The following is a 57,127-nucleotide window of genomic DNA, read 5'->3' as shown; positions in this document are numbered from 1 at the left end:
CGTGAATCATCTGTTCGAGAAGTTCGTGCGCAAGATCGAATGGCTGCTGCCGCTCGTGTCGATGGTATCTATTCTGCTCATCATTGCCGCCGTGGTCGGCGGGACGCAGAAGAGTATTGCGTCGGTCGGGCTCGTGGTCGCGTTCGGCGTGGTGATGCATAACGGCATCGGACTCTTGAGCGGCTATTGGGGCGGCCGCTTGCTCGGCTTCGACGAGGCCGTGTGCCGCACGCTCGCTATCGAAGTGGGCATGCAGAATTCGGGGCTCGCGGCTACGCTCGGCAAGCTTTATTTCACGCCGATAGCGGCCTTGCCCGGCGCCCTGTTCTCCGTGTGGCACAACCTCTCGGGCTCGATGCTCGCGGGTTATTGGGCTGGCCGTCCGGCGAAGGGTTCGACACGCGATACGGATCCGGCCGCGGTCGTCGCTGCAAAACGAAACTGACTTGCACGTTGCGTGGTGCGCTTCGAGGCGCGCTAGTTTTTGGCGCCCCGACCTTTCCACGTCGCGATGGCCACACCGAGAACGGCGACGCCCATCGCCCACCAGGCCATTGTCGGCAACACTTCGCCGAGAATGAAGTAGGACATGATTGCCGCGCCGGGCGGCACGAAGAAGAACAGCGCCGCTACTTGCGACACCTTTCCGGCGCGTGTCAATGCGAGCAGCAGCGTGATCGCGATCAGCGAGTTGCCGATCACGAGATAAGCGAGCGTGACGGCGAGCGTCGGGTTCCACTGCACTTCCGTGCGCTCGAAGAAGAATGCCATCGGCGCACAGCACGCGAAGCCCACTGAATATTGAACGAGGTTCGACGTGAGCGGGTCCTGCGCGGTGCCCGCGCGTTTCTCGTACAACATCGCGGCCGTGATGCCGATTAGCGCGCCCACCGCGAGCAATACCGGCCCGAGTGCCGATGCGTGCAGCGTGCCGCGCGACAGGATCACGCCGGCCGAGCCGCCGAGCGCGAGTATCAAGCCCAGCCATTGCCGCACGCCAATACGCTCACCGGTCAGCGATGGCGCAAGCACGCTCACGAGTATCGGCTGCAACGAAACGATCAGCGCAAGCCATGACGTTGCAATGCCCGCTGTCATCGACAGATAGCTGAGGCCGAAGTACATCACCTGCACGAGCAGACCCATGACGACCAGGTAACGCCAGCTTCGCATGTCGCTTGGCCAGAGCGGCCGTCTGAACACGCATACGCCGATGAGCACCGCGATGCTGAGCGCAAAGCGTATCGAGAGAAACGTGAGCGGCGAGGCGTAGTGCAGGCCGGTCTTGGCGACGGGAAAGCCCGCGGACCACAAAAGCAAAAAGACAATCGGACCGCCGATGGCAAGCCAGCGTCCGCCATCTTGTGCTGCTTCCTGCGTGACGCGATGCGCGTTCGGCCCCTGTGCCATGTCTCGCTTCCCTTTAGGTTTTGATCGTCTTGCGACCGGAGCAAACGCGCGTTCGACAAGACGTGGACGGTTTAAAGCCTTCCACGCATGGCTTTGCCGGGAACAACGTCTGCTCTTGCTTACGAGCTAAGGCACTGTTGAAAGCCTTCGCATGACGAGCACTTTCTCTCACAAAAATAGCATTAACCGCGTCTTGCACATTCGCGAAAACATTCTCGCGAAGCCACGCGCGGACTGCCTACGGAGCCCACCTATGCGTGACCTCGACCTCGATCATAACGTCCGACCCACCCTTCGAACGCCCGTCCCGAAACTCATGCGTCGTGCCGCATTCGGTGTGGCTGTTTGCTTGTCGTTCTCTCTTGCAGCATGCAACAGCGCACCGGACAAGCCGTCACCCGTGGCGAACGCGGTCGCCAATGCAACCGCGGCCGTGCGCGCGGACGACGACATGAAGACCGTGCTCGACGCTTATGCGGCACTCGATCCGAAGGCCATCGAGAAGGTCGATGTGCCGACGGCGCGCGCTCAACCTACTATCGCCGATGCCGTCAACTCCGTGCTGAAGACGCAGGGTCGCAGCACTTCGCCGCAAGCGTTGGTGCCGGGCGTCACGAGCCGCGACATTACAGTGCAGGGCGCGGCCGGCAGCTTGCCCGCGACGGTGTACAAACCCGCAGGCAATGGCCCGTTTCCCGTCGTGACGTATTTTCATGGGGGCGGCTGGGTAATCGCGGACCGCAAGGTTTATGACGGCGGCGCGCGTGGGCTTGCGAAGGCGGCCAATGCAATCGTCGTATCGGTCGATTACCGGCGTGCGCCCGAGGCGCGCTTTCCCGCCGCGTGGGATGACGCCTTCGCGTCGTACAAGTGGGTGGCAAGCCACGCCGCTTCGCTTGGCGGCGACCCGAAGAAGCTAGCGCTCGCGGGCGAAAGCGCGGGCGGCAATCTCGCGGTCGCGACGGCCATCGCCGCACGCGATGCGAATGCGCCGAAGCCGCTTGCCGTGATCGCCGTGTATCCGGTGGCGCAAACGGGCAGCATGAACACGGAGTCGTATATCGAGAACGCAGTGGCCAAGCCGCTCAACAAGCCGATGATCGCGTGGTTCCTCGACAAGCTCTTGCGCACGCCGGCCGACAAGCAGGACACGCGTCTCGACCTGGTTCACGCCAATCTCGCGGGCTTGCCGCCGGTCACCATCATCAACGCGCGTATCGATCCTTTGCGTGACGATGGCGCGCAGTTGCAGAAGGCGATTGCAGCGGCGAACGGGCCGGTCGATCGTCGCGTCTATGACGGCGTGACGCACGAGTTCTTCGGCACGGCGGCTGTGGTGCAGAAGGCGAAAGATGCGCAGCAGTATGCGGGGACGCGCTTGCAGCAGTCTTTTGGCACAGGTCAGTAAGCGCGGGTGATGTGATTCGCACGCGGGACGGCTTCGATGTTTCCCGCGTGCGCCTCGTGGCTCATGGGTTGAATGTCATTCCTCGCACGGCACGTTGCAAGCCGCGGCAACAGGCCGTGCCTCCGCGCCAATGCCTGCAAGCGTCGCAAGTCCCAGCAACGCCAGCGCACCGCCCACCATGAAGTCCGTCGGAATGCTCGCGCGATCGACGACCGCGCCGCCGACGAACGAACCCATCGCAATCGCCACTTGGATGATGCTCACGAAAAGCGCCGATCCGGCCTCCGGATGCTCGGGCGTCGCGCGCTGAATCCACATGCTGAAGCACAGCGGCAGCGCGCCGAATGCAATACCCCACGCCAGCACAACCGCGCCGACCGCGAGCGACGAATGCCGCAGGATCGGCATTAGCAGCAGCGCGAACATGAGGAGCGACACCATCGTGAGAAGCGTGCCCTTGAGGTTGCGCTGCACGGCGGACGACGCCGCGAAATTCGAGAAGAACCCGATGATGCCGAAGCCGAGCAGAAGCCACGTGACCGTCGCCATGTCGAGGTGTGCATCGCCGAGCAAGAAGGGCGTTACATACGTGTAGGAAGAAAAGTGCGCGCCGAAGACGAGCGCCACCATCAAAAGACTTCTGCGCGGATGCGAGTGCTTGAGAAGCGCCGTGAGATCGCCGAAGCGCAAAGCCGCAGCCGATGGCAACGAAGGCACGAGCAACCACTGCGCGACGAGCGCGACGGCAACGAGCCCTCCCGTCGCCAGAAACGACACGCGCCAAGACGCCACGCTCGCGATGAACGTACCGAGCGGCACGCCAATGACCGTCGCGCACGTCACGCCGGTGAGAATGGCGGCCATTGCGCGTGCACTGTCTTTCGCCTCGACGAGCCTTCCCGCCGCCGATGTCGCGAGCGTCCAGAAACCGCCGAGCGCGGCGCCCAGAAGCGCGCGGCCAAGCAGCATGACAACGAGATTCGGTGCGAACGCCGACAGCAGGTTCGAGCACAAGAGCAACGCGGTGAGCAACAGGAACACATGCCGCCGGTCCATGCGTCCCGCGCCGAGCATCAAAGCGGGTGCGGAAATGGCCGCGACGATGCCGGGAATGGTCACCATCAATCCCGCCACGCCGGGGAGAATGTTCAAGTCGTGCGCGACGTGAGGAAGCAATCCAACGGGTAGAAATTCGGTGGTGACGAACGCGAACGCGCCAATCGTCACGGCGGCGACCGCGAGCCACTGACGCAGCGACGAGTTTTTGTCGTCGGTCAGGGGCGTGGCGCGTTCGAGCGTCGAGTCTTCCATCAGCATGGCGTTTTTCGATCCGGGTAAGGAGTGAGTGCGGGCTTATCTTCGAGCATCTTTGCCGGCAACATAACACTGCCTTTCATCTTCTGCACAAGTGACCCAACCGCGGCTTATGGGGCCGGGTTAGCAATGCCATGCATGTTCTTAGCAGAAGTGCTTGGTTCTATTTTTGGCGGCGCTGCGCTACTTTCGAGGCTTTGGCTTTTATCCGCGTCTCATGCCCAGCAACTCCACTTCTCCGCTTCTTCAAGTGCGTCACCTCGATGTCGACTACGGCGCGCATCGCGCGGTGCGCAAGCTGTCGTTCGACATCGCGGCGGGGCAGGCGGTGGCGCTCGTCGGCGAATCGGGCTGCGGCAAGTCCACTACGGCGATGTCGCTCATGCGCCTTCTGCCGAAGCATGCGAAGACCGGCGGCGCGGCGCTCTTCGATGGCATCGATCTTTTATCGGCGCCGGAACGCAAGCTCGCGGACCTGCGTGGCCGCCGCATGTCGATGATCTTTCAGGAGCCGATGACTTCGCTCAATCCCGTGCTGACTATTGGTGCACAAGTCGCCGAGGCGCTGATTCTTCATACATCGATGTCGCGTGCCGCTGCGCGCAAGCGTGCCGTCGAACTGCTCGATCTTGTGCGCATTCCCGAACCCGCGCGTCGGGCGGACGACTATCCGCATCATCTTTCCGGCGGACAACGCCAGCGCGCGATGATCGCCGCAGCCATCGCTTGCGAGCCCGCGCTTCTTATCGCCGATGAACCCACCACCGCGCTCGATGTCACCGTGCAGGCCGGCATCCTGCGTCTGCTCGATAACTTGCGGCGCGATCTTTCGATGGCATTGCTGCTCATCACGCACGATCTGGGTATCGTGTCCGACTGGGCGGATCGCGTAGTCGTGATGCATGGCGGTGAGGCGCTCGAACAGGGTTCGGCGCGCGACGTGCTCGATCATCCGCGTCATGCCTATTCACGTGGATTGCGCGGCGCGGCGCTGCATCTCTCGGGCGACAAGCATTATCGCGAGGCGCGCTTGCCGGAGATTCGCGCGCTCGCTTCGGCCACGGGCATGACCGATTTCACGCTACATGTGCCGACGCGCGCGGCGCATTCGGCACGGCCCATCGACCACGATGCAAGACCGCTGCTCTCGCTCGACAAGGTCGACACGGCTTACGCGACAGCGCGTGGCACGCGTCATGTGCTGCACGATATTTCCTTCGATATCGCGCGTGGCGAGACGGTGGGTCTGGTCGGCGAATCGGGTTGCGGCAAGTCCACGCTCTCGCGCACCATCATGCGGCTTTTGACGCCGGATGCCGGACGCATCGTGCTCGATGGCGTCGATATCGCGCGGCTGACGCGGCGTGAGCTGGCGCCGCATCGGCACAAGATGCAGATGGTGTTTCAGGACCCTTATGCATCGTTGAATCCGCGCAAGACGGTAGGGCAGATTCTGCATTTCGCGCTCGATGTTCAGGGCACCGTTCCTACCCGCGATCGCGACGCAAGGATCGTGAAGATGCTCGATGCAGTCGGTTTGCCTTCGGGCGCGGCGCGTCGTTATGCGCACGAGTTTTCGGGCGGGCAGCGGCAACGCATTGGCATTGCGCGGGCGTTGATACTCGAACCGGCGCTTCTGATCTGCGACGAGCCGGTATCCGCGCTCGATGTTTCCATTCAGGCGCAGATACTGAATTTGCTCAGCGATCTGAAGGATGAATTCGGTCTGTCGATGCTCTTCATCTCGCACGATCTCGCTGTCGTTCGCTACATGGCGGATCGCGTGCTGGTGATGAAAGATGGACGCATCGTCGAAAGCGGCGGGCACGACGAGATCTGGGACGCGCCCAGGCACGCTTACACGCGCACGCTCATTGCATCGGTGGCGGGGCAGCGGCAGCGTGCGGGCAGCGATTCCATCGCCGCATAAACAGTTGAGCGCTCAACGCTCCGCATGCAAGCCGAACAAGGAAGCAAGACCATCGCCAAGCAGATTGAGCGCAAGCACCGTGACGACGATAGCAAGACCCGGCAAGGTCGCGATATACCAGTCCGTGCGCAGCACTTCGCGGCCCGCGCCGACCATGTTGCCCCAGCTCGCCACGTTTGGGTCGCCAAGCCCGAGAAACGCCAGCGCGGACTCCGTGAGAATGGCGGTGGCAACCAGCAATGTCGATGACACGAGCACGGGCGTCATCGTATTGGGCAAGACATCCGACACGATGATGCGCAGGTCGCTCGCCCCAAGCGCGATGCTTGCCTGCACCATCTCGCCGTGCCGCAGCTTTTGCGTTTCCGCGCGCACCAGCCGCGCGAGGTTCGGCCACGAAGTCACGCCGATAGCGAGCGCAATCGTCATCACCGAAGGCTGCACGATGGCGACGATGGCGAGCGCGAACAGAAACGGCGGCACCGTCTGAAAGAACACGGTGACGCGATTGATTTCACGATCGAGCCAGCCGCCGAAGTATCCGGCAAAAAGGCCCGCCACCACGCCGATGACGACGCTGATGAACGTCGAAGCCGCGGCGATCACGAGCGAGGCGCGTGCGCCATACAACAATCCCGAGAGGATATCGCGGCCCAGCATGTCGGTGCCGAGCGGAAACGCCGCATCTTGCCCCGGACGCAGAAATGGTTCGGCGACGAGTTCTAGTGGATCTCCGGGACGCAGCCACTGCGCACAGAGCGCGACCGCGATGATCGCCGCGAGCAGCACGCCGCCGATCAACGCGGAAGGCGCGCGCAGAAAGCGCAGAGCGGCATGCCAGCGGCGAGGCTTTTGCAGCGCGGAGAGTTGGGACATGGTGCGGTTCTCAGGAGATGCGCGGGTCGAGCCAGCGGTTGATGGCGTCGGTGGCCCAGTTGACGAGGACGACGAGAATCGAGCTGCACAGCAGCACGCCGAGCAGCACGTTGAGATCGCGCCGCACGAGCGCATCGAAAGCGAGCCGCCCGAGCCCCGGCCACGAGAACACCGTTTCGACCACCACCGCGCCGCCGATCACCGAGCCGATCTGCATGCCGAGCATCGTCACGAACGGAATGAGCGCATTGCGCAGCACGTGCACGCGAAAGAGCCGCAACGGCCGCACGCCGCGCGCAATAGCGGTGCGCACATAATCTTCGCGACGTACTTCGATGACGGTCGCGCGAATCAAACGCGCATACGTGGCGACGTAGAAAAGCGCGAGCGTGACAGCGGGAAGAATAAGATGATGTGCGACATCCAGCACATGCGCCCAGCCTGTGAGCCCGGAGGAAATGGTCTGCATGCCCCCGACCGGCAGCCAGTCGAGCCACACCGAAAACACGACCACCAGCATGAGCCCGGTCCAGAAAAGCGGCGTGGCGAAACAAAGCAGCGAAAGCGTGGAGATGACGACATCGACGAAACGTCCCGCGTACCATGCAGCGAGCGCGCCGAGCAGCAGTCCGACGATGGCCGCGATCAGCACCGCGCTGCCCATCAGCAAAAGCGTGGCGGGCACGCGGTTCCAGATGAGCTGCGCGACGGGCATGCCTTCGCGGAACGAGTAGCCGAGATCGAAGCGCGCGAGATGTCCGAGGTACTTTGCAAACTGCACCCAGAGCGGTTGATCGAGCCCGAACTGCTGACGCAACGCGGCGACGTATTGCGCCGACGCGCCGCCGGATTCGCCCGCGATGACCTGCACGGCATCGCCGGGGGCGAGCCGAAGCAGGAAGAAGTTGACGACCGCAATGCCGAGCACGACGCCCACGAGTTGCCCGAGCCGACTCAACGCGATGGAGAGCCATCGCGCGGTGCGCTTTGTATCGGTCGCGATGAGCTCACTCATGCTTCGAAGGGTCGGTGTACCACACGTTCTTGAACGAGCCATAGACCTGATCGACGCCGCTTACCGTATCGTTGAGGTCGGCCGATTGCACCGTGAAGAAGTGCAGTTCGAGCAGCGGCAGCGACGGCAGATCGGTCTGCACCTGACGCTGGAACGCTTTGAAAAGCGTTACGCGTTCGGCTTGATCGCCGGAGGCTTGCGCATCGCGAATCAGTTGATCGACCTTGGCGTTGCGATACCCCGAGCCATTCGTGAACGGAATGTTCTTGCCGATACTGTCCGACTGATACTCGCGCGTCACGCCCACTTGCGGGTCCGAGAAGCCTGCGTACCACTGGATCGTCACGTCGAAATCGCGGTCGCCGTAAATGCGGCGCGTGTAGGTCGGCGTGTCCTGATTGCGGATATCCGCGTCGATACCGATTTTCTTGAACGCTTGCTTGATGAACTCCGCGCTGCGAAGAAACTCGTCACCGTACGGCAGATAATCGATAGTCAGCTTGAAGCGCGTACCGTTGGGGCCTGCCTTGTAACCGGCCGTATCGAGCAACGCGTTGGCCTTCGCAATGTCGTAGGGATACTGCGGCACGTCGGGCTCGAAGAACTCCTTGAGTGTCGATACGACAGGGCTCACCGCTGGTTTGCCGAAGCCTGACCACACCACGCGGTTATATGCATTGCGATCGATGGCCAGATAAAGCGCCTGCCGCACGCGCGCATCCTTCAGCTGAGGACGATCGTTGTTGATGTCGAGAAAGAGCCACGGCGAGAGCCATTCATAACCCTTCGTTTCCACCTTGAGGTTCGGCAGTTTCGCGAGACGTTGCGCGTCGCGAGCGGGTACGGGGCTCAGCGGCGCGTATTGCACTTCGCCCTTTTCGAGCGCGGCGGTGCGCGCGCCGCCATCGGGAATCACACGATAGATCACCTTGTCGAGATACGGCTTGCCCTTGTCCCAGTAGTCCGGATTGCGTTCGAGCAGAATGTAGTCGCCTTTCACCCATTTGCGGAAAATGAACGGACCCGTGCCCACTGGCTTGTTGTTGTACGGATTGTTGAGGACGTCCGTGCCTTCATACAGATGCTTCGGCAACACTTGCGCGCCGTTGCTGTTGAGCGAACTCAGCACGGCAAGCGATGGCTTCGAAAAATGGATGATGACGGTGTAATCGTCCGGCGTATCCACGCGGTCCGCGTTGGCGAACAGAGCCTGATTGCGCGGATGATATTTCTTCCACACGTTTTCGAGCGTCCACTTCACGTCGGCGGAAGTGAAGGGTTTGCCGTCGTGCCACTTCACGCCCTGACGCAGATTCAACGTGAGCGTCTTGCCGTCGGTCGAAAGCGCCCACTTGACCGCGAGTCCCGGCTTGAGATGAAAGTCGTTGTCGTATTCGATGAGGCCGTCGAAGACATTGGTGCTGAAGGTTCCCGTCGGCGACGACGTGCTCAGTGCTGCCGTCAGAATGACAGGCTCGGGCTGCGAGATGACGGTGAGCGTGCCGCCGCGTTTGGGCGTCTCTGCGTGAGCCAGGCTCGATCCCGCGATGAGCGCCACGAATGCGAGCGGGCGCGCCCAACGCTGCCAGAGCCTGAGTGTTGTGCTGGTCGACACGTGCGATTCCTCTTGTTGTGATGTTGCGCGATATTTGCGTAGTGTTGATTCGATGTTGCGGTAGATGGCCGCTGCAAGACAGGGCGAGCACCTTGCGGGATCGCGAACGATAGCAACGACTCGCCACGTGAGGAACCAATAAAAAGTGCTGTGCATATGACGTGGCATGCTTCGCATCGGTGCGGTGGATGAGCGCTGCGTGGCCACGAAGAATGGTGTACGTTTCGTGTCTCGCCTGGCTTTCATATCGAACGGATCGCACATGACTCATCAAGCCGATGTCCGCGCGCTCGCCGCGCTCGAATCACGTAACGCGCATGCTGGGGCGTTTCGCCGTCTCTCGCAGGCGCATTGGAGCGACGGTCGTCTGTCGAGCCGCGACAAACATTTGGTCGCTGTGGCGGTGGGACAGGTGACGCGCTGCGAGTACTGTATCGAGCATCACGCGGAGATCGCGAAGCGCCTGGGTGCGTCGCTCGATGAGTTGCTTGCCGCTTCGTATATCGCTGCGGCGCTAGAGACTTTCGGGCGCGGGGAAGTAAAGATCGATGCCGCCTTCACGTTCGAACAACGCGAGTCGGTGATCAACGGCACGGCTATCGGCGCGGGCCGCGATACGTTCGCAAGCACCGTCTTTCGCGACGATACCTTGCCGCGTGAATTGCGCCTCGTGACCGCCGCCGCTGTCGCGCAAGCGCAAAATCACGAGCCGTTGCGGCGGTCGCTGCACGCGCTTGCCATCGAAGCAGGCGTCACATCCGAGGCGCTCGAAGAAGCCTACGCGGTCGCGATCATTCTGCGTGCGGGCGCGGTCTACGCGCATACCTTGCCTATCGCGAGATTGTTCGAAGCGAAGTGATGCAAGCCGGCTCCATTCATCGTGGCCCGGCTTTTCTTTATCTCGAAATAGCTACTAACGGTCTTTCGCCAACACGTCAGTGAATCGCGCAAAGCCGTGCGAATAGAAAAGCAACGCGCTTGGTTCGGAGAGCCTGCAAGTCAGGCGCGATACTCTATGGTTTTTGCGCTCAACGTGACCGAGATGACACCGACTTCGCCTGGCAACGGCTTGGCTTCGGCCAGCAGGTTTATCGTCGTGACCGTGCTCGTGGGTGTGGGCGCGGGCATCGGCGGCATGTTGCTCGCGTTGTTGCTGCACGCCATCCAGCACATCGCGTTCGGCTATAGCCTCGATGCGGTCATCAGCCGGGAGAGCTTTCTCGAAGGCGTGACGGCCGCGCCACCCGAGCGCCGGCTCGTCGTGCTTACGTTGTGCGGTCTCGTGGCGGGAATCGGCTGGTGGTGCGTGTATCGCTTCGGCAAGCCGCTCGTGAGTATCCGCAAGGCCGTCAAATCGGACGATCCGCGTATGCCGGTGATCAGCACGCTCGCGCATACGGTGTTGCAGATCGTCACGGTAGCCATGGGTTCGCCGCTCGGCCGTGAAGTCGCGCCGCGCGAGATCGGTTCGCTATGGGCGGGATGGCTCGCGCATTACGCGGGACTCACGCCCGCGCAGTCGCGCATCATGGTGGCGTGCGGCGCGGGTGCGGGGCTCGCGGCGGTCTATAACGTGCCGCTCGGCGGCGCGGTGTTCGTGCTCGAAGTGCTGCTCGGCACCTTCGAATGGTCCATCGTCGCGGCGGCGTTCGCGACCTCGGCAATCGGCGCGCTGGTAGCGTGGGTCGGTCTCGGCGATGAACATCAGTATCGGTTGCCCGCGCTCGCCTTCAATGCGCAGATCGTCGTGTGGGCCGTGGTCACGGGGCCGCTTTTCGGCGTCGCTGCCTGGGTGTTCGTGCGGCTGACATCGGCGGCGCGCAATGCCGCACCGCGCGGCAATGCATTGCCGGTGCTTGCACTCATCAACTTCGCGATGATCGGTGCGCTCGCCATGTATTTCCCGCAACTCGTCGGCAACGGCAAGGGGCCGGCGGGCCTGTCGTTCGACAATCAGATGACGCTCGGGCTCGCCGCCGTGCTGCTCGTGCTCAAGGTGATGGTCGAAGTGAGTACGTTGCGCGCGGGCGCGGAGGGCGGTCTGCTCACGCCGGGGCTCACGAATGGCGCGCTGCTGGCCGTGATTCTCGGTAGCGTGTGGAATGTGCTCTGGCCGGGAACGTCGCTTGGCGCGTTCGCTGTGGTGGGGGCGGCGGCGTTCCTGGGGGCATCGATGCAGATGCCGTTGACGGCCATCGTGCTGATGATCGAATTCACGCGTTTCAGCCAGGACTTTTTGATTCCGGCTGCGCTCGGCATTGCGGGTTCGACGGTGGCGTACCGGGCGGTCGAATCCTACGCGGCCCGCGCGGTCGCACGGCCGGAGCAACCGGCCAATGGCGTCGACGGGATCACGCCTTGATACATCGCGGGCTTCGCGCGGTAGCACCGCACGCCGCCGCCGAAGCCCGCGACGACCTCAATCGTCCAGCAGCGAAGCGTCCCGCACCGCGCCCTTATCCGCCGACATCACGAGCTTGGCGTAAGCCTTGAGCGCGGTCGATACCTTGCGCGGACGCGGCGCGGCCGGCTTCCAGCCTCGGGCGTTCTGCTCTTCGCGGCGGCGCGCGAGCTCGTCATCCGACAGCAGCACGTCGATAGTGCGATTCGGAATGTCGATGCGAATCTTGTCGCCATTGCGCACGAGGCCGATAGCGCCGCCCGCCGCCGCTTCGGGCGAGCAATGACCGATTGACAGCCCCGACGTGCCGCCCGAAAAACGCCCGTCCGTGAGAAGCGCGCACGACTTGCCGAGCCCCTTGGACTTGATGTAGCTCGTCGGATAAAGCATCTCCTGCATGCCGGGTCCGCCCTTCGGACCTTCGTAGCGCACGATCACCACGTCGCCCGCCTTGACCTTGTCGTTCAGAATGTTTTCGACCGCCTCGTCCTGCGATTCGGTGACATGAGCCGTGCCTTCGAACACCAGAATGCTCTCGTCCACGCCAGCCGTTTTCACCACGCAGCCGTCCAGCGCGATATTGCCCGTGAGCACCGCCAGTCCGCCTTCGCGCGAGAACGCGTGTTCATACGAGCGGATGCAACCTTCGGCGCGATCCGTATCGAGACTCGGCCAACGCGTGTTCTGGCTGAACGCCACTTGCGTCGGCACGCCTGCGGGACCGGCCATGTAGAAGGTCTTCACGGCATCGTCGGGATTGCGCTTGATGTCCCACTCGTCGAGCGCGTCCTTGAGCGTGTGCGCGTGGACCGTCGGCACGTCGGTATGCAGCTTACCCGCTCGATCCAGTTCGCCGAGGATAGCCATGATGCCGCCCGCGCGATGCACGTCCTCGATGTGATACTTGTTCGTGTTCGGCGCGACCTTGCACAGTTGCGGCACGACGCGTGAAAGGCGGTCGATGTCCGTCATGGTGAAGTCGATTTCCGCCTCGCGTGCAATGGCCAGCAAGTGCAGGATCGTGTTGGTCGAGCCGCCCATGGCGATGTCGAGCGTCATCGCGTTTTCGAACGCCTTGAAGCCGACCGAGCGTGGCAGCACGCGGTCTTCCTCGTGCTCGTAATACTGCCGCGCCAGACCGACGATACGGCGCCCCGCGCGCTTGAAAAGCTGCTCGCGATCCGCGTGCGTGGCGACCACCGTGCCGTTGCCCGGCAGCGACAGACCGAGCGCTTCGGTCAGGCAGTTCATCGAGTTGGCCGTGAACATGCCCGAGCACGAACCGCACGTCGGGCACGCGGAGCGTTCGACCTCGGCGACATCGGCGTCGGAGTAGGAGGCGTCGGCGGCGATCACCATGGCATCGACCAGATCGAGCTTCTTGAACTCGATTGCCTTGGTCTTCGGATTGGCAAGATGCGTCTTGCCGGCTTCCATCGGTCCGCCGGACACGAAGACAACCGGAATGTTGAGGCGCATGGCGGCCATCAACATGCCCGGCGTGATCTTGTCGCAATTGGAAATGCAGACCATGGCGTCGGCGCAGTGCGCGTTGACCATGTACTCGACCGAATCCGCGATGATCTCGCGGCTCGGCAGCGAATACAGCATGCCGTCGTGACCCATGGCGATGCCGTCATCGACCGCAATGGTGTTGAATTCCTTGGCGACGCCGCCCGCTGCCTCGATCTCGCGCGCGACGAGCTGACCGAGATCTTTCAGGTGGACATGTCCGGGAACGAACTGCGTGAACGAATTGACGACGGCGATGATCGGCTTCGAAAAGTCTTCGTCTTTCATGCCGGTGGCGCGCCACAGCGAGCGCGCTCCCGCCATGTTGCGGCCGGCGGTGGAGGTTTTGGAACGGTATGCGGGCATTGTGATTTCGAGGAGTCGCGGGGAAGAATGCGGGCCAGGGGATGAGCGGCCGGACATGCGCCCGTGCGAACGACCTTTTGAGCTTCGCCGCGGGCAATCCCAATATTATCCCACAGGCCCTGAAACGACCGCTGGATGCGGCTTTGGCGGTTTTATCGCGATACGGGCGGCTGGAGCGGCTGGGGTGGCCGGGGTGGCGTTACCCACATGGCGCTCGGCACGATGAAATACTGCGGCGCATTGCGCGTGGAGAGCGTGCCAGTAACGGCGATAGGGACCCGCACCGGAGGCGGCGGCACGCCAATGAGCTGTATGCGCGGGACCATGAGCCGTCCCAGCGCGTCCTGCGAAAACCGCCTGTCCACGACGCACAGGGGCGGGTCCATTGCGAGCATCCAGGCGGTCCTGACGGAGCCATCGCTCGATTCCACGTCTTCACGCACGGCGGTGCCGAAAAGCGTGATTGCCGTGCCGACCGGATAGCACGCCACGTCGGCCCGGACCGCGCCGGCCCACAACCACAGTGCAACAAACAGGGAGCCGGTCTTCACGGATAAAGTGCGCAACGCGTTGTTCGTTACGCGCGTCGCGGACGCTGCACGCGCGCCATCGGCGTACGTTCGTCCGTCCTTCTCGGCGGCAGCGTATGCGGCTCGCACACAGTGGAGATCGCGTTCTTGTAGATGGCCTGCGAGCCTACCGGCGACTGCACGGCAATGACGTACTGATCGAAAGACTCGATGACGCCGGTGAGTTTTATACCGTTCACGAGAAAAACCCAGACGGTTTTTCGTTCGGCTATCAGGGCATCCAGGAATGCGGATTGAATTTCATATTCGACTTGTGACATAGCGGCCATCCTCGACTTGCGTTATTCGCCTAAAAATTGTTATCACAGGGGCGTATCTGTGTAGTAAAGCATATGTGCCGGCGCTCATTCCGGGTAAGTCATCGGTACTCCGGTAAGGAGCGCCCTGAGGTCGTCGGTATTAAACGGTTTCGCCAGAACGGTTACACCCAGGCGACGCGCCTCGGCGAGATGATCAGCGTAACCTGTCATAAGCACGACCGCTTGCCGGGGCAAATGTTTTCTTATCCATTCGGCCAGGCAAATTCCGTCGCAGCCCGGCATCTGAATGTCGGACAGTACCAGAGTGAATCGGTTTCCCTCCTTTAATACGCGCATGGCCGCGTCTCCGTCCGACTCGTGGCGCGCGTGCCAGCCGAGCACGTCCAGCACCGCGACGAGTCCCGCAGCCACTTCCTCGTTGTCCTCGACCAGCAGCACGGACGTCTCATTGTCGATCAAAGGCACGCTGACCGGTTCCGCTTCGTCTGCTTCGAGCGGCGCGGCGCCCGTCCAGCGTGGAAGGTAGATGAAAACGGTCGTGCCTTTTCCCCATGTCGTCTCCAGTCGCGCCGTGCCTCCGGCTTGCTCGGCCATGGCCAGTACCTGAGCGAGTCCGAGGCCCGTGCCCGCGCCCGCTGCCTTCGTGGTGAAGAGCGGCTCGAAAGCCTGGTGCGCCACTTCGTCGCTCATGCCGGTTCCGGTGTCGCGGCTTTCGATCACCACGTAATCGCCGGGCGGAACGCTGTAGCGCCGGCTGCTGAACGAGGTATTGCGCGCGGTGACGATGAAATGGCCGCCGCCACGCATCGCGTCTTTCGCATTGACGGCAAGATTGACGAGCGCGGACGTGAGCTCGACAGGATCGACCTTGACCATCCAGAGCGCGTCCGGCGCATTGATTTGCACCGTGATCTTGCTGCTCATGGCCGAATGGAGCAGCGGCTCCGCCTGTTCGAGCCAGCGGTTCAGATTGAGCACGCGCTGTTGCAACGGCTGCTTGCGTGCGACGCTCATCAGCCGGCGAGCCAAGACTCGCGCATTGATGGACGCGCGCTCGACCGCGTTCACCTCGTTCCTGACGCCGATATAGTTCTTGCGCCGCACGAGCTCCATGTTGGCCGTGACGACCATCAGCAGGTTGTTGAAGTCGTGTGCCACGCTCGCCACGAGATTACCGAGCGCGCCCATGCGTTGCAGATGCCGCGTCGCGTCTTCGGCGCGCTGGCGCATCGCCAGTTCGCGGCGCCAGTTGAGCCAAGCCGCCTCTTCCGCCTTGAGGCGGCGCAGCGAGAATACGACGAGAAACCACAAGCAGACGCATGGCACGAGCGCGAGTCCGGCCACCAGCATGTCGTCGTGCCACCAGTCGTGTATCACGTCGCTCATCGCATAACTCGCCGAAACATAGACCGGGTAATTCGATGCCTCGCGAAACGCCATCATGCTCTGGCCGCCATCGAGCGGTGAGTCGCCTCGCAGGGAGCCGATGGACACCCTGCGCGCGAACGCGTTGGCGAGCGGCACATGATGCGTCGGCGCATTCGTTAGCTTCGGCGCCGGCAGACGCACGAGGATGCCGCCGTCCTGTCGATACAGACCGAGCGTAAGTCCAGGATTGTCCACGAGAAGCTGGCGATAAAAGTCGAGCAAATAATTACGGTCGAGCGAAACGACCACCGCGCCAATAAAGCGCCCGTCGCTCGCGGTCCGCGCAACGAGTTCGTTCACGATATCAAGGCCTGCCATCCGGCCGCGCACCGGCATCGACACATACAGCGGTGCGTGCGCGGCGCGCGTGGCCAGAAAGTCGTCCCGGTCGCCTATCGATACGGCAGGCGCGGGCATCTGCTTACTTGTCGCGAGTATTTGGCCGGTTCGTCCAACCACGGAAAGCGCCGCCACGTGCGGCAGCTTGGTGACGAGCGCACTCAGCGTGTCGTGCAACTGCACCTGTTGGGTGCGCAGCGTTACCTCGTCGGTCGAGCCGATTGCCTCTCCGACACGTGCAAAAAGTTCGCGATTCAGATCGAGAAGGTTGACGAGCTTGCACTCGGCGATCCACGCAAGACGGTCGAGCGCAATTTGCTTTTCGTGAATGGCGCGATCGTACGTAACGTAGCCGTACAATGCCGCGCACAGCAGGGGAACCGTAACGGAGGTGACGAGCGCGGCCATGAGTCGCCGGCGCGCGGTCTGGAAGTCGGGGGTATGTCTCGAAACTTCGTCGGATGCGTCTTTGGAGGACGTGGCGGCGCCGGTCATTGAAGACCTCCGGACGAGCGCACCCGATTAGCCATGTCGGATGGCGGGCCGATATTGGTACGCATGTCACTGTCCTCGGAATAGGCGAAAACTTCGCATTTCAATGCGGCTTTCGCTCTTTGTCTGACATCCCGAGCCGGTCTCTCAGGTCGGCTCTTGAGCTTCGCCTTTATTTCGCGGCGAGGCTTATTCGTAATCCGTAGCAATCGTCATACCGCGCAAACAGGCACCAGCAGGTCGCATTTGCGCACGCGGCAGTACTTCCTGATAAGAGTAGAGGAACAAGTTGAGCGTTGTCGATCAAAAATTCGTGGCCGGTATCGATGTCGGCGGGACGAAGAAGGGGTTTCATCTGGTCATCGTGAGGGGCCGCGGCATCGAATGCGTTTTGACCAGCACGCATCCGCTCGAATTACACGAGCAGTGCCTGCGCTTCGGCGTCGCTGTCGTCGCCATCGATGCCCCTTGTCGTTGGGGAGCGGAAGGCGTTGGGCGCACGGCCGAGCGGCAACTGGCGCGCGAACGCATCTCCTGTTTTTCGACGCCAACGCTCCAACGCGCAGAATCGAATCCGAGCGGGTTCTTCGACTGGATGATCAACGGCGCGCGTGTGTACGATGCATTCGCGAACACTCATCCCATTCTCGAAACGAATCGATACTCGGGCAAGGCAGTCGCCATCGAGACGTTTCCGCACGCGACGACATGTGCGCTCCTTGGGCGCGAAGTCGCGTCGGCGAAGCTGAAGCGCGTGCAGCGCCGACGCCTTCTCGAAGACCTGGGCTTTGAAACGACGCGGCTGAAATCGATCGACTTCGTGGATGCAGCGCTCTGCGCGGTCACGGCGCAGCGCTTTGTCGAAGGCAACACGCGCGCCTTCGGCGACGAGGCCGGAGGCTTTATCGTCGTGCCGGATAAGACGCTCTAGATGGCCACATCCGTCCAGCGTCCGGCGTTCGCGCTTTGCACCGCCGCCGCGACGAAAGCGAGGCCCTTCACGCCGTCGATGACACCCGGGTAGAGCGTCGCTTCGCCGGAGACATCGCGCCCGGCCAATCGGTTGGCGACGCGCTTCGCGAACTCGGTGTACAGATTCGCAAACGCCTCGAAGTAACCTTCGGGATGCCCTATCGCAATGCGTGTCGATTGCTGCGCGCCTTGGCTCGTGGCGGGCCCGAGTCTGCGCGTGATGATCTGTTCGAAGCCATCCTTGCGCCGATGGATCAACCGGTTCGGCTCTTCCTGATGCCATTCCAGGCCGCCCGCGTCGCCATGAATTCGAAAGCTCAGGCCATGCTCGGAACCCGCGGCCGCATTGGTCACGTAAAACGAGCCACGCGCGCCGTTGCCGTAGTGCGTCAACGCGCCGACATAATCGTCCACCTGGCGGCCGGGAATGGCCGAGCCGAGGTCCGCGCAGATTTTCGTGACGTCGAGTCCCGTGACGAAGCCGCCAAGATGAAACGCGTGCGTGCCGATATCCATGAGGACGAGCGACTCGCCACCGCGTTTGCCCTCGGTGCGCCATCCCGAGGGCAAGTCGTGGTCCGCGAAATAGCCCTGGATGTATTGCAGATGCACTTGCCTGATCTCGCCCAGTTCGCCCGCCGCGACCATGTCGCGCGCTTGTCGCACCATCGGGTAACCGGTATAGCAGTAGGTCACGCAGAATTCGGCGTGTGTCTCGGCGACTTTGCGCGCAATGTCCCGCGCGGCGGCGAGCCCGTGCGCGAGCGGCTTGTCGCAGATGATATGAAATCCGCGATCCAGCGCCTGCATGCAGATGTCGTAGTGCGAGTCGTTGGGCGTCATGACGGCGACCACGTCCATCCGGTCGGGACGTTGAGCTTCGGCTTGCAGCATCTCCTGCCACGAGCCATACGCGCGTTCTGCAACGATGCCAAGCGCAATGCCCGCCTCGCGCGAGCGCACGGCGTCCGAAGTCAGCGCACACGCGACAACCTCGTATTGACCATCGAGCCGCGCCGCGATCCTATGCGTCTCGCCGATTATCGAGCCCGGTCCGCCGCCTACGAGTCCAAGACGGATGCGCCGTCCGATGATGTCGATCGTCATTGTCGAGTCCCGTTGGAAGGTCAAGCGGTGCGCCCGAGCGACGCGTAGTGGGTGAGCGCGTCATCGAACCGTTGCGCGGACCAGGCTTCTTCGATTGCCTGGTTGAACAGATCCTGCTGTGTGGCCGGCGCAAGACCGTTGAGCGGCGGATTGAGATCGAGGTTCGTCGGGAACGCGTAGCCTTCCGCGCAGGAAGCGATGATCGTCCGGGTTTCCGTATTCGTGATGCGTCCTTCGGCACGCATCTCGCGCAGCACGGAATAAAGCGCGGCGCACATGCGGTTGCGGTCGAGCGACTCCATCGCACGTCCATACGCCGACGACACCTGTAGCAGATTCGCCATGCGCTGAACGTCCGTGGTCCGGTTCGAGCCGGCCGCATGAAATAGCGCGGGGCTGAAGAAGATTGCATCGCCCTTTTTCAGCGGCAACTGCACGAAGTTCGCTTCGAAGTAGTCGCGGAAGTCTTGTCGCCGCCACGCGACGTAGCCTTCGGCATAGCGCTGCGAACAGGGCAGCAGCTTGGTGGGACCGCTTTCAACCGGCATGTCGCCATGCGCGACCGCGCCTTGCAAAGTGAGAAACGGCGACATTGCGTGAACGTGCGCGGGAACGCGCTGCGCCTCGTCGACCGTGAGGAAACCGAGGTGGAAGTCGCGATGCGCCTGCTGCGCCGCACCGCCCGGCCGCACGACATTCACTTGCGATGTCATCTGATAACCCGGCCCCAGCCACGCTTCCGATGCAGCCGCGATGACGGGATTGGCGAAGTATCGGGCGAAGACGGCTGGCGCTTTCAGGCAGAGCTTTTCCTGCGCGTTCCAGATGCGGTCGTTCGCTCCGGCCTTGGCGAAGTGGTCCGCCTTGCCGCCGCCCGCAGCGCGTTCCTCGCGAATGATTGCCTCGAAGACTTCGGTAGCTTCGTCGATGGGCGCGGTATCCGCATACGCTTCCCGAAGCACGAAAACACCGGCGCCCTTCGACAGCACGTGCGCCCATTCCGCGAGCAAGGACTGGCGACGCGCGGCATCGCCGAGCACGTTCTCGAGTTCGGGGCACGCATAAACAGGGATGCGCTCGCGCACTTCGGCGCAGTACTCGAGCGCTTCAATGTCATCCGCGGCTTCGACCTGCGCCACGAAGTCGCTCACCGAACAATCCTCTTCCCGATACCAGCCCGACCGCTGCGCCGACGTCATGGTGTCTCCTCAACTCTGGCGACAAGCTTAGTCTTATCGACGCGGGCTGCGTTATCATCGAAACATCAAAAACACATCAAAACGCCGGGACGCGAAGCCATGTCTCACCCGTTTCTGATCAAGGAAATCGCGCTTCAGGCGGGTGTCGGCACCGCCACCGTGGACCGCGCGCTGAACGGGCGGGCGCACGTGCGCGAACATACGCGGCGGCGTATCGAACAGGCGATCAGGGAACTGGAACAGCAGCAATTCCAGTTGGCGACGACGGGCCGCAAGATCGTCGTCGATGTCGTCGTGGAAGCGCCGCGCCGATTCGCCGACGAGATTCGCGAGGCGCTGGAAGCCGAAGTGCCGGGCCTGCATCCCGCCGTGTTCCGTATGCGCTATCTCATGCGCGAAAGCATGGTTGCGTCCGAGGTGGTTCAGGCGCTGCGCGACATCGCGCGCCGGGGCAGTCACGGCGTCTTTCTGAAAGCGCGCGATGTGCCGGAGATTTCGAGCGCGATTGCCGAGCTTCAGTCGTGTGGCATTCCGGTGGTGACGGTTTTCACCGACATCCCGTCGTCCGGCCGAATCACCTACGCGGGCCTCGATAACCGCGCGGCAGGCGCCACGGCGGCGTATCTCATCGGACAGTGGCTGGGTCGGCGGCCGGGCAATGTGCTCGTCACGTTGAGCCACGAACGTTTTCGCGGCGAAGAGGAACGCGAACTGAGCTTCCGGCAGGCACTACGCGCGCGCAACCCGCGGCTCGCCTTGATCGATGCCAGCGGTGGCCACGGTCTCGACGCGGCGACGGAAGAACGCGTGAGGCAGGCTGTCGGCGGTGGCCAAAAAATCGCGGCGGTTTATTCGATCGGCGGCGGCAACGTCGCGATACTCCGAGCGCTCGAAGCATTGGGGCTTCGGCCGAAGTGTTTCGTCGCGCACGATCTGGACCGGGAGAACACGCATCTGCTGCGCGAGGGCGCGATCTCCGCTGTGCTGCACCACGATCTTCGTCAAGACATGCGTTCGGCCTGTCAGCACGTGATGCAGTTTCACAAGCTGCTTCCTGCTTCGGGCGTGGCGCTGTCGTCGTCGGTCGTGGTGGTCACGCCCGAAAACATCCCGGCCTTCGTGGCGTCGCGCTTTTCTGCAAACACGGGCACGCGGCCTAGCGTGTGACCGGGTGAACGCGGTCCTGTCGTGCCGACCTTCTCCTCGATGCCTGACGCGCCTTTTCGCGCGGCGAGTTCGACAGACGCATCATCAGGCGCAGCGCCATCATCGCGCCGACGGTTTCCAGCACGGCGGCTGGCACCCACATGATGAGTCCGCCGAGGCTCTGATCGAGCGCGGGCGGAACGGACGTGAACGCGCGACCGCAAACTTCGAACACTGGGTAGAGATCGCGCGAGCTGAAGGTGATCAACGCACCCGCCAGAATTTGCGGCGTCATGGTGATGACGGGCGACAGCACGCGCAAGCCAGGCCGCGCGCGGCTCGGCGGGCTCGGGCGATGATCGAGGATCATCCACCAGTACATGAGTCCGCTGATCGCGACGGACCAGTTCATGAAGCGATAAATGCGCCAGTCGAGCATCGACACGAATTGGATTGAAGGCAGCAGCCACACGAGCACCGACACGATGAACGCCATGCCGATGACCGTAGGATTCAGCAGTACCGCTCCGAGCAGACGCGCGCCGCGACTGCGTTGCCAGTTCCGTAGCAGGGGCCGCCAGGCGAACGGCAGGCCCGCACGCAGCGCGGCGCCCGGATACGAAGCCATGAGAACGAGCGGCGCCAGATGATGCAGCACGAGATGCTGCAAACGATGCACGAAGAACTGATGCTCGGCGTAGTAGTCCACTTTCGTGTGCAGCGCGACGTAGAAGAGGACGATTCCGGTCCAGAACGCGATGCGCCGCGCCACGCTCATGCGCGCCTTTCGCGCGCCGCGCGCAAACAGCCCGGCCACGACGATAAACACGGCAACCAGCGCGTACGACGGCTCCCACGGTTCGAGCAAACTGATGAGCGACATAAGAAGACAGGCGAGAGTGCGAGTGTGCAATGGCGTGCATGGTATCAACCGCGCCTTGAATTCTGCTGACCGCCGCCGCGTATTCGACGCGAACGCGCCGTATGACATCGATTGCATGCGACGGTAAGTCGCGCCACGCGCCGGCCGAATCCCGCGCGAAAACCCATATCCGCTTAAACTCGTCGGTTGCCGCGACGCACGCCTTCACGTTGCCGACAAAACGGTATTATCGTCGGCGGATCGCTTGCATTCGGCACGCAGAGTTTCTTTTGAAAGCCTTTAGCCTTTAGTCGATGACAGACGAATCTTCCTCGCATCAGGACGTTGCGGCGCTTCAGGCCGAAATCGAGTCCTTGCGTGCGCAACTGAATTCACGCGACGACGCGCACGAACAAGTGCTGTGGCAACTCAGTCGCGATCTATTGGCCGTCGCCGACGAACAAGGCTCGCTCGCGAACGTCAATCCCGCGTGGACGCGCAATCTCGGCTGGTCGCTCGACGAAATCATCGGCCAGAATCTCGGCGAGTTCGTGCATGAGGAAGACCGCGAGGAAACGCTGCACGCACTGCAAAAGCTCGATCGCGACGGTTCCACCGCTGAATTCAAAAGTCGCATGCGCACGGCTTCGGGCAGTTATCGTCTGCTGGACGGTCGAGTGGATCGCATGCGCGGACGCATTTTCATCGTGGCGCGCGACATCACGGAACTGCGCGATCGCGAGATCGCACTGAACGATTCTCGAGACTTCGCGCGGCTTGCGCTGTCGGCGGTCAGCGGCGTGGGCGCGTGGACGTATGAGGTCGCAAGCGACTGCTTCTTCTGCGATGCAGCCGTGTCGGAGCTCTACGGCATCGACGCCAAGGAAGCCGCGCGCGGCATCAGGCGCGAGGGATTTCTCGCGAATGTCCATCCGGACGACCGCGCCGCGTTGCAGTCCACGATGTCGGGCGGCCTCGTGCGCAGCGGCGATCTCGAACTCGAGTACCGCATTCGTCATCCCGACGGTTCTACCCGTTGGGTCTTGTCGCGCGGCAATACGCATTTCAACGACGCAGGCGTGCCGGTGCGGCGCACGGGCGTCGGCATCGACATGACTTCGCAGCGGGACCTCGAACAGCAGCTGCGCCAGAGTCAGAAAATGGAAGCGGTCGGGCATCTGACCGGCGGCATCGCGCACGACTTCAACAACATGCTGCAAGGCGTGATCGGACCGCTCGAACTCATCCGGCATCTCGTCACGAAGGGCAATACCGCTGGCCTCGATCGCTTCATCGAGATGGCGATCTCTTCGGCCAAGCGCGCGGCGGGGCTCACGCATCGTCTGCTGGCGTTTTCGCGCAGGCAGCCGCTCGCGCCGAAGTCGGTGGATATTCGCGAGCTCGTCGTATCGCTCGAAGACCTGATTCAGCAGATGGCGAAGGAGACCATCGCGCTTTCCGTCGTCGCGGATGCCGAGCCGTGCTTCGTGCTCTGCGATACGAACCAGCTCGAAAGCGCCTTGCTCAATCTCGCGATCAACGCGTGCGACGCCATGCCCGACGGCGGGTCGTTGTCCATCGAGACATCGCGCAAGACGATCAGCGAGAAAGAGGCACGCATGCACAAGGATGCGCGCCCTGGACAGTACGTTTGCATCGCGGTCAAGGACACCGGCTCCGGCATGCCGCAATACGTCGTCAATCAGGCGTTCGAGCCGTTCTTTACGACCAAGCCGCTAGGGCAGGGCACGGGCCTCGGATTGTCGATGGTCTATGGCTTCGTCGGCCAGTCCGGCGGCTTCGTGACCATCGATAGCAGCGTCGGCGTCGGCACCGTGGTGCGACTGTTTCTTCCTGAAGAGATGGAACAGGCGGACGCGGCACCGGACGCGTCGGTCCACCGCAAGGAAATCGGCACGGGCGCGGGCGAAACCATCCTCATCGTCGATGACGACGAAACCGTTCGCCAGGTGCTCCAGGAATTATTCGAGCGCCTGGGCTACAAGACGATGACCGCGCACGACGGTCCCTCGGGGCTCGCTGTCTTGCAGAGCAAGACGCCGGTCGACTTGCTGATTACGGACGTGGGCCTGCCTGGCCTAAACGGCAGACAGATGGCCGATGCCGCCCGTATGCATCATCCCGCGCTGCCGGTGTTGTTCATCACGGGCTATGCGCAAGCGGCGACCGCGAACAACTCGCTGGATACAGGCATGCAGATGCTCACCAAGCCGTTTTCGACGGAGGCGCTGCTTGATCGCGTACGCGCCATGCTCGGCGCCTGAACTTGCGAGAAGGCGCGCGAATCGGCTAAAAGCCGCCTCGCAACAAGTGCAGCGACGCCAAGCATTGCAACAGCGCACCGCCAGCGAGAAAACACGCGACGACGCTGAGCCGCACGCGCATTCTCCAGTCTCCGACCGATGTGTCACCCATGATTCGGCGCTCCTTTGAGCGGTAAAAGCAATTCCGCGCGACTCCCATTCAAGCGAGCCGCGCGATGAACCTACCCGTGATGCGAAGACTTACACGAAGGCACTGCTCATATTCAGACTGCCGTTGACGCCTGCCGGGAAAAAGCCGCCTTTGTTCACTGCCGCCTTGCTCAGATAAACGATGTTGAGCACATCGTCATACGAGCGGCTGAACGCGATGCCGTTGCTATCGAGCGGGACGATGTTCGAGATTTGCGACGACGCGCCCGCAATACCCTGATCGACATCGCTGGATGAATCGAGCGAATCGCGCGCATCGGAAATGGCTTGCGTCGCGGTCACGAGGCTCGGTGTCTGAATACCCTTCGTATAGAGCACCGTCCGAACGAGACCCGCGTGATAGGCCTCGGCCGCGAGAATGCCCGCTGCCGCTTCCAGATAGGTCTTGTTCGTAATGAGCGGCGACGCGCCCTTATAAGCGGTCACGCCCACGTCCTCGAAAATATAGGCGCCGAGGAGGAAGTTGTTGTCGTTCAGATAAGGGTTGAACGCCGTGCCAGCCGGAGCCAGGCCCGCCGCTTGGGCCGCGAGCGAGAAGGCCCCGTTCGGATCGACACCGCCGACATCGAGCGCGGGCATCGCCACGGCGGATGCGCCTAACGCCGTGCGAAGGAACGCCACGTGCTCCAGTTCATCCTTGGCAATCTCGCGTGCATAAGCGGCGACGACGGGATCGGAGAACTGGACTTGTTGTCCGGCCACGACCTTTCCTGGCGTGCCCACGCCGCTCATGAGATTGGCGGGGAGTCCTGCGCCGGTCGTTGCGTAGGCATAGAACGTTGCTTCGAGATATTCGAGATTCAATGCGAAGTTGAGAATCTCGGCATCGGTTGGGCCGGTTGCGGCATTGGCGTTATCGCCCGAGCCGCCCCCGCAGGCGCCGAGAATCGTGCCGCCGACGAGCCCTAGTCCCAGGCCGCCAGCACTCCGAAAGAACTGGCGCCGCTTTTCACGTCGTTCCACTCGACGGTCGAGCACCGATGTCACCGCAATATCTTCGAGCATGTCAGTCTCCTTTATCTCAGGTAGATGGGCGTACATGTTTTCCGCATGGACGAAGGGGCATGCGCCGCGCTTCTCCAACGGACTGTTTCGATGGTGAGCAGACTCGACCGATATGTCTGGCAGCCACGTCGACGGATACGTTGAAGATCGTGCGAAGAGATTCGCGCTGTAACACATGCTTGCATCTATCCGGTGATTGACGAGTTCTTTACTCGATGCGGGACGAGCATCGGGAAACATGACGGTGCTCGAATAAAGATGTTTTTGCATCCGCAAGACACGCACTTGCGTATAGCGTAAGTGGCGTCAATCGCTCTCTTCAACTTCTTCATCCGACATGCCGTATCTACAGTCTCGCCGCTTATCGCTCAAGCTCGTTTCCTGCTTTGCCGTGTTGTCGGCGCTGACCGCATGCAGTCCCGTCAGGCTCCTGAATGCACTCGTGCCAAGCAATGATTTCGATGTACAACGCGCCGTTCCTTATGGAGAGGGTGACAGGCACGAAGCCGATATCTATGTGCCGCGCGCATCCACGGATAACCCACGCGGCCGGCCGATGGTCGTGTTCTTCTATGGCGGAAGCTGGCAATCGGGAAGCCGTCGTGACTACCTCTTCGTGGGCGAGGCGCTGGCGTCGCGCGGCATCGTCACGGTCATTCCCGATTACCGCTTATATCCGTCCACCCTTTTTCCAGGTTTCGTCGAGGACGCGGCTGCCGCCGTTGCATGGGCGAAGGCGCATGCGAAAGACTACGGCGCAGACCCCGAGCGCATCTTCCTGATGGGACACTCGGCGGGCGCGCATATCGTCATGCTGCTCGTCACGGACAAGCACTATCTGGCCGCCGATGGCGTGGATACGAGTTCGCTTGCTGGCGCGATAGGGTTGTCCGGTCCGTATGACTTCCTGCCCTTGAAGGACGATGCGCTCAGGAGCATCTTTCCCGCGAGTCTCAGAGCGGCGAGCCAGCCGATCAATCATGTAAGCGGCCACGAGCCGCCGCTCTTTCTGGGCGTCGGTTTGTCGGATGTAACGGTCGATCCCGGCAACACGTTCCGGTTCGCGGCGCGTGCCAACGAAGCAGGCGACAGCGTCGAGGTGAAGCAGTACGCGGGCATCAATCACGCGATGATCGTCGGGAGCGTGGGGCGACCGGTGCGCGCGCTGTCGCCGCTCATCAAGGTTGCACCGGTGCTCGACGACGTCACCGCGTTCATCGATCAGACGTCACTCAACGCAAGCCGTGCAGCGTCGGCGAAGTGACGCGCGTCATGTCCTTATGATGCGATGCGGCGAAACGCGCGATCGAACATCAGCCGGTCCATCAGCCAGACGGCGAGCATGGTGAGTCCCATCAACGGGAATACGATGCCAAGCAGCGCGAGTCCGGTCTTCCATGCGCGCATGGGCGGCGCCAGTCGCTCACGCGCCGGTGCGCCGAGCGTGCGTTGCGGACGACGCTTCCACCACATGACGAAGCCGGTGACGGCCATTGCCGCGAGGCTGAGCGAAATCGACGCGCATGCAAGTTGATTCCAGAAGCCGAAGTATCGGCCCATGTGCAGCGACGTGCCGTACGAAACCGCCTGCGCAACTGCGCCATAGTCTCGATAGCGGATGTCCTTGAGCACCGCGCCGCTGTATTGATCCACGTAGAGGGTGCGTTCGAGTTTCGGATCAGCGGGGAACCAGGAGACGGTGTAGACGCCCGTTGCCGTCGATGGCACCACGATTTCATAGCCGCTTCCCACGCCAAGCGATGCCGCGATATCCATCACGCGCTGCAACGGCAGGCGTGCGCCTTCCGCTGCGTGCGACTCGGGAACAGCGGCGTTCGTGACGGCCCACGGTGTTTGCGTCAAGGGTAGATCGCTCATCACCATGCCGGGCATGGAATCGCCGTTGCCGGCGTCGTGACGATGTTCGCCGGCATTGTTCGAAGCGGTCGCGACGCTGGCCTTGCCCGGCACGGATGATTGCAGGGGCAAGCCGCCCCAAGCGCCCGCCGGCGTACCGATATTCGCGCTCGTCGCAAGCGCATTGAAGTTTTTGCCCCACGAACCCGACCACGGCAAACCCGTCACCACGAAGAATAGCGCGCCGAACGCAAGCCAAATGCCCATTACCGCATGCACGTTCTTCCACAAGGGCCGGCCTGTAAGCGAGAGCCGCGGCAGCAGCGCATCGCGCGCGGTGGTCTTCGTGCGTGGCCACCATAACGCAACCCCGGTGCCGATCATCACGAGCGTCCAGCATGCGGCGAGTTCCATCAACAGCTCGCCAGCCTTGCCGAGTAACAGTTTGCGATGCACCATGCGATCGAGCTGGATGAACCGGTTCTCGACGCTTAGCGTGCCGAGCACCGCGCCGGTGTACGGATTGAGGTAGACACTTTCCTTTTCGCCGCTCGGCAGCTTGAAGACGAATTCGGCGCTGCGAGAAGGATCGTCGAGAACATGCACTGTCGATATGACCGCGCCATGCGGCACTGCCGCGCGTGCATCGTGCATCAGTTGATCGGGAGGCAAACGTGGCGTGGTTCGCGGTGCAACCACCATTTGTTGTCTGTATAACAACGGCTCGATTTGCGGCTGAAAACAATAGATCGTTCCCGTGATGGCGAGGACGATCAGAAAGGGCATCACGAAGAGCCCCGCGTAAAAGTGCCAGCGCCATAGCGTTCGATAACTGCCCTGGGATGCGCTGGCCGCCTGGGCCGCACTCGAGGCGGCGCTGCTGGTCTTCGCGTGCATTGTGTTTCTCCATGCCACTTTCGGTGGCGTATCGTGGGATCGGGACATCACGATGCGAGTGCGCGCGCATGCCTGCGCGACGTTCGGCATCGATCAAGCGGATATCGGCTTCAGGAGAAAGCGGGCGGGGCGCGCGCATGGCGCGAGGTGCGCGGCTCGATGCGTAACGTGCTGACAAAACGCGTGGCGACGAGTTGCGCGATGGCGCGAGCGGTGACCGCAAAGCTCACCGGCAAGCCCGGAATGAAGGGCACATGCGCAAGCAGGCCGCAATAACCGCATGCTTGTCCATCCGGCATCGTGGTGTGCGAGTGAGACGCGTGGTCCGCGTCGTCGCTCATCGATTGCGTTCGTTCCATCGGGCAGTCCGCGTCCATCGTCATGGCCGGCATGCGCGCGGCGACGACGAGTTGCGAAACCGTAGGCGCGAGCGTTGCCATGAGGATCGCAAGCAATCCAAGCAAGCTGCACCATGTCCGAAAGAAACGGCTCTGCATGTCGCGGTGGGTCAATGAAGATGCCTTAGAAAGCGTAGCGCATGCCCGCGAAAATGCTACGTCCTTCGCCCGGATAGAAGATTGCGTTCGAGGTCGTGCGAGCATCGGCGACCGTGCTGATGTCGCTCACGTAACGCTTGTTCGTCAAGTTGCGCGCATCGACGAAAACCGAGAGACCATTGCGAAAATCCATTCCCGCCTGCACGCCGAGGAGCGTGTAACCGGGCACGCGCAAGGTGTTGGCGTCATCCGCCCATGCGCCCGCCGGAACCCAGTCCACCGATGCCGATATATGAAACCCGTTGGGCCGCGAATAGCCAAGCGCCGCGCGGATCACGTTCACCGGCACGCCTGCGATGCGGTTGGAGCCGTATTGCGGATCGTCCTTGAAACGGAAATCGCTCAGATTCCAGAGCCCGGACAACGTAATCTTGTCGCCCGCGCCGGCATGCGTGATGTCGCGCAGCACATCCACCGATACACCCGCCTCGATGCCTTGCAGCACGGTCTTGTTGGCGTTGAACGTGGAGGCGGGAATGTCGGGATCGGTCGTGTATTGAAGCAGTTGATCGCGCACGAGCGAGCGATATGCGGTCAGGTCCCAACTCACGCGATCGCGCGTGCCGCGCGTGCCGATCTCAAGCGTCCATGCATGTTGCGATGCCAGCGGCGTGAAGCGCGTGGTGTTCGAGAAGGTCTGCGTGAGGTCGGTGAAGTCCGGAACATCCTGGCTGCGCGTGACATCCACGAATGCCTGAATGTCCTTGTTCGGTTGCCACAGCAGGCCGAGCTTCGGATTCACGCCGCTGAAATTTTCGCTCGCCGACTTGTAGTTCGGATCGGCGGCGAGACCGCCATGATCGACATATTTGCGCACGTCGCGCAGCGCCTTGAAGCCGGCCATCACGGCGAAGGTCGGCAGAAAGAAGAGCCGGTCTTCAACATACGCTTCGTAGTTATAGGCGCTTTGTGTCGAGTCGAGCGTTTGCGTGCCGCGCTCGCCCGACACGTTCACGTACTGCCGCGCCTGGGTGTTGCCGCCGAAGAAACGCGCGCCCGCGATCACATCGTTGCGCATGCCGCCCACGTCGATGGTCGCCGTATAACGCGGCGCGAAGCCGTAGGTCCAGCCATCCTGATCGATCACCTGGAAGATCGGGTGATAAAGGCTCTTGTGAATGGCCCACGTGACGAAATCGAGCTGTCCGACATCGAGCTTGACCGTCGTGCGATTGGCAATGCGCTCGGTGCGCGTGTCGCGCGCCTGATCGCCGGCAAGCGCGCTCGCGGAAGCCTTCGTGGGATTGTTCAGGGCATCGCTCAGCGACAGCGTGCCGGGCAGTTGCTGATCGATGATGTACGCGCCGAGATAGAAACGCGTTTCGACATCGGGCGAAAATTTATAACCGATATTCGCGTTGAACTGCTCGTACTGGCCGCGATCGTGATCGCGATAACCGTCCGCATGATTCACCGAGAAAGTGCCGATGAAGTCCAGCGGCCCGACCACGCGCGAGAACTGCGCGCTGCCCCGGATGGTGCCGTAACTGCCGCCTTCCAGCCGCACGATGTTGGGCGCATCCGCCGTGTAGGCGGTGGGCGTGAGGAAATCGATGGCGCCGCCGAGCGTCGACGAGCCATACGCGAGACCGTTGCCGCCTTTATAGACCTCGGCGGATTGCAGCGCGAGCGGGTCGATCTGGTAGTAGTCGCCGCTGCCATCGGCGAGATTGGTGGGAATGCCGTCCTGAAGAATTTCGAGGCCGCGCGTGTGATAGCCGCGTGCGATGCCCGAGCCGCGAATCGACAAGCGCAGCTCTTGTCCGTAGCGCGTCTGCACGAACACGCCGGGCACGTTCTTGAGCACGTCGCGCAACGTGAACGCGTAGGTGTCGCGGTAATCGGCGCTATCCACGAAGCCCACGGAGCCGACGGTCTGATCGAGCGTCTGCTTTTGCTTGATGACAGTTTGCGATGTCAGCGAGTTCGCGGACTGGCCCTGGACGATGACTGCGGGAAGTGTGGCGGTCGCGTCGTCTTGCGGCGTCTGCGCAATGGCGCGCGTTGCGAAGAGCGCCGTCATGCCTGTCATCAGCGCGCCCTTTCTGGCAAGTCGTCTCATGATTGCGTCTCCATTGCAGAAGACGCGGAAGACGTCCCGGCGGGGACGTGCGTATGACGCGTGGACGGCAAAGCGCCGCCACGTTCGAATGTGGTGAACATGGTTCATCTCCGAGTTCGATTGATCGGGACTCGCACGAACAGACGAACGTGCGAGACCGCGCAACGCCTCACGGCAGTGCGGCATTGCGTTGGCAAAACGAAGTCAGATCAGAACGGGAGGCGCGCGCGGTTGCGCGGTGGTGAACGGCTGTGCGGGACGCTCGATCTCGGTCCGTGCGACCGCGATAGCGCGTGCTGCGGGAACATCGAGCGCGAAGCTCGCGCTTGCGCCCGGTACGACGGGTGTATGCGCGAAGAAGTGACAATAGCCACACGCTTTGCCGTCGAATTGCGAGAGCGCGTCGGGCGAGTGATGACCGGAAGCAGCATCGCCCGATGCAGCATGTGCCGAACACAATTCGGCGAGCGGGATGCCGTCATGCGTATTGGCTGCGATCAGCTGCGAGACCATCGGCGCGAACGTAATCAGCAGCATTGCAAGCAATGCCAGCAGAGAACCCGTTCGTTGATGAGTGCGGCTGCGCATAGGCCCAGGCGGGGAGGCAGATGAAAGTCAGCCGATTATGCCATCCGGCTAACTGTCTTTACACGCCGCTAGCGTGAAAAATTCCCGCTATAAGAAATGCTGCGTGGATCCATGTCGCAGGCTGGATCAGCCGCGCGCGTCGATCCAGTCGCGTGCCCAGATGCGTGAGTAATTCACGGCGTCGGCTTCTTTCGAAAAATAGCCGAGCGAATAAAAACGATACTGCGTGTCGATGGGATCTTCGTCGGAACGCTCGAGGAGGAGATTCGCGGAGAAGCTTTGATCGCGCAAACGATGCGCGGACGGATATACCGCATAACCGCGGTAGTTTTGAGAATGTGCCATTTTAATTTTAATGAAGAGGCCTTCCGGCAATGAACACGGAAAGTCAGCGGACTAATGCCGCAAAAACGAAAACTAAAGGATGTCAGGCGAATTAGCCTGTTTGATGAACTGCGCGGGAGAAAATCTGGACTGCGAGATTTGGACTGCGAGGCTCAACTAAAACCCAACTGATATAAAAAAGGACCCGGTTTCCCGGGTCCTCACGCTACGAAGCTACTTGGAGCTTACAGCGGCGTGATGTTCGAAGCTTGCATGCCCTTCGGGCCGCGCTTCGTTTCGAAGCTTACCTTCTGTGCTTCGACCAGGGTCTTGAAGCCTTCCGAACGGATTTCGGAGAAATGGGCGAAGAGGTCGTCGCCGCCGTTATCCGGGCTGATAAAGCCGAAGCCCTTGGTGTCGTTAAACCACTTGACGGTACCGGTATCCATGATATTCCTTGGAAAAAATTTGGATGAAAATTGCTTTGAAACAGCGAAGCTGCAAGGAGGGAATGGACAACGAATACCGCGGAAAACGCACTATTGATGAGCAGCAATCAACTTCTTGAACTTCAGAACGGATTATCACAATTCCACATATTTTAGTCAAGTATATATTTGTCACCGTGAATAAAAGGCGGACCGGAGGTCCAAAAACCCGGCTCCGAACCCGCCCGTAACCCATGCTCAGGCTGCCGCAAGCGCGTAGCGCCGGCAATGTTCGAGATAGCCGGTTTCGTGACTGCCCACGAGTTCGACGATGCTGCTCCAAAGCCACAACGGCGCGTCGATCGATTTGGTCTTCGTGCGCCGTAGCTCCGAGAGCCAGCTGCGGCGGGTGTTCTTGTCCATTTGGCGCGCGTGCGCCTGACCGACGACGAGCGCGAGATAACGCGCGACTTCCATTGCCTCCGTTTGTCCGATCTGCTCGATCTCCAGCTTCAAATCCTGCGGCAACAATTCGCGCAGGATTACCGGCCGTCCCTGCAGACTCGCGGCGCGCATGCGTTCGCCGAGATGAGGCGAGAGATGGCGCGCGCCTTCCACGACGCGTTCGGCGTGATCGCGCGGCATCGACGTGCCGGGATAGCGCGGCGCGGCGGCCTTGACGCCTTCCTTGATGTCCATGATGCACAGGTCGTCGCCTTCGATCACGCCGCCGTCGACATCCAGCAGCACGGCGTAGCGCAGACGTCCGAGCGAGCTACAACCCTTGACCCAGTAGGCGGCGTCGAGCACCGTGACTTCGCCGGTATCCGGGCGTCCGCGCAGACTCGTCGCGAGTTGCGTCACGCTGGCCTTTTCGAAGAGCGATACGATTTCGGCGCGCTCTTTCTTGCTGATCGGCCAGAAACGGTTGCCGAATGGAATGGTGGGCTGCACGTCGTCGAGCCGCTCGCGGGCAAGATGCTTCCACGAACGGCGTACCGCTTCGCGCATCACCACGCGAACAACTTCGGGCCTGCGCACGGAATTGGCGTCGCTATCCTTGTCGAAGGCTTCGGCGTAACCCGCGAACAGCGCTTCGATCATGTTGATGGTCGTAACGCCGGGCAGCGCCGATCCGCGCGCGGCCGTCGCGAGCGACAAGCCAAGCCGGATCAAATCGTGCGCGGGATTGCCGATAACCGTCTGGTCCAGATCGCGTATCTGGATTTCGATCTTCCCTTTCGCGTCCGCGATCGGGCCAAGATTCCCGGTATGACAATCGCCGCAAATCCAGATGGCCGGGCCGTGCGGCAAACTGCGAATCTCGGCTTCTTCGAGCCAGTCGTAAAACTTGATCGTGTTACCGCGCACATAGGCGTGCGTCGAGCGCGCCATCTTGGCGTTGCGCTTGAGCTTCAGGATGTCCTGACGGCTTTCGGAATCAGGCACCTTGGTTTTAGGTTTGAGCATGTGGAGCAAGTAGTCGTGGGCAGAACGGGCGCATCGAGCGCGATTCGACGTTAGCTGCCGATCATCCGGCGCGCCATGTCGTTTTCGAAGCGATGCAATCGCACACCGTGTGCCTGAGCGGCAGACGCGGATTACATCTCCGGAATGCGGATATCCGCCTGGACGATTTCGCTGCCGCGCGCCGATGCAGCGTTGACGGCTTCGTCCTTCTTGCTATATGGACCAATGGTTTCGGCGCCATCGAACGGAAAAAGCAGACGGCCGTCGGTCTTTCTAACGACTTTCAGCGTGCCGAAAAATCCGGAGGTGGGCGAGCCGCGGTAAGACGCATAAATTTCGAAGTCGCCAGCGCTGACGCCGGGCGCGGGAACGGTATAGCGGGAGGGGGAAAGCACGAGCTTCGGTCTTCGTCCAGTCATGATCTTCATCGGTAGCGTACGAGGGCTCGCCGGGAAGCAGCCGGACACCGGGGCAACGGTTTGAGCATCGCGCCGCTCGGGTTTGTCGATCTTTCCGACGAGCGGTGCGAGTACTGACTACCCAGCACTAACCGTTCCAGTCATCGGCCGCCTTGCTGTGCGGGTTTCGACAGGATGAAAAGAAAGCGGTATCCGCTCAACGCGACGCTTATGGCGCAAGCAACGGGTCGATAAGCTTGGTGGACCAGGGAAGGATGACGGGCGCGGGCATGGCCAAATGCTGCACGGACAAACGCGAATGCCACGTAACGTGCGACGCGGAACGTGCCGTTACTTCGCGCGGCCCGCAAACCGTTCCATTGCCTTTTCGAAGCGCGGATCGCCGAGATAGCCGACGTTGAAGCGGAACCACGGCGAGACGCTATTCGCGTGCGCCGAGAAAATGGTGCCGGGCGCGAGAATCACGTGCTTGTCGAGCATCTCGCGTGCGAAGGCGATGGAGTCGTCGCAACCGGGCAGCCTGGCCCACAGGTACAGACTCTGATCGCTCACCTTGTAAAGCGTCGCGCCGCAACGCGTGAGCACTTCGACGCCATTGGCCGTCGCGCGCCGCAGCCGGTCTTGCAGGCGATTGGTATGCCGCAGGAAATGACCGTCGCTGACGATGGCGTCTAGCGTGCGTTCGCAGTATTCCGAGCTGCTGACGTGTGTGAGCATTTTCACGTCGGCCAGATCGCTTGCCAGATCCGCGCCGCACGCCAGAAAGCCGACCCGCAGTGCTGCCGATACCGACTTCGAAAAGCTGCCGACATAGATCGTGCGCCGCAATTGATCGAGCGCGCAGATGCGCGTGGCCGAGCGCGGCTTGAGATCGGCGAGGGCATCGTTTTCGACCACGATCAGATCGTGCGCTTCGGCAAGCCGCAAGATGCGATGGGCCTTGGCCGCGCTGATATCGGTCGCGGTCGGATTATGGCCGACCGATTGCGTGAAGAAGAGCTTCGGACGATGCGTCTTGAGCTGCTCTTCGAGCGCCACGATATCGGGCCCGTCCACACCGCGCGGCACGCCGACGATATTCGCGCCCGAGAGCTTGAGCTTGCCGAAGAGCGCGTAGTAACCGGGGTCATCGACGAGAACCGTGTCGCCCGCGCGCACGAAGTAACGCACGACCATGTCCATGGCCTGATTCGCGCCATGCGTGAGGACGATCTGCGGCGGCGCGGCCTCGATCTCGTATCCGGCCAGCTTTTGCTGCAAATGTTGGCGCAACGGCAGATAACCGAAGCGGCTGCCGTACCGAAAGAGCGACGCGACGCCCGTGCGCACCACGCGCTGATGAAAGTGATCGAGCCGCGTCTCTTCGAGCCACGCGACGGGCGGAAAGCCTTCGCCCACGTTAAGAAAGTCGGGCTTGCTCTGCAACTGTTCGCGCATGAGCCAGACGGAATCCATCGCGCGATCGAGTGTGGGCGCGTCTTCATCCGCTGGTTGTTGCCCGGCGACGCTCGCGACGAAAAAGCCCGCGCCGCGTCTCGGTTCGATCAGACCGCGCGCGGTCAACGCGTCGAACGCGCTGATGACGGTGTTTTTCGAGCAACCGTTCGCCTCAGCGTATTCCCTGATGGAAGGCAGTTTGTCGCCGGCGCGCAGGAGCCCGTCCTCGATCTGTCTGGCCAGATTGTCCGCCAGTGTTCCTGACAGGCTGGGCTTCTCATGGCGCATTGCATCTTCCTCTTGTCGCATGTTCGCGTCTGTCATGGGTACAGTACGCGCGCTGTCTTCTCGAATTGTACCTTTCCATTGGGTACAGCAAGCCTATTATTCGCCCAACCGCCGCACGCCCGCAAGCTTCGCGGACAACGGAACGGACATCCATCGAAAGAGATAAGAGGAAGACACATGACAGATTCGCAATTGCCCAACTTTCGCGCGATGTCACCCGCGCAGCGCCTGAGCCATATTGCCCAGGCGACTGGCATGGACGACGCCGAGCACGCGCTACTGAAGACGCCCGGCGCGCTGCCGCTCGAAACGGCGGACGGCATGATCGAAAACGTGATCGGCACGTTCGAATTGCCGATGGCCGTCGCAGGCTACTTTCAGATCAACGGTCGCGACGTGCTGGTGCCGATGGCGGTGGAAGAGCCGTCTATCGTCGCCGCAGCCTCTTATATGGCGAAGCTCGCGCGCGTGGAAGGCGGCTTTCGCACGTCGAGCACCGGTCCGCTGATGCGCGCGCAGGTGCAGGTGGTCGGCGTGTCGGACCCGTATGGCGCGCGTCTCGCTATCCTCAAGCATCGCGACGAGTTGATCGAGATGGCGAACGCACGCGACAAGGTGCTGATCGGTCTTGGCGGCGGTTGCCGCGATATCGAAGTACACGTGTTTCCGGAAACGCCGCGCGGCGCGATGGTCGTCGCGCATCTGATCGTCGATGTTCGCGACGCCATGGGCGCCAACACCGTCAACACGATGGCCGAAACCGTAGCCGGGCGTATCGAGGAAATCACGGGCGGCAAGGTGCGGTTGCGTATCCTCTCGAATCTCGCGGACTTGCGGCTTGCGCGCGCCTCCGTGCGCTACAGCGCCGCCACGCTGCAAACGAAGGAGTATTCGGGCGAAGACGTGATCGCCGGTGTGGTCGATGCCTATCTCTTCGCCGCCATCGATCCGTATCGCGCCGCGACGCATAACAAGGGCATCATGAACGGTATCGATCCGGTGATCGTCGCGACCGGCAACGACTGGCGCGCGGTCGAAGCGGGCGCGCATGCCTATGCGAGCCGCGGCGGCCGCTATACGTCGCTGACCACGTGGGAGGTGGCGAACAACGGCGACCTCGTCGGCACCATTGAAATGCCGATGCCCGTGGGGCTCGTCGGGGGCGCGACCAAGACGCATCCGCTCGCGCGGCTCGCGTTGAAGATCATGCAAGTCGAATCGGCGCAGGATCTCGGCGAAATCGCCGTGGCCGTCGGCCTCGCACAGAACATGGGCGCGTTGCGCGCGCTTTCCACGGAAGGCATCCAGCGCGGCCACATGGCGCTGCACGCGCGCAATATTGCGCTGGCGGCGGGCGCGAGCGGCGCGGATATCGACTGGGTCGTGAAGAAGATGGTCGCCGCGCGCAACGTGAGCGTCGACTACGGCATGAGCCTGCTGCGGGGGCCGCGCGATGCATGAGCTTCCGAAGCGCGTGCGGATTGTCGAAGTCGGTCCGCGCGATGGCTTGCAAAACGAGCCGTCGCCCGTCTCGGCAACGGTGAAGGCCGAACTGATCGAGCGTTTGATCGATGCTGGCGTGCGCTATGTCGAAGCCGCGTCGTTCGTCTCGCCGAAATGGGTGCCGCAAATGGCCGATGGCGCGCAAGTACTCGAGCGCGTGTTGCCGTCCGCGCGCCGCACGGGTACGACGCTCGCCGCGCTCGTGCCGAATCTCAAGGGACTCGAAGCCGCGCTCGCCGCACACGCGGATGAAGTCGCGGTGTTCGCGGCGGCGTCCGAGTCGTTCTCGCAGAAGAACATCAACTGCTCGATCGACGAAAGCATCGCGCGCTTCGAGCCGGTGATCGGCGCGGCGCGCGAGGCGGGCGGGCGCGTGCGCGGCTACGTGTCGTGCGTGCTCGGCTGCCCGTTCGAAGGCGAAATCGCGCCGGAAGCGGTCGCGCGCGTCGCCAAACGGCTTTACGATCTCGGCTGCTACGAGATCAGCCTAGGCGACACCATCGGTGCGGGCACGCCGCTCAAGACGCAAGCCATGCTCGACGCGTGCGCCGCGCAGGTTCCGCTGCAGGCGCTCGCCGGCCACTTTCACGACACGTGGGGCATGGGTGCCGCCAACGTGCTGGCCGCGCTGCAACGCGGCGTGGCGACCTTCGACAGCTCGGTATCCGGTATTGGCGGATGCCCTTATTCGCCGGGCGCGACGGGCAATGTCGCGACCGAGGACATCGTCTACCTGTGCGAAGGCATGGGCATGACGACGGGCATCGACCTCGACAAACTTGCGGATGCGGGCGCGTTCATTTCGGCAGCGCTCGGACGCGCAACATCGTCGCGCGTGGCGCGTGCACTGGAGGGCAAACGCCAGCGGGAAAGCGCGGCGCGCAAGGTTTGACGCACGACATCAATACGATACGAACTCCGTATAAGGAGGAGACATGGAACAACAACTCGCCGCGCCTCAGCGCGGTCATCGGGCAACGACGAACGCGGCCGAGGCCGACTACAAGCTCGTCGAAATCTGGGGCGATACCGTCGATACGCGGCATCTCGCTTGGTCGGTCGTGCTCGGCATCGCGATCAGCTATGGCGCGTTCGCGGCGGCCAATCGCGTGCTCGCGGCCTATGTACCCGACCCGGCGATGGCGCGCGCCTACGCAATGCTCGTCGGTCTCGCGGGATGCCTGGTTGCGGGCGCGGTCTGCGCGAAGCTGTTCCGCCCGAAGCGCGAAGTGATCGAGGAAGCGCATGGCGCGGCGGGCCGCGAGGAAGTGCTCGCGCAACTTGCGAGCGAAGCGGGTGGGCTCGGACGCGTCGCGGATCTGCCGCCCGCGGTGGCGGCGGAAATGAAGGAACTCGGCCTCTACGAACTCTTCGCCGATTACGAAAAGCGCGCCGATGTGCGCGAAGGAGCGCGCTGATGGAACCGCTCGTTCAACAACTGCTCGTCGCGCTGTCGATGGGTCTCATCGGCGCGGTCGTCTTTGCGGGCATCGGCCTCATCTCGGGCACGGACGAAACCACCACGCTCGCGCCGCTCACGCTGCTCGTCGTGTTGCTGGGTGTGCCGCCTGTCGGCGTATTCTCGTTCTTCATGGCGGGCGCGGTCTCCAAGCACATGACACACGCGATACCCACCGCGCTGCTCGGCATTCCCGGCGACACGCTCGCCACGCCGCTTCTGCAACAAGCGACGATGCTGCGCAATCTCGGCGTGCCGCACATTGCGCTGCGCAAGATGATCTCGGGCGCGATCATCGCGGCATTCGTCGCGGTCCCGCTCGCGGTGCTGTTCGCCGTGCTGCTCGCACCGTTCGGGCCGGTCATCACGAAGGCCGCGCCGTGGGTGTTTCTGGCGGCGGCCATTGCCATTGCATACTCTTCGTCGGGACGCTGGGCTTCGGTGCTGCTGCTCGTGCCGTTCGTGCTTTTGATCATCGGCTTGCAGGCGCTCACGGGCAAATACGGCGTCAAGCTCTCGGTCAGCTACTTTCTCGGCATCGCCATCGGGCCGCTTATCGCCGATCTCTTTTCGATACTTTCGCCCGTGGGCCGCGCACATATGCGGCGCGATCGTCCGCGCACGTTTTCGCTCGCGCCCGATGTGAAGGGCTGGAGCGGTTACTTCCCGAATCCGCTGAAGGTGCTCGATGGCCAGCAACGCGGCTGGGTCGTCGCGACCGCCGCCATCTCCAGCGCGACCTTCGTGTTCAGCCCGGTCGCGATGACGGTCGTGCTCGGCGAACTCGTCGGCTCGCGCGTGAAGCATGCGTATCACCGGCTCACGACCGTGATTTCGGCGCGTAACGGTGTGACCGAGGCCACGTATATCGCCGAGGCGCTGATTCCGCTCATCGCTTTCGGTCTGCCGCTGAGTCCGGTCGCGGCGGGACCGGCCGCGCCGCTCTTCAACGCGCCGCCGCGCTTTACCGTGGATACCGCGACGGGTCACATCAACAATCTTCACACGATGATGACGACTTGGCAGTTCCTCGGCTTCGGCTTGCTTGCAGTGGTGCTGGCGGCACTCGTGGCCTATCCACTGTCGATGAACTACGCGCATCGCGCGGCGTCGTTCGTCGCACGCAAGCTGAGTCACGAGGCGATCATCGCGACCTTCGTCGGCTTGATCGTGGTGATCAGCGTGTGGGAAGGGCAACTGCTCGGGCTGCTCGTGATCCTGACCGTGGGGCTGATCGGCGGACTGTTGTCGCGCTTGTTCGGCTTCAACACCGGCGTGCAGTTCATGGGCTACTACACGGCGGTCCTGAGCGTGCCGGCCATCACGAAGCTCTTCGGCGGCTAGCCGCGCGTGGACGTATCCTTGATGGTTCACGCCATCGAGGAGCGAATGTGACGAGTCAGGACTTGAAAGAGCGCGCAGTGTCGCCCCCCGTGGTGCGGCACGCCGCGCCGCAAGGTCCGTGCGATGAACTGATCATTCGCACGCAGCCTGAAGCGACCGATCGACCCTGCCGGCGCAAACAGCTCGCGCTGGCGGCGACGATCCTCGGTTCCAGCATGGCCTTCATCGACGGCTCGGTCGTCAATGTCGCGCTCTCGTCCATTCAAAGCCAGCTTGGCGCGAGCGTCGCGGCCATGCAGTGGGTCATGAACGCGTATCTGCTTTCCCTCGGCTCGCTCGTGCTGGTCGGCGGGTCGATGGGCGACAAGCTCGGCCGTCGCACCGTGTTCATCGCGGGCATCGCCATCTTCATGCTGGCTTCGGCGGTATGCGGCTTCGCGCCGGATACCGCGTGGCTCATCGGCGCGCGGGCGGTGCAGGGCATCGGCGCCGCGCTCCTCGTGCCGAGCAGTCTCGCGATCATCGGCGCCGTGTTCGAGGGCGAAGCGCGCGGACGCGCCATCGGCACATGGGCGGGCGTGGGCGCAATTACGTCGGCGCTCGGTCCGGCGGCGGGCGGCTGGCTCGTCGATGCCTACTCATGGCGCGCGATCTTCTTCCTCAATGTGCCGCTGGCCGCCGCGACCATCGCGCTCGCCATGCTGGCCGTTCCCGACAGCCACAAGCCCGACGCGACACAGCGCCTCGACTGGCCCGGCGCGGCCTGCGCGGCGGCGGGACTCGCGGCGCTGACCTATGGACTCACGGAAGCATCGGCACGCGGTTTCGTGAATTCGCTCGTGCTGTGCGCGCTGGTCGTCGGCGTGCTCGTGCTTGCCGTGTTCGTCGCGATAGAAGCGAAAAGCGCGGCGCCGATGATGCCGCTCGATGTCTTCCGCTCGCGCGACTTCAGCGGCGCGAACGTCGTCACGTTGCTGCTGTACTTCGGCTTGGGCGGCGTGTTGTTCTTCCTGCCGTTCACGCTGATTCGCGCCTATGGCTATACGGCGACGCAAGCGGGCGCAGCGCTCTTGCCGATGCCGCTCATCATCGGACTGCTGTCGCGCGTGACAGGCGGCGTGACGGGGCGCTTCGGCGCGCGCACATTGTTGACCGTGGGGCCGTGCGTCGCGGGCTTCGGCTTCGGCATGCTCGCGCTGCCTTTCGTGAGCGGCAGCTACTGGACGGGCTTTCTTCCCGCGCTCGTCGTGCTCGGCATCGGCCTCACGATCACGGTCGCGCCGCTCACGGCGGTAGTCATGGCGTCGGTCGAAAGCGAACGCGTGGGCGTGGCATCGGGGATCAACAATGCGGTTGCACGCGTGGCGAGCCTGCTTGCGATTGCGCTGCTCGGCATTGTGTTCGTGTGGTCGCACGACGCCGCGATGGCTTCCAAGGCAGCATCTGTCAGCGATGCCAGCGCGGTCGCCGGCGCATTGCGCGCCGTCGCGTTGCTGTCCGCGCTATGCGCTTTCGCAGCGGGAGGCGTCGCGGTCGCGACGATTCGCTCCGCCCGTTAAGTGTTGTTTATGTTCATTCGACGCTCGGCGGCGTGACGCGCGATGAGCTCGTCGAGCCGCGAAAGAAAGAGGCGCAAGGTCGGCGACTGATTCGACTTGCTATAGCCGACAGCCAGGTCGATGGTCGGTGCATCGCCTGCCAAGGGACGGCTGACGACCGACCACGGCATCAGGTTCTGAACGTACGATGGAATCAGCACGAGACCGCGCGTCGATGCCACGAGCGACATGACCATCGCCGGGTTATCCACGCTCTGCGAAGGCAAGATATGCACGCCCGAGCGTTCGAGATAATCGTCGACGACGGAACGCAGCACCTTCGCCTTGCCCGCCATGGCAATGAACGGTTCGCCCACGAGGTCTTGCGGCGCAATCTCGGCGCGTTCGGTCAACGCGTGATCGCTCGGCATCAACACGACGAGCGGTTCTTTATCGACGATGTAATACGCCAGATCGAAGTCCGGCTCCGCGCGCATGAAGGCGAGGTCGAGCTTGCCGCGCGCGACACCTTCCGCGAGTTCGGTCGAATAATCGCTCGATACCGTGACATCGACGTTGAGCAATTCGTCGCGAAGAATATGCATGGCGCCCGGAAGCCAGTTCATCTCCTGGCCCGTGAGAAAGCCGAGCGCGAAACGTTGCTTGCTTGGCGTCGCGGCACGGCGCGCGGCTTCGACGGCGGCATCGACCTGATTCAAGGCGATTTTCGCGTGCTCCATGAAGGCCTTGCCAGCGGGCGTCAGATCCACGCCGCGCGCGCTACGCTCGAAGAGGCGCGTGCCGACCTGATCTTCCAGATCACGGATCTGTCTGCTGAGCGAAGGCTGCGACGTGAACAGCCGCTGTTCCGCCGCTTCGGTCAGACTGCCGGTTTCCGCCACTGCAATGAAGTACCGCAGATGCCGCAGTTCCATGGGCTTCCCGTGCGAGTCGTTGAACGTATCACCCGGAGATTATCCGGGCAATCGTCCAACTGCACGAGTCGTCATGCGCGTTCAACGGTCAAAGCTTCGAGCCGCCGTCCACGTGTAGCGTCTCGCCCGTGACCCAGCGTGCGGCATTCGAAGCAAGAAAGGCCACGGCGTCGCCAATATCGTCCGGCTGCGCAATGCGTTTGAGCGCCTGAATGCCGAGCGTGAGTGCGCGGCCATCGTCGGTCTTCGTGAAGTTCGACATATCGGTTTCCACGACGCCCGGCGCCACCGCATTCACGCGAATGCCGCGTTCGCCGAGCGTCGCCGCGAAGTGCTTGACGAGCGTATCGACCGCGCCTTTGGTCGCGGCGTAAGCGGACAGCGAGTTCACGGACGCGCGCGCCACGAGCGACGACAGCAAGACCACGCTGCTGCCCTTGCACATCGCGGGAAGCAGTTGCTGCACGAGGAAGTAGGGCGCGCGCACGTTCACGGCGTAGAGCGCGTCGAAGTCATCGACGGTCGTATTCTCGATGCTCGCGGCCTTCGAGATGCCCGCGTTGGCAACCAGGATGTCGAGCCTGTCGCCGACCACTTCACGTACACGCCGTGCGAGTTGGTGCGGTCCGTCTGCATCGCGCAAATTCGCCTGCACTTTCTGCGCGGTGCCGCCTGCGGCGCGAATCTGCGCGACGACGGCTTCGGCTTCCTGTTCGCCGCTGCTGTAGTGAACCAGCACGCTCGCTCCCGCACGCGACAGCGCGAAAGCCGTTGCGCGACCGATACCGCGCGATGCGCCCGTGACGAGCGCGGTTTTGCCTGAAAGATCGTTCATGTCGTTGCTCCTTTGAATGGGGAAGAGAACGCGTCAGCCTGCGGTCTTGCCACCATCGACGGTGACGATCTGACCCGTGACGAACGAGGCCGTATCCGAAGCAAGAAAGACGATTGCGCGCGCGATATCGACGGGCGTGCCAACACGTCCAAGCGGCACCTTCGATGCAAGCGCGGCCTTGCGTTCGGCTGTTCCGGTGAAGCGATCGAGCATGCCGGTATCCGTGGGGCCGGGCGCCACTGCGTTGACGCGCACGCCGAGCGCCGCGACTTCGAGGGCGGCGGACTTCGTCATGCCTTCGACCGCATGCTTGCTGCCCGCATAGACCGACGCGAACGCCGCGCCTTCATGCCCGTAAGTCGACGACACGTTCACGATGCTGCCGTGCTTCTGCGCCTGCATGACGCGCAGTTCGTGCTTCATGCTAAGGAGCGTGCCGAGCACGTTGGTATCGAACGTCGATGCATAGCTTGCGGCGCTCTGATCGACGATCGCACCGGGCTGGCCTTCGGTGCCCGCGTTGTTCACGGCGGCATCGATACGGCCGAAGTGCGCGACGGCTGCATCGACGAGATCGCGCACGCTGTCTTCGTGGCGTACGTCGGCGGCAACGAAGAACGCTTCTGCACCGCGTTCGCGCAGTTCGGCTTCGAGCGCGCGTCCTTCGGCTTCACGCCGGCCCGATACAACGATGCGCGCGCCGCTGTCGGCAAAAGCAAACGCCGTTGCGCGGCCAATGCCGGTGAGCGCGCCCGTGATGAGAATGACTGGCTTGTCCATTTCGTGACTCCATGAGGTCTGAGAGAGACGGGGTTGCGTTGCAGGCCCGTCGGTGGACTCAAATGTAGGGCGCGTGCTTGCTCAAGAAAAAGACTTTCGAGGCAGCGGGCCATGCCTGCGAGGCATGGCGCATTGGGATCACGAACTGCCCTCGCGTTCGGGAAAACGCCACTCCTGTCCCGCGACGCTATGTGCGTCACGTCACATTCAATCGCCAGGCGCGAGTCTATAAAGACTGGTCGTGACCATCCAGACGTTGCGCGTCATTCGTCGTACTTGCGTACATTCGCAGCCCGCCCCCAACGGAGTTTCCATGAACACGACGATGAGCATGAGCTTCAAAACCCGAATGAAACGCACGATCAAATGGCGGCTGATCGCCGTGGTCGCCGCGTTGCCGGACTGGGTTCAGACGCTGCTCTTCGTCTCGTGGATCAGGCGCTTCGGCGAACGCGTGCCCGTCTTGCGCGTGCTTTATAACGGCTGCTATAGAACGCATCCTATCGACCGCATGCTCGGCACCGATACAGGCGGCATTTATCCGCCCGAATCCGACAGCGGCCCCGGCGCCGATGCGGGCAATCTACCGTATATGGGATCGCAGCCAAGCATTGTGCGGCATGCGCTGCAGCAACTCGGAGACGTGCGTGGCAGCACGTTCATCGATATCGGCTGCGGAAAAGGGCGGCCGATGATCGTGGCCACCGAGTTTCCTTTCGACGCCGTGCTCGGTTATGACCTGGCCGAGCCGCTCATCGAGATAGCGAACCGCAATGCCGAGATCGTTGCGCGCCGGTTTCCGCAGAGGATACGCATGCAGGCCTTCGTCGAGAATGCGCTCGAACTCGCATTTCCGAAGGGCGATCTCGTTGTCTTCCTGTTCAATCCCTTCGGCGCCGCGCTCATGGCAACGCTTCTGAACAATCTGGAGAAAGCGGTTGCAGATGCAACTATCCGCAAACTCACGGTGGTTTATATCTACCCCGTCTGCGCGCATGTCTTCGATCAATCGCCGATCTTGACGCGACACCTCTCGTGCTCGATTCCCTATGACAGTCACGAAATAGGCTATGGGGCAGAGTCGGAGCAGACTGTGATCGTCTGGAGCAACGCAGCACGAACGGACGTTTGAGTTCCGGCAATGTGCGCTAGTACACGTTCACTTTCGTTGGGTATTCTAAATATTCGTTGAACCCTGCGCGAAGTGAACCATACTTCCTTGGCATTTTCCGATCACTACTGCCACGTCGGCTGACTCATTAGAAGAGTCGGACGCGGAGCGTTCGCGGGCAATCCGCGGGCACGAGGGGACAAACATGGCTTCCACGATTACCCGGCGCTCGTTCGTCACGGGGACGGCGTCGGCGCTTGCGCTTGCGTCCATACCCGAACTCGGTTTCGCCGCGACGCCCAATGTCATACGGCTCGAATGGCAAGTCTTCAAGACAACGCCTCACTACGCGTCGTTTCTCAATGCCATCCGCACCATGCGAGCCACGGCCGACAGCAGCAAACCGGCATCATGGCAGTACTGGAGCAACGTGCATTCGAATTATTGCCCGCATGGCGTGGCGTACTTTCTGACGTGGCATCGCGGTTATATCTATTACTTCGAACAACAACTGCGCACTGTGTCAGGCGATAACACGCTGACGCTTCCGTACTGGGATTACTACACGTATCCCGTGATGCCCTCCGAATTCACCGATACCGCGAGCGGCAATCCCTTATACACATCGCGTGTGAACACGAACGTCTATCAGGCGCTCGATTTGAGCCCGTTCGCGCGCAGCGTCGCCAATTTTCAGCGCGGCACGAGCAACGCGTTCGAGACTAAACTGGAGAATGCACCGCACAATCCGGTGCATGACATCATCGGCGGATACATGGCGGATATCATGACCGCGCCGCTCGATCCCATTTTCTATCTGCATCATGCGAACCTCGACCGCCTGTGGAATGCGTGGTCGTTGCGCTCGACGAGCAAGGTTCCGGCGGCCAACAACAAGTACTGGTCCGGCAGCTTCACGTATGCGACCAACCTCACGATGACGAAGGCCAAGACGCGGACGACCACGGGGCTGGGATACGATTACGCTAACGATACCGTTCCAGTCATCTTGCTACCGCAAGCAGAACGCGGCGGAATCATTCGGGTTCAGGCGCAAATGTCACCCATAAGCGGACGTCCTCAGATCGGCACCTTTACCGCAAGCGCGGGGCGCACGGTGTCATCCACGCGGCGTTCGCTTGGCGGCGTGAAGGGCGTGGCCCTTGCCGACAACTCCATCAGCGCGCGCATTCCGCTTCAAGCCGCCAATGCCACGTTGCTGCGCGATACGCTTGCCGTGGCTCCGGAAGCGGACGACAGCAGCGCGGTCGAATCGCAAGCGCAGTCGCAGTCGCAAGCGGCCAGGCCCGCCGCTTCGGGATTTCGTCATGTGAATCTCGTGCTGGACGGCGTGTCCATGCCGGCGGCGGCACGTGCCGGCGGATTCTTCTACAACGTCTATGTGAATTTGCCCGCAACCGGCGACCCGGATGCTCAACGCGATGCTCACTTCGTCGGCACGCTCGGCGCGTTCGAGGTATCGACAGCGACGCATCACGGCGGCAGCTCGATCGAGTTTCCCGTGACTGAATTGCTCGCGCGCGCGGGCGTGGCGAACCCGAATGAAGTGGTCGTGTCGTTCGTGCGCGTGAGCGGTGTGAATGCGGTTAAGGGAACGGCGATATCCATCGGCGAGATGCGCGTCGAACTTGCCGCGGATGCCCCATAAGCCGCGCTCACTGCGTTGTTTTCTGTCCGTTTCTCGCGGTGAGTTGCTCGTACACGTCGTGCGACACCGCGAGCAATTGCGGCCGTGCAATCGCGCCCGATACCGCATAGCCGAAGTCGCCATCGACCCAATAGAACACGTTGACCGAGCCGTCCTGATACAGCTTGAACGCGGTGACGTCGCGGCTCACTTTGCGATGAGACACGTTGAGCGTGATGCGTTCGCCATTGGCATCGTGATACATGAACTGCGCGATAGGACCTTCATCGCCGGGCAAGAGACGGCCGCCCATCAGATTGAAGCCCACGCGCGTGAGCACGGGCGCGTGCACGTCGGTGCCGAGGCGGCTCGATAGCCACTTCACGAGTTCTTCTTCCTGATCCGCACCGACTTCGACGGGACGCGTGACCATTGGCGCATACGTGACATAGGCGATAGCCGATTGCCGCGCGAACGATTCGTCGCGGGAGAGGCTGACGTGACGAAGCGAAGCGTTCTCGCCGTTCGGCATGAGCATGTCGCGCGCTGTTTCGCTGAACATGCCGCCCACGCCGATGCCGATACCCAGCACGAGTGCCGCAGCAAGTCCCGCAAAGCGCGGCCAATTCGCGGCTTCACGTCGACCCGCATCGACCTTCGTGACAGTGCTGGATGCCGATTCGAGCGGCAGCACGAGACGTTGCGGCAGCGGCTCTTGCAATACGCGATCGTACCGATCATGCAGCATGCTGTTGAGCGAAAAGTAGTCGCTCACGCGGCCCGCGAGCGCGTCGTCGGTTTCAAGCAGCCGATCGATTTCCTCGCGCCGGTGTTCGGCGATCACGCCATCCACGTAAGCCTGGATTTCGTCCTCGCTGACGGAAGTCGATTGTCTGTTCATCGCACCACCTTCAATTGAGCGCTGTCCTGCTTGCCTGCCATTAGCGCGCGAAGCCGCTCGCGTCCGCGCGAAAGCCGCGACATTACCGTGCCGAGCGGTATTTCGAGGGCGAGCGCCACTTCCGCATAGCTCATCTCTTCGAGCCCGACAAGCAGCACCACTTGCCGCTGTTCGATGGGCAGACGCTGCAGCGCATAGTCGAGATCGCGCATTTCCAGCGATTGCGTGTCGCGGCTAGCCACCGCGAACTCGCTTTCGTCGATAGCTTCTTCATCGACGGAGACATGCACGGCTCGCGCATCCGCACGGCGCGTTTGATTGGCGAACACGTTGTGCATGATCGTGAAAAGCCACGCGCGCAGGTCGGTGCCGGACTCGAATTTTTCGGTGTTGCGCAGGGCGCGTTCGAGCGTGTCCTGCACGAGATCGTCGGCGAGTTCCTGATTGCGGATGAGCGCACGCGAATAGCGCCGCAAACGCGGTACGTGGTCCATCAATTGGTCTCGCACGCTCATTGCGGCTCCTTGCAGCGGGCGGTTCGATTGGTGACGCGTGCTTTCACGAGGCATTCCCTTGCATGTTCTGTTGCTTCGCCAGCAAGTCGGCCGCGCGCATCAGTCCTTGCGTGCCCGCTCTAGCGCCCACCACTGTGCGCACGCCAGCGGTCGAAGTCCATTCGAGAAGGCGCGCCGCATCGATTCTATGCGCCTGCCACGGCGTTCGCATGGATGCCGCGGGTGCGCGCATCGAGAGCAGGACGAGCGGTTCATTTAAAGCGTTGCGATAGGTGATTACGCTGACCGTCGAGAAAGCGCCGAGCGTCACGTTGCGTATGCAGGTAGCGCGAAATCCAAGCGACGAAAGATCGGGCGCGGCAGCGGCGGGAACGGGCGTTGTCGCTGTTGGTGCATCTATCGATAGTGCTTCGACAGCTGCGCGTTCGAGCGCCTCATCAGGGACGCGCACGGTGACCCAGATCGCCGAGATCATGAGCGCGAAACACGCCAGGATCGCCGCGAGTAACCGGAAGCGCAGGTCGATCGTGGGACGGCGCGATGCTGGTTGAGCGTGGCTGACGTCGTACATCGAACGCAGTTGCACGTTCAGTCGATCGTAAAACACGACTCTGCGCGCTTCATCCGGCCGCCGCGCCAGATAGGCGTGCAAGCGCTCCGTCCGTTCCGACGCGAGTACGCCGTCCGCGAAAGCCTGGACATCTGCTTCGGATAGACGCATTTCAGAGGGCGGATTCACGATTGCGGGCCTGTTCGAAGATCGGGTCAATGACGCAAACAGCGCCACGCCGCGTTTATTCCGCAAGACGCGAAATATTTTTGAATGCAGCGGCGGGCGAGCTTGCGGCCATCAGGAACCGGCGTAGATATGGCAGAAGCTGTAGGGCCCCACGCATTGCGAGGCGCTCATGTTCATGCGTGCGTTGCCCGAGTCTCTCGTGGACGCGGCGCCGCCGTATGAGGTCGTATCTGCCGACTTTGCATGCGCAACCTGGTTCTGATAGATCGGGCTGACGTCGGGATACGAGGCATCGACCACGAGTCGCGAGCCGTTTTGCTCGGCCTGAACGAGTTGTGCGCGAACTTCGGCGCGTGTGAGGCTCTGCGCGAAAGCGCCTGAGGAGAGGACGAGTGCGGCGGATACAGCGGCGAGTTTGACGAGGTTCATGTTCGGCTCCTTGAGCGTGTTTAATGGGCTTGCATGTAGACAAACAACCGTTGCGGCGAATCTATTCCCGAGAATTTTCGGCATGAACGTGCTTGCTGACTGAGGGTCGGTCACTTCGCTTTGTCATCGCGTGCGAGCAGTGCGCGAATCTTCTGCTCGGTCTGCGCGTATTGACCTTCGCCGAAGTGGCTATAGACGAGTTTGCCGTTCTGATCGATGAGATAGAACGCTGGCCAGTATCGATTCCCATAGGCCCGCCATGTCGCGAACTCGTTGTCTTGCGCAACGGGGTATTCAATGCCATTGCGAACGATGGCTTTCCTGAGATTGCCCGTATCGCGTTCGAAGCCATACTCGGGCGAATGCACGCCCACCACGACGAGCCCTTTGTCGCGATAACGCGCATGCAAGTCCTTCACGTAGGGCAGCGTGTGAGCGCAATTGATGCAGTCGAAAGTCCAGAACTCGACGAGCACCACCTTGCCGCGCAGTTGCTTAAGATCGAGCGGCGCGCTGTTGAACCAGTTGTCGATACCCTTGAAGTCCGGCGCGTTTGCACCGTTCGCTACGGTTGCGGTAGCGGGCAACGAGACATGAGTGGATGCGAAGACCGCGAACGCCGCGCTGCCCGCGATGCCCGCTGCAACAGCGGCGATCTTGAAACGACTGTACATGATTTACTCCTTTGGAGTCGATGTCAGGTCGTATTGGATCGCGGCGGTGTATCTCGCTTGTGGTGGTTATGGATCGGCGTGTGTCGCTCCAGGATGCGGATACGCTGTGATACGAAGAGTATCCGCAAGGCATCAGCATGACGACGCTGTAGCGCAAGCTCAATGGCTCGCGTTGTACGTAAGATAGCGCCAGACGAATTCATCGCCGATGCGCTGCACCTTGCCTGCTGAGGTCATCGGGAAATGCGCGGGAAAGACCGTTGCATTCGTCTCGGCTGCATGGTTCAAGAGCCATTCGCGCGAAGCGCGTGCGAGATCAGGTCGAAGGCAGAAGGTCGAACCGAACTGCGGTCTTGATACTTGCAACGGGCTATGCATGACATCGCCCGAGAAGAGCGCACGCTCGTTGCCGGACGTTATCTCTATCGCCATGTGTCCCGCGCTATGCCCGAAGGTTGGCCAAAACCGGATGCCTTCGCGAAGGATTGCGCCTTCGTCCGGCACGGTAAGCGCGATGCCCGCATCGATCAAAGGCGCAACGCTGTCATCGAACACCATGCGTCGCGGTGCGCCCGCGGGCGTGTCGAAGAACGCGCGCTCACGTTCGCCGAATACATGAGTCGCGTTGGGAAACACAGGCGTCCAGCGCCCGTTCTCCCAATGCGTATTCCAACCGACGTGATCGACATGCAAATGCGTGAGCAGCACATAGTCCACGCGATGCCGGTCGAAGCCCGCCGCTTCGAAACGCTGCAACACAGGGTTGTCGAGCCGGTCGAATAGCGCACTGAAGGGTCTTGGCTTTCCGTTGCCGATGCCCGTATCCACCACGAGCGTCAGCCCGTCGATCTCGACGACCCATAGATGTGTGCGTAGCGTCACTTGCTGATTGTCCGAACCGATGCTCGCCAAATCTTCGTTGGAAAACAACACGTCGGCCCTTAACGAAAATTCCGTTTCGTCGATACGCGTGACCCGCATTTCATTAAGACGCCAGTCGAGCGCTGTGTTCATGCGTTCTTCCTCGTAGTCGATGCAATGCGCGTCGTCGCCAATGCGTAAAGCAGGGCGCTCGCAAGCGCGGATACACCGCCGACGATGGCGAGCGCCGTGCCTAAGCCGGCATGCGCACCCGCGAGATGCTCGTTGAGGTAGCCTACCGCGAGCGGACCGACGCCGCCGCTTATCGCATTGGTCATGAAGACGAGCAGCGCGATCGAACGGCCGCGCATGCGATTAGGCACGGCGATTTGCAGCGGCACGGGTGCGAGCGCCATCGCAATGCTCGCGGCGAGCGCGCATGCGCCGTAGAGCAAGATCGCGAGCGTGCTGTTGGTCACGAGCGGCATGGCGATGGCGGCGGGTACCAGCGCGGTCACGGCACATGTCGACAGCATGAGGACTTTGTGTAGCGTGCGTTCGTCGGTGACGCGCGCGGCGAGCATGCCAGCAAGCGCCACGCCCATCATGCCGCCGATCATGTATGCAGGCGCGGCCATCTTTCCGACCATGGCGGGCGCAAGATGAAAGTGCCGCATGAGCAAGGTGGGAAACCACGCGGCATGCGAATAGAACAGCGTGATGAGCGCGACATAAGCGGCAAAGTACGGTGCGCAGAAGCGATTGCGCACGAACAGTTCGGCGAGCACTTCGCGTAGCGAGGGCAGAGCTTCATCAAAATCCGTATTGGCGATGCTGATAGTCGTGGCTTCGCGTCTTGCCGGCTCGCGAATCGTCAAGGCAACGAGTGCTGCCAGCACGAGTCCTGGTGATCCGACGAGCACGAAAACCGCTTGCCACGGCTGAAAGCCATGCGCGGCGAGCCATGTGCTCACGTCGCCGCCAGCGGCGGATAGCAGCATGCCGCCGCCGAAGAGTGCAAGCCCGCCGCCGATATACGGTCCCAGCATGAAGACGCTGCTCGCTCGCGCGACCTTACGCGGCGCGAAGATATCGCTGAAGATGGAGAGCGCCGCAGGACTCAGCGCCGCTTCCGCGATGGCGGTTCCCGCGCGCGCGAACAGCAGTTCCGTGAAGCTCGTCGCGAAGCCGCAAAGAGCCGTGGAAATGGCCCAGATCGCGACGCATATGGCGATCAGCCTGACGCGATTAGCGCGATCCACGAGACGCGCGACGAACACACCCGCAGTCGCATAGCACATGGTGAACGAGAAGCCTTGCAGCAGGCCGATTTGAGTATCGGTGATGCCGAGCGTGAGCTTGATCGGCTGCACGAGAATGCTGACGATCTGACGGTCCAGATACGAAAACGCGAAGCACGTGAAGAACAACAGCACGACGTACAGCGGATGACGGACGTCGAGCGGGGCATCGGCGTTAGAAGCCGACGCAAGCGGATGAGCGCTCATGCGAATGCTCCTTGAAATCAGTCGAGGGATGCTTCGGCGGCAAGAAGCGCAATGCAATCGCCAGCTTCGACGCGGGCAAAGGTGCGCGCACACATCACGCGACCATCGCCACGAAATGCGATGTCGCGCGGCGCGCGCCACGGTTCTTGTGGATCGAAGAGACGGCCCGCGAGCTGACCCGAGCGCACTTCGTCGTTCAAGGCGAAGGCGGGTTCGAAGACGCCCGCATGCGGCGCATACACGTAATGCTGCGTGCCTTCCACGCGTAGATAACGCGTCCTGGGCGGCGCATCGTGCGCGGCATCGTGCAATACATCGAGGCGATGCAGCACGCGCTGCAAACCGCTTTCGACGATAGCGAGATTCGCCGCGTCGCAACCGGCATGGCCGCCGAATTCGCCGCATAGGAAGAGCGTGTCGTGGCGTTCGGCCGCGGCTGCGAAGGTGCGATCCTCGCCGAGCAGATCCATGATCATGGTGTAGGGCGCGCCGAACGCGCGCACCAGATCGAGATAGCGCGCGCGACGTGCGGCATCGCCCGATGGCGGCGATGCAAGCAGTGTCGGCGCATGTTCGAAGCTCGCGCCGCCCGCGTGCAGGTCGATGACGACATCGGCGCGCGGCAGCAGTTCTGTCTCGACATAATGCGCAATCATCTCGGTCGGCTTGCCGTGACGTGAGCCGGGGAAGAGCCGGTTGAGATTGCCGCCGTCGATAGGCGATGTGCGCGAGCCATTCACGAACGCCGGAAAATTCAGCCCCGGTATGACGATGATACGACCTCGAATCGAAAGCGATGGCATGCGCTGCATGAGCTTCATCAGCGCGACGGGGCCTTCATATTCGTCGCCGTGATTGCCGCCGGTAAGAAGCACCGTGGGGCCGTCGCCCGCGTTCAGGACGGCGAGCGGAATGGGGATATGACCGTATGCGGAACGGTCATGCGACCACGGTAGACGCAGTGTGCCGGTCTGAAAACCGTGGCGTTCGTAGTCGATATCGGTTGCAATGAGCGAGGCTGTAGTGGACATGAGCGGATCTCGAATCGAGTAGGTTCGTATCCACTATTGCCGACGAAATATCCGCTGGCCAATGCCGTTTTCTGCAGCGGGCGATGCCTTCAGGGCATCACGCTTCAGGGTGCTTTTGCGCTTCGAGCAGTTCGATGAAGCGTTGCAATGCCGCGCTGCCGTGCTGCGCAAGAAAGCAGAATTCGAGCGGCAACGGCACCGACAGGTCCTCCACTTCGACGAAGCGCACGCGTGCGGGCGGACGTTCGCGATTGGCCGCATTTACGAGCGCCGCGCCGACGCCTGCCGCGACGAGCGAGAGAATCGCGGTTTCGGTGGCGGCTTCCTGGCGAATATTCAGCGTGAGACCGCGCTCGGCGCACGCGGAGATGAGGCGGTCATAGTAGGCCGCATAGACGTGTCGCGGAAACGCGATGAACGGCAGCGCGGCAAGCTCGCTTGCACGCACCCTGGCTTGCGCGGCGAGCGGACATTGCTCGGGCACCGCAAGCACCACGTTCTGTTCGAGCAGCCGGATGCTGGCGAAGCCATCGGGCAGCGCGCCGAAGCGGTAACAAAAGCCGCCTTCGAGCCGTTCGGCGGCGATGGCATCGAGTTGCTCGGGCGTGTTCATCGGCTGCAATTCGAGCGCTATGTCGCGAGCGTTCTGCTGAAACGCGTTGAGCGCGGACAGCACGAGACCGCTCCACGATGCATTCTCGACGAAACCCACACGCAAACGTCCTTGTTCGCCCGATGCAATGCGATGCGCGAGCCGGTTCGCGGCATCGACATGGGCGAGGATCGCGCGTGCTTCGGAGAGATAGGCGATGCCGGCAGCGGTCAGCTTCAGGCCGCGCGGCGTGCGTTCGAAAAGCGTCGCGCCGATGGTCTGTTCGAGATCTTGAATCTGCCGGGAAATGGCGGGCTGCGTGACATGCAGATGCTCGGATGCGGCGCGCACGCTGCGCAATTCGGCAACGGCAATGAAGTAACGAAGATGGCGCAGTTCCATGTGTTGGTCGGGCGTGAGACGGCCATGTGAGCGGTGAGAGACACGAAGAAGTCTCTCACTTTGCCCAAGGAACTGCGATGCGAATGACCTTGGAAGAAGGCTTGGTGTTATGCGGCACGCGCCTGCAACGCGGCGCTTTCTTCGCGCGCGGCCTTTGCGGCCTTGGTCTTGCCTGCACGCGACGGCGGCTGGCAGATTCCGCAGACCATGCCGGTCGTGATGTCCTGCGAGTGCGCCACGAACTTGCCGTGGCAGCGCTTGCAGCCCGCGAGGCGCAGCATGCCGGCTTCCTTGAAGCGCACCAGCGTCCATGCGCGCGTCAGGTCCATTTGCAGCGGCTCGCCTTGCATCGTGAAATGCTCGGCATAAAGACCATAGGCGCGGCTCAAGAGATCGACGCGGTCCAGTTCGCGGCTGTTGGCTTCGAGAAACGCATAGACATTGGCGAACATGGATGCATGGATGTTCGGCCCCCATGTCAGATACCAGTCGGCGGAGAAGGGCAGCATGCCCTTGGGCGGTGAAGCACCCTTCACTTCGCGATAGAGGCGAATGAGACGGTCGCGCGAGAGCTTCGGAAACTCCGACTCGAGCACTTGCATGCGTGCGCCGAGCTTGATCAGCGTAACCGCGCGCAGTACCTGGCTGGCGTCGTCGGCGAGACTCTTCGTCGATGCAGTCGTGCTCATGTTCAGGCCACCAAAAGCGATGCGTTGGATGCGGCAGAAGCGCTTTGCGCGCGTTCCGTGAGACTGGCGAGGCCCGTGAGCAGCGCATCGCCGCCAAGGCGGAAGAAGCACAGCAGTTGCGACGACGAAGCCAGCCGCACGGTCTGATCGGGCGACAACTGCGTCAGCGTTTGAGCCATTTCGGCGGACAGGCCGAGATGAGCCTGCGCCGCGTCCCGGTCTTCGGTCAGCACACGCTGCGCGAGCAGCAGATAAGACAGGTTCAATTCACGAATCGAATCGAGGGTTTGGCTGTCGTGCGTCATGGCGTTGGACCGAAGTTGACTGTGACGGGGAGTGTCGGAAACATCAGTTGTTTCAGAGCACGGAACCGATTGTGAGGCGATTCTATTTGTCATGCAACACAATGTTACAGAGGCAAACCTTTGCGATCGGACTATTTTGAGTAGGCAAACGTTTATGGAGAGAAGATAAATACTTTATTGGCGTCCTGTCCGGCGAAAGAATCTTCTCGCATGGACGGAATATGGGTCCGCCAGTGACGCTTCTAGTCTGATCAATCGTAAATATTTCCGCTGGTTCAAGAAAATGCTGCTCAGGCCTTTGATCGTTGAAAAAGTCACTTTCGGCAAAATATTCCGTAAAAATTTCTTTCGCCTGATGTATGAAAACGACAGAGTTACCACCCGTGAGGCGGAATTGTTTCCGCAAAACTTGAATTCAGATGTGATTCGGCGGTTCTTCACAGAAGGTTGTCGGCAGGCGAAAACGAGAGCGGGTATCTGCAATGCAACAATTTTGGCCGGGTTTTGTCATCCCTTCTCCTCAAGGCGCTCGGGCCGCCGAGATGCCGCAATTGCTTGCACCGCCTGCCTCGGCGGGGCGTTCTGCAGTCTAGTTCTTCCCTATCTTGGTTTCAGCGCGCATCTATCGTGCAGCACTGCAACAATTCTGAAGCAAGTCTTTAACGGGCTCAAAAACATTGCCATTAAAAAAGCACCACTGGCCGATAAAGGCGCGCAAACGCTAAAACCGGTATTCGAGAAACACTGAAAGACGCTTGAAATGTAAGCAGGATCATTAAGCGGCGATTTAACGTGTTCGAAACTGAATCATTTTTCATCGCCCGCACTTCGTATGGCCCGGCACATTCCGGCTGACGCCTTGCTGGTATGAGGATTGAGGGCTCCTGGCACGCCTCTCGCTTATGTATGACAAAGCACGGTAAATAGTCGCGAACGGGAATCGAACAAGCGGCTAACGGTGCTACGGGGCTGGCCCTGAGGTTTCGATGATCGCCGTCAGATGCGATCACGAAACCTCAAGTGGCCAGAAAAAAGCACAGCGCAATGCGCACAGACCAAAAAGTCAAAATCATGTTGAGCCTTCAATCAGACCTGCACGGCAACCATTTGTTGGGCGCGCTTCCGGCGCAAGAATGGCAAGCAATCGCTCCTCATCTCGAACTCGTCCAGTTGCGCACGGAACAGTTGCTTTGCGATTCCGGACAACGCATTCACCACGTGTACTTCCCGACCACGGCTATCGTCTCGCTTCTGCATAC

The 57,127-nt window shown here is 61.9% G+C and carries 53 protein-coding genes and 1 pseudogene (1 of these 54 cut by a window edge); 18 read left to right on the top strand and 36 right to left on the bottom strand.

Annotated features, from left to right (window positions below):
- A protein-coding gene (gene panS / locus NCR98_RS23250; RefSeq protein WP_250527459.1) for a ketopantoate/pantoate/pantothenate transporter PanS crosses the window boundary here: on the top strand, nt 1-445 show its end. The gene continues 518 nt to the left of window position 1, outside the view; the window shows 445 of its 963 coding nt (coding positions 519-963); its start codon lies beyond the left edge, outside the window; its stop codon occupies nt 443-445.
- A gap of 32 nt (nt 446-477) precedes the next feature.
- Here panS and NCR98_RS23245 read toward each other — a convergent pair whose 3' ends face one another.
- Entirely contained in the window at nt 478-1,410 is a 933-nt protein-coding gene (locus NCR98_RS23245) for a DMT family transporter (protein WP_244831816.1), read from the bottom strand.
- A 253-nt stretch (nt 1,411-1,663) separates the two neighbouring features.
- On the opposite strand from NCR98_RS23245, the gene NCR98_RS23240 reads away from it, so the two are divergent.
- Nucleotides 1,664-2,818 carry an alpha/beta hydrolase gene (locus tag NCR98_RS23240; RefSeq protein WP_250527458.1) on the top strand — a complete coding sequence of 385 codons (1,155 nt, stop codon included), beginning with the start codon at nt 1,664-1,666 and terminating at the stop codon, nt 2,816-2,818.
- A gap of 75 nt (nt 2,819-2,893) precedes the next feature.
- Here the strand turns inward: NCR98_RS23240 and NCR98_RS23235 are convergent, their stop codons facing one another.
- Complete coding sequence (locus NCR98_RS23235; protein WP_250511434.1) at nt 2,894-4,135, bottom strand: MFS transporter; 1,242 nt, start codon at nt 4,133-4,135, stop codon at nt 2,894-2,896.
- Nucleotides 4,136-4,349: 214 nt separating this feature from the next.
- Between NCR98_RS23235 and NCR98_RS23230 the strand changes: the two genes are divergently transcribed.
- A complete protein-coding gene (locus NCR98_RS23230; RefSeq protein ID WP_250527493.1) occupies nt 4,350-6,062 on the top strand; it encodes an ABC transporter ATP-binding protein in 1,713 nt (570 codons plus the stop codon).
- A 12-nt stretch (nt 6,063-6,074) separates the two neighbouring features.
- On the opposite strand, the gene NCR98_RS23225 is transcribed toward NCR98_RS23230, so the two are convergent.
- Genes NCR98_RS23225 through NCR98_RS23215 form a run of 3 tightly spaced genes read right to left on the bottom strand, consistent with a single transcriptional unit; the run spans nt 6,075 to nt 9,568 of the window.
- Nucleotides 6,075-6,938, bottom strand: coding sequence for an ABC transporter permease (locus NCR98_RS23225; RefSeq protein WP_250469872.1), 864 nt, complete (start codon nt 6,936-6,938; stop codon nt 6,075-6,077).
- 10 nt (nt 6,939-6,948) lie between these two features.
- Complete coding sequence (locus NCR98_RS23220) at nt 6,949-7,953, bottom strand: ABC transporter permease (protein ID WP_250527457.1); 1,005 nt, start codon at nt 7,951-7,953, stop codon at nt 6,949-6,951.
- Nucleotides 7,946-9,568 (bottom strand): ABC transporter substrate-binding protein, encoded by a 1,623-nt coding sequence (locus NCR98_RS23215; protein WP_250469870.1) that lies wholly within the window; start codon nt 9,566-9,568, stop codon nt 7,946-7,948. Before NCR98_RS23215 ends, NCR98_RS23220 begins: the two co-directional genes overlap by 8 nt.
- Nucleotides 9,569-9,830: 262 nt before the next feature.
- On the opposite strand from NCR98_RS23215, the gene NCR98_RS23210 reads away from it, so the two are divergent.
- Both NCR98_RS23210 and NCR98_RS23205 read left to right on the top strand, forming a co-directional pair.
- The gene (locus NCR98_RS23210; protein ID WP_250494903.1) at nt 9,831-10,427 is read left to right on the top strand and encodes a carboxymuconolactone decarboxylase family protein; all 597 of its coding nucleotides are present in this window, start codon (nt 9,831-9,833) and stop codon (nt 10,425-10,427) included.
- Between the two features lie 183 nt (nt 10,428-10,610).
- On the top strand, nt 10,611-11,930 hold the full coding sequence (locus tag NCR98_RS23205; protein WP_244831808.1) for a chloride channel protein: 1,320 nt from the start codon (nt 10,611-10,613) through the stop codon (nt 11,928-11,930).
- Nucleotides 11,931-11,987: 57 nt separating this feature from the next.
- Here NCR98_RS23205 and ilvD read toward each other — a convergent pair whose 3' ends face one another.
- From ilvD to NCR98_RS23185, 4 genes are all read right to left on the bottom strand, one after another.
- Nucleotides 11,988-13,847, bottom strand: a complete 1,860-nt coding sequence (gene ilvD, locus NCR98_RS23200; protein WP_250469867.1) for a dihydroxy-acid dehydratase — start codon at nt 13,845-13,847, stop codon at nt 11,988-11,990.
- 152 nt (nt 13,848-13,999) lie between these two features.
- Entirely contained in the window at nt 14,000-14,413 is a 414-nt protein-coding gene (locus NCR98_RS23195; RefSeq protein WP_250469866.1) for a hypothetical protein, read from the bottom strand.
- A gap of 11 nt (nt 14,414-14,424) precedes the next feature.
- Nucleotides 14,425-14,697, bottom strand: coding sequence for an RNA chaperone Hfq (gene hfq, locus NCR98_RS23190; protein WP_250527456.1), 273 nt, complete (start codon nt 14,695-14,697; stop codon nt 14,425-14,427).
- 84 nt (nt 14,698-14,781) lie between these two features.
- Nucleotides 14,782-16,959, bottom strand: a complete 2,178-nt coding sequence (locus NCR98_RS23185) for a hybrid sensor histidine kinase/response regulator family protein (RefSeq protein ID WP_250527455.1) — start codon at nt 16,957-16,959, stop codon at nt 14,782-14,784.
- A gap of 286 nt (nt 16,960-17,245) precedes the next feature.
- Between NCR98_RS23185 and NCR98_RS23180 the strand changes: the two genes are divergently transcribed.
- On the top strand, nt 17,246-17,887 hold the full coding sequence (locus tag NCR98_RS23180) for a DUF429 domain-containing protein (RefSeq protein WP_250494908.1): 642 nt from the start codon (nt 17,246-17,248) through the stop codon (nt 17,885-17,887).
- Here the strand turns inward: NCR98_RS23180 and NCR98_RS23175 are convergent.
- Nucleotides 17,884-19,035 (bottom strand): Gfo/Idh/MocA family protein, encoded by a 1,152-nt coding sequence (locus NCR98_RS23175; protein WP_250527454.1) that lies wholly within the window; start codon nt 19,033-19,035, stop codon nt 17,884-17,886. The two genes, NCR98_RS23180 and NCR98_RS23175, sit on opposite strands and share 4 nt — an antisense overlap.
- Nucleotides 19,036-19,055: 20 nt before the next feature.
- A complete protein-coding gene (locus NCR98_RS23170; protein WP_250494910.1) occupies nt 19,056-20,234 on the bottom strand; it encodes a phytanoyl-CoA dioxygenase family protein in 1,179 nt (392 codons plus the stop codon).
- Between the two features lie 99 nt (nt 20,235-20,333).
- Between NCR98_RS23170 and NCR98_RS23165 the strand changes: the two genes are divergently transcribed.
- The gene (locus tag NCR98_RS23165; protein ID WP_244831800.1) at nt 20,334-21,401 is read left to right on the top strand and encodes a LacI family DNA-binding transcriptional regulator; all 1,068 of its coding nucleotides are present in this window, start codon (nt 20,334-20,336) and stop codon (nt 21,399-21,401) included.
- Here the strand turns inward: NCR98_RS23165 and NCR98_RS23160 are convergent.
- Nucleotides 21,391-22,263, bottom strand: coding sequence for a cytochrome c oxidase assembly protein (locus NCR98_RS23160; RefSeq protein ID WP_250511443.1), 873 nt, complete (start codon nt 22,261-22,263; stop codon nt 21,391-21,393). The genes NCR98_RS23165 and NCR98_RS23160 overlap by 11 nt on opposite strands.
- Before the next feature lie 293 nt (nt 22,264-22,556).
- Between NCR98_RS23160 and NCR98_RS23155 the strand changes: the two genes are divergently transcribed.
- Nucleotides 22,557-24,527: a hybrid sensor histidine kinase/response regulator gene (locus tag NCR98_RS23155; protein ID WP_250527453.1), complete on the top strand. Its 1,971-nt coding sequence runs from the start codon at nt 22,557-22,559 to the stop codon at nt 24,525-24,527.
- A gap of 240 nt (nt 24,528-24,767) precedes the next feature.
- On the opposite strand, the gene NCR98_RS23150 is transcribed toward NCR98_RS23155, so the two are convergent.
- Entirely contained in the window at nt 24,768-25,742 is a 975-nt protein-coding gene (locus tag NCR98_RS23150; RefSeq protein ID WP_244831796.1) for a ferritin-like domain-containing protein, read from the bottom strand.
- A 442-nt stretch (nt 25,743-26,184) separates the two neighbouring features.
- Here NCR98_RS23150 and NCR98_RS23145 point away from each other — a divergent pair, with 442 nt between their 5' ends.
- Entirely contained in the window at nt 26,185-27,006 is an 822-nt protein-coding gene (locus NCR98_RS23145; RefSeq protein WP_350029519.1) for an alpha/beta hydrolase, read from the top strand.
- Nucleotides 27,007-27,020: 14 nt separating this feature from the next.
- Here the strand turns inward: NCR98_RS23145 and NCR98_RS23140 are convergent, their stop codons facing one another.
- From NCR98_RS23140 to NCR98_RS23100, 9 genes are all read right to left on the bottom strand, one after another.
- Nucleotides 27,021-28,496 carry a PepSY-associated TM helix domain-containing protein gene (locus tag NCR98_RS23140; RefSeq protein ID WP_250527451.1) on the bottom strand — a complete coding sequence of 492 codons (1,476 nt, stop codon included), beginning with the start codon at nt 28,494-28,496 and terminating at the stop codon, nt 27,021-27,023.
- Nucleotides 28,497-28,606: 110 nt separating this feature from the next.
- Nucleotides 28,607-29,008 (bottom strand): DUF2946 domain-containing protein, encoded by a 402-nt coding sequence (locus NCR98_RS23135; protein ID WP_250527450.1) that lies wholly within the window; start codon nt 29,006-29,008, stop codon nt 28,607-28,609.
- A 10-nt stretch (nt 29,009-29,018) separates the two neighbouring features.
- Nucleotides 29,019-31,115, bottom strand: coding sequence for a TonB-dependent receptor family protein (locus NCR98_RS23130; protein ID WP_250527449.1), 2,097 nt, complete (start codon nt 31,113-31,115; stop codon nt 29,019-29,021).
- Nucleotides 31,116-31,319: 204 nt separating this feature from the next.
- Complete coding sequence (locus tag NCR98_RS23125) at nt 31,320-31,703, bottom strand: DUF2946 domain-containing protein (RefSeq protein ID WP_284503509.1); 384 nt, start codon at nt 31,701-31,703, stop codon at nt 31,320-31,322.
- Between the two features lie 126 nt (nt 31,704-31,829).
- The gene (locus NCR98_RS23120) at nt 31,830-32,048 is read right to left on the bottom strand and encodes a hypothetical protein (RefSeq protein ID WP_244831790.1); all 219 of its coding nucleotides are present in this window, start codon (nt 32,046-32,048) and stop codon (nt 31,830-31,832) included.
- Between the two features lie 224 nt (nt 32,049-32,272).
- A complete protein-coding gene (locus NCR98_RS23115) occupies nt 32,273-32,476 on the bottom strand; it encodes a cold-shock protein (protein WP_244831789.1) in 204 nt (67 codons plus the stop codon).
- A gap of 237 nt (nt 32,477-32,713) precedes the next feature.
- Nucleotides 32,714-33,925 (bottom strand): DUF2252 domain-containing protein, encoded by a 1,212-nt coding sequence (locus tag NCR98_RS23110; RefSeq protein ID WP_244831788.1) that lies wholly within the window; start codon nt 33,923-33,925, stop codon nt 32,714-32,716.
- Nucleotides 33,926-34,056: 131 nt separating this feature from the next.
- Nucleotides 34,057-34,344 carry a DUF6723 family protein gene (locus NCR98_RS23105; protein WP_250469853.1) on the bottom strand — a complete coding sequence of 96 codons (288 nt, stop codon included), beginning with the start codon at nt 34,342-34,344 and terminating at the stop codon, nt 34,057-34,059.
- Nucleotides 34,345-34,674: 330 nt separating this feature from the next.
- On the bottom strand, nt 34,675-36,069 hold the full coding sequence (locus NCR98_RS23100) for an aminotransferase-like domain-containing protein (RefSeq protein WP_244831786.1): 1,395 nt from the start codon (nt 36,067-36,069) through the stop codon (nt 34,675-34,677).
- On the opposite strand from NCR98_RS23100, the gene NCR98_RS23095 reads away from it, so the two are divergent.
- The 5 genes from NCR98_RS23095 (at nt 36,061) to NCR98_RS23075 (ending at nt 41,934) form a co-directional block, all read left to right on the top strand.
- Nucleotides 36,061-37,530 carry a hydroxymethylglutaryl-CoA reductase, degradative gene (locus tag NCR98_RS23095; RefSeq protein ID WP_284503930.1) on the top strand — a complete coding sequence of 490 codons (1,470 nt, stop codon included), beginning with the start codon at nt 36,061-36,063 and terminating at the stop codon, nt 37,528-37,530. The two genes, NCR98_RS23100 and NCR98_RS23095, sit on opposite strands and share 9 nt — an antisense overlap.
- Nucleotides 37,523-38,464, top strand: a complete 942-nt coding sequence (locus tag NCR98_RS23090) for a hydroxymethylglutaryl-CoA lyase (protein ID WP_250527447.1) — start codon at nt 37,523-37,525, stop codon at nt 38,462-38,464. Before NCR98_RS23095 ends, NCR98_RS23090 begins: the two co-directional genes overlap by 8 nt.
- Nucleotides 38,465-38,507: 43 nt before the next feature.
- On the top strand, nt 38,508-38,990 hold the full coding sequence (locus tag NCR98_RS23085) for a hypothetical protein (protein WP_250494921.1): 483 nt from the start codon (nt 38,508-38,510) through the stop codon (nt 38,988-38,990).
- Nucleotides 38,990-40,375 carry a tripartite tricarboxylate transporter permease gene (locus NCR98_RS23080; protein WP_250494922.1) on the top strand — a complete coding sequence of 462 codons (1,386 nt, stop codon included), beginning with the start codon at nt 38,990-38,992 and terminating at the stop codon, nt 40,373-40,375. Before NCR98_RS23085 ends, NCR98_RS23080 begins: the two co-directional genes overlap by 1 nt.
- Before the next feature lie 77 nt (nt 40,376-40,452).
- Complete coding sequence (locus tag NCR98_RS23075) at nt 40,453-41,934, top strand: MFS transporter (protein WP_250527446.1); 1,482 nt, start codon at nt 40,453-40,455, stop codon at nt 41,932-41,934.
- Here NCR98_RS23075 and NCR98_RS23070 read toward each other — a convergent pair.
- From NCR98_RS23070 to NCR98_RS23060, 3 genes are all read right to left on the bottom strand, one after another.
- Nucleotides 41,931-42,848, bottom strand: coding sequence for a LysR family transcriptional regulator (locus NCR98_RS23070; RefSeq protein WP_250511453.1), 918 nt, complete (start codon nt 42,846-42,848; stop codon nt 41,931-41,933). The genes NCR98_RS23075 and NCR98_RS23070 overlap by 4 nt on opposite strands.
- A gap of 88 nt (nt 42,849-42,936) precedes the next feature.
- Nucleotides 42,937-43,683 (bottom strand): SDR family NAD(P)-dependent oxidoreductase, encoded by a 747-nt coding sequence (locus NCR98_RS23065; RefSeq protein WP_250527445.1) that lies wholly within the window; start codon nt 43,681-43,683, stop codon nt 42,937-42,939.
- 33 nt (nt 43,684-43,716) lie between these two features.
- Nucleotides 43,717-44,463 carry an SDR family NAD(P)-dependent oxidoreductase gene (locus NCR98_RS23060; RefSeq protein WP_250494925.1) on the bottom strand — a complete coding sequence of 249 codons (747 nt, stop codon included), beginning with the start codon at nt 44,461-44,463 and terminating at the stop codon, nt 43,717-43,719.
- Between the two features lie 313 nt (nt 44,464-44,776).
- Here NCR98_RS23060 and NCR98_RS23055 point away from each other — a divergent pair, with 313 nt between their 5' ends.
- Complete coding sequence (locus tag NCR98_RS23055; RefSeq protein WP_250469846.1) at nt 44,777-45,595, top strand: class I SAM-dependent methyltransferase; 819 nt, start codon at nt 44,777-44,779, stop codon at nt 45,593-45,595.
- A gap of 184 nt (nt 45,596-45,779) precedes the next feature.
- On the top strand, nt 45,780-47,243 hold the full coding sequence (locus tag NCR98_RS23050; RefSeq protein ID WP_250527444.1) for a tyrosinase family protein: 1,464 nt from the start codon (nt 45,780-45,782) through the stop codon (nt 47,241-47,243).
- Nucleotides 47,244-47,250: 7 nt separating this feature from the next.
- Here NCR98_RS23050 and NCR98_RS23045 read toward each other — a convergent pair whose 3' ends face one another.
- From NCR98_RS23045 to NCR98_RS22995, 11 genes are all read right to left on the bottom strand, one after another.
- Nucleotides 47,251-48,123 (bottom strand): anti-sigma factor family protein, encoded by an 873-nt coding sequence (locus NCR98_RS23045; protein ID WP_250527443.1) that lies wholly within the window; start codon nt 48,121-48,123, stop codon nt 47,251-47,253.
- Nucleotides 48,120-48,638, bottom strand: a complete 519-nt coding sequence (locus NCR98_RS23040; RefSeq protein ID WP_244831775.1) for an RNA polymerase sigma factor — start codon at nt 48,636-48,638, stop codon at nt 48,120-48,122. The genes NCR98_RS23045 and NCR98_RS23040 overlap by 4 nt, the downstream gene beginning before the upstream one ends.
- A 43-nt stretch (nt 48,639-48,681) precedes the next feature.
- On the bottom strand, nt 48,682-49,377 hold the full coding sequence (locus NCR98_RS23035) for an anti-sigma factor family protein (RefSeq protein WP_244831774.1): 696 nt from the start codon (nt 49,375-49,377) through the stop codon (nt 48,682-48,684).
- Nucleotides 49,378-49,488: 111 nt separating this feature from the next.
- The gene (locus NCR98_RS23030) at nt 49,489-49,806 is read right to left on the bottom strand and encodes a DUF4148 domain-containing protein (RefSeq protein ID WP_244831773.1); all 318 of its coding nucleotides are present in this window, start codon (nt 49,804-49,806) and stop codon (nt 49,489-49,491) included.
- Between the two features lie 110 nt (nt 49,807-49,916).
- Nucleotides 49,917-50,480 (bottom strand): thioredoxin family protein, encoded by a 564-nt coding sequence (locus NCR98_RS23025; protein WP_250527442.1) that lies wholly within the window; start codon nt 50,478-50,480, stop codon nt 49,917-49,919.
- Between the two features lie 159 nt (nt 50,481-50,639).
- Nucleotides 50,640-51,494 carry an MBL fold metallo-hydrolase gene (locus NCR98_RS23020; RefSeq protein ID WP_250527441.1) on the bottom strand — a complete coding sequence of 285 codons (855 nt, stop codon included), beginning with the start codon at nt 51,492-51,494 and terminating at the stop codon, nt 50,640-50,642.
- Nucleotides 51,491-52,849 (bottom strand): MFS transporter, encoded by a 1,359-nt coding sequence (locus NCR98_RS23015; protein ID WP_250527440.1) that lies wholly within the window; start codon nt 52,847-52,849, stop codon nt 51,491-51,493. The genes NCR98_RS23020 and NCR98_RS23015 overlap by 4 nt, the downstream gene beginning before the upstream one ends.
- Nucleotides 52,850-52,866: 17 nt before the next feature.
- Nucleotides 52,867-53,880 (bottom strand): succinylglutamate desuccinylase/aspartoacylase family protein, encoded by a 1,014-nt coding sequence (locus tag NCR98_RS23010; protein ID WP_250527439.1) that lies wholly within the window; start codon nt 53,878-53,880, stop codon nt 52,867-52,869.
- 97 nt (nt 53,881-53,977) lie between these two features.
- Complete coding sequence (locus tag NCR98_RS23005) at nt 53,978-54,874, bottom strand: LysR family transcriptional regulator (RefSeq protein WP_250511463.1); 897 nt, start codon at nt 54,872-54,874, stop codon at nt 53,978-53,980.
- A 107-nt stretch (nt 54,875-54,981) separates the two neighbouring features.
- Nucleotides 54,982-55,563: a flagellar transcriptional regulator FlhC gene (flhC, locus tag NCR98_RS23000; RefSeq protein WP_244831767.1), complete on the bottom strand. Its 582-nt coding sequence runs from the start codon at nt 55,561-55,563 to the stop codon at nt 54,982-54,984.
- 2 nt (nt 55,564-55,565) lie between these two features.
- Complete coding sequence (locus tag NCR98_RS22995; RefSeq protein ID WP_250469837.1) at nt 55,566-55,868, bottom strand: flagellar transcriptional regulator FlhD; 303 nt, start codon at nt 55,866-55,868, stop codon at nt 55,566-55,568.
- Nucleotides 55,869-56,151: 283 nt separating this feature from the next.
- Here NCR98_RS22995 and NCR98_RS22990 point away from each other — a divergent pair, with 283 nt between their 5' ends.
- Both NCR98_RS22990 and NCR98_RS22985 read left to right on the top strand, forming a co-directional pair.
- Complete coding sequence (locus NCR98_RS22990; RefSeq protein WP_250527438.1) at nt 56,152-56,616, top strand: hypothetical protein; 465 nt, start codon at nt 56,152-56,154, stop codon at nt 56,614-56,616.
- A 323-nt stretch (nt 56,617-56,939) separates the two neighbouring features.
- Nucleotides 56,940-57,127, top strand: a pseudogene (locus NCR98_RS22985) (Crp/Fnr family transcriptional regulator); the annotation flags it as partial.

Source organism: Caballeronia sp. GAWG2-1, assembly GCF_023631405.1.
Taxonomy (GTDB): Bacteria; Pseudomonadota; Gammaproteobacteria; order Burkholderiales; family Burkholderiaceae; genus Caballeronia.
Note: the sequence above shows the minus strand (reverse complement) of the source record. Positions and strands in the feature narration are given on the sequence as shown.

Bases quoted from the DNA above. Each gene is read 5' to 3' on its own strand.
- NCR98_RS23245 (WP_244831816.1), bottom strand. From the start codon at position 1,410: ATGGCACAGGGGCCGAACGCGCATCGCGTCACGCAGGAAGCAGCACAA.
- NCR98_RS23240 (WP_250527458.1), top strand. From the start codon at position 1,664: ATGCGTGACCTCGACCTCGATCATAACGTCCGACCCACCCTTCGAACG.
- NCR98_RS23235 (WP_250511434.1), bottom strand. From the start codon at position 4,135: ATGCTGATGGAAGACTCGACGCTCGAACGCGCCACGCCCCTGACCGAC.
- NCR98_RS23230 (WP_250527493.1), top strand. From the start codon at position 4,350: ATGCCCAGCAACTCCACTTCTCCGCTTCTTCAAGTGCGTCACCTCGAT.
- NCR98_RS23225 (WP_250469872.1), bottom strand. From the start codon at position 6,938: ATGTCCCAACTCTCCGCGCTGCAAAAGCCTCGCCGCTGGCATGCCGCT.
- NCR98_RS23220 (WP_250527457.1), bottom strand. From the start codon at position 7,953: ATGAGTGAGCTCATCGCGACCGATACAAAGCGCACCGCGCGATGGCTC.
- NCR98_RS23210 (WP_250494903.1), top strand. From the start codon at position 9,831: ATGACTCATCAAGCCGATGTCCGCGCGCTCGCCGCGCTCGAATCACGT.
- NCR98_RS23205 (WP_244831808.1), top strand. From the start codon at position 10,611: ATGACACCGACTTCGCCTGGCAACGGCTTGGCTTCGGCCAGCAGGTTT.
- ilvD (WP_250469867.1), bottom strand. From the start codon at position 13,847: ATGCCCGCATACCGTTCCAAAACCTCCACCGCCGGCCGCAACATGGCG.
- hfq (WP_250527456.1), bottom strand. From the start codon at position 14,697: ATGTCACAAGTCGAATATGAAATTCAATCCGCATTCCTGGATGCCCTG.
- NCR98_RS23185 (WP_250527455.1), bottom strand. From the start codon at position 16,959: ATGACCGGCGCCGCCACGTCCTCCAAAGACGCATCCGACGAAGTTTCG.
- NCR98_RS23175 (WP_250527454.1), bottom strand. From the start codon at position 19,035: ATGACGATCGACATCATCGGACGGCGCATCCGTCTTGGACTCGTAGGC.
- NCR98_RS23170 (WP_250494910.1), bottom strand. From the start codon at position 20,234: ATGACGTCGGCGCAGCGGTCGGGCTGGTATCGGGAAGAGGATTGTTCG.
- NCR98_RS23165 (WP_244831800.1), top strand. From the start codon at position 20,334: ATGTCTCACCCGTTTCTGATCAAGGAAATCGCGCTTCAGGCGGGTGTC.
- NCR98_RS23160 (WP_250511443.1), bottom strand. From the start codon at position 22,263: ATGTCGCTCATCAGTTTGCTCGAACCGTGGGAGCCGTCGTACGCGCTG.
- NCR98_RS23155 (WP_250527453.1), top strand. From the start codon at position 22,557: ATGACAGACGAATCTTCCTCGCATCAGGACGTTGCGGCGCTTCAGGCC.
- NCR98_RS23150 (WP_244831796.1), bottom strand. From the start codon at position 25,742: ATGCTCGAAGATATTGCGGTGACATCGGTGCTCGACCGTCGAGTGGAA.
- NCR98_RS23140 (WP_250527451.1), bottom strand. From the start codon at position 28,496: ATGCACGCGAAGACCAGCAGCGCCGCCTCGAGTGCGGCCCAGGCGGCC.
- NCR98_RS23130 (WP_250527449.1), bottom strand. From the start codon at position 31,115: ATGAGACGACTTGCCAGAAAGGGCGCGCTGATGACAGGCATGACGGCG.
- NCR98_RS23125 (WP_284503509.1), bottom strand. From the start codon at position 31,703: ATGCGCAGCCGCACTCATCAACGAACGGGTTCTCTGCTGGCATTGCTT.
- NCR98_RS23120 (WP_244831790.1), bottom strand. From the start codon at position 32,048: ATGGCACATTCTCAAAACTACCGCGGTTATGCGGTATATCCGTCCGCG.
- NCR98_RS23115 (WP_244831789.1), bottom strand. From the start codon at position 32,476: ATGGATACCGGTACCGTCAAGTGGTTTAACGACACCAAGGGCTTCGGC.
- NCR98_RS23110 (WP_244831788.1), bottom strand. From the start codon at position 33,925: ATGCTCAAACCTAAAACCAAGGTGCCTGATTCCGAAAGCCGTCAGGAC.
- NCR98_RS23105 (WP_250469853.1), bottom strand. From the start codon at position 34,344: ATGACTGGACGAAGACCGAAGCTCGTGCTTTCCCCCTCCCGCTATACC.
- NCR98_RS23095 (WP_284503930.1), top strand. From the start codon at position 36,061: ATGGCGCATTGCATCTTCCTCTTGTCGCATGTTCGCGTCTGTCATGGG.
- NCR98_RS23100 (WP_244831786.1), bottom strand. From the start codon at position 36,069: ATGCGCCATGAGAAGCCCAGCCTGTCAGGAACACTGGCGGACAATCTG.
- NCR98_RS23090 (WP_250527447.1), top strand. From the start codon at position 37,523: ATGCATGAGCTTCCGAAGCGCGTGCGGATTGTCGAAGTCGGTCCGCGC.
- NCR98_RS23085 (WP_250494921.1), top strand. From the start codon at position 38,508: ATGGAACAACAACTCGCCGCGCCTCAGCGCGGTCATCGGGCAACGACG.
- NCR98_RS23080 (WP_250494922.1), top strand. From the start codon at position 38,990: ATGGAACCGCTCGTTCAACAACTGCTCGTCGCGCTGTCGATGGGTCTC.
- NCR98_RS23070 (WP_250511453.1), bottom strand. From the start codon at position 42,848: ATGGAACTGCGGCATCTGCGGTACTTCATTGCAGTGGCGGAAACCGGC.
- NCR98_RS23065 (WP_250527445.1), bottom strand. From the start codon at position 43,683: ATGAACGATCTTTCAGGCAAAACCGCGCTCGTCACGGGCGCATCGCGC.
- NCR98_RS23060 (WP_250494925.1), bottom strand. From the start codon at position 44,463: ATGGACAAGCCAGTCATTCTCATCACGGGCGCGCTCACCGGCATTGGC.
- NCR98_RS23055 (WP_250469846.1), top strand. From the start codon at position 44,777: ATGAACACGACGATGAGCATGAGCTTCAAAACCCGAATGAAACGCACG.
- NCR98_RS23050 (WP_250527444.1), top strand. From the start codon at position 45,780: ATGGCTTCCACGATTACCCGGCGCTCGTTCGTCACGGGGACGGCGTCG.
- NCR98_RS23045 (WP_250527443.1), bottom strand. From the start codon at position 48,123: ATGAACAGACAATCGACTTCCGTCAGCGAGGACGAAATCCAGGCTTAC.
- NCR98_RS23040 (WP_244831775.1), bottom strand. From the start codon at position 48,638: ATGAGCGTGCGAGACCAATTGATGGACCACGTACCGCGTTTGCGGCGC.
- NCR98_RS23030 (WP_244831773.1), bottom strand. From the start codon at position 49,806: ATGAACCTCGTCAAACTCGCCGCTGTATCCGCCGCACTCGTCCTCTCC.
- NCR98_RS23025 (WP_250527442.1), bottom strand. From the start codon at position 50,480: ATGTACAGTCGTTTCAAGATCGCCGCTGTTGCAGCGGGCATCGCGGGC.
- NCR98_RS23020 (WP_250527441.1), bottom strand. From the start codon at position 51,494: ATGAACACAGCGCTCGACTGGCGTCTTAATGAAATGCGGGTCACGCGT.
- NCR98_RS23015 (WP_250527440.1), bottom strand. From the start codon at position 52,849: ATGAGCGCTCATCCGCTTGCGTCGGCTTCTAACGCCGATGCCCCGCTC.
- NCR98_RS23010 (WP_250527439.1), bottom strand. From the start codon at position 53,880: ATGTCCACTACAGCCTCGCTCATTGCAACCGATATCGACTACGAACGC.
- NCR98_RS23005 (WP_250511463.1), bottom strand. From the start codon at position 54,874: ATGGAACTGCGCCATCTTCGTTACTTCATTGCCGTTGCCGAATTGCGC.
- flhC (WP_244831767.1), bottom strand. From the start codon at position 55,563: ATGAGCACGACTGCATCGACGAAGAGTCTCGCCGACGACGCCAGCCAG.
- NCR98_RS22995 (WP_250469837.1), bottom strand. From the start codon at position 55,868: ATGACGCACGACAGCCAAACCCTCGATTCGATTCGTGAATTGAACCTG.
- NCR98_RS22990 (WP_250527438.1), top strand. From the start codon at position 56,152: ATGCTGCTCAGGCCTTTGATCGTTGAAAAAGTCACTTTCGGCAAAATA.